This is a genomic window from Flavobacterium sp. SLB02 (assembly GCF_009664855.1).
Lineage (GTDB): Bacteria > Bacteroidota > Bacteroidia > Flavobacteriales > Flavobacteriaceae > Flavobacterium.
The window spans coordinates 6,270,218-6,327,234 of sequence record NZ_CP045928.1 but is presented as its reverse complement, the minus strand read 5'-3'; the positions used below and the strand labels follow the sequence as shown (position 1 = coordinate 6,327,234).

The 57,017-nt window shown below is 33.9% G+C and carries 60 protein-coding genes and 4 tRNA genes (2 of these 64 running past the window's edge); 35 read left to right on the top strand and 29 right to left on the bottom strand.

Annotation, left to right across the window (positions count from 1 at the left end):
- The 3 genes from GIY83_RS24655 to GIY83_RS24645 all read left to right on the top strand — a co-directional run.
- A protein-coding gene (locus tag GIY83_RS24655) for a response regulator transcription factor (RefSeq protein WP_194620261.1) crosses the window boundary here: on the top strand, positions 1-44 show its 3' end. It extends 625 nt beyond the left edge of the window; only the last 44 of its 669 coding nucleotides appear in the window; its start codon lies beyond the left edge, outside the window; the stop codon is at positions 42-44.
- A gap of 81 nt (positions 45-125) precedes the next feature.
- Positions 126-380 (top strand): hypothetical protein, encoded by a 255-nt coding sequence (locus GIY83_RS24650; protein ID WP_194620262.1) that lies wholly within the window; start codon positions 126-128, stop codon positions 378-380.
- Between the two features lie 122 nt (positions 381-502).
- The gene (locus tag GIY83_RS24645; RefSeq protein ID WP_208683954.1) at positions 503-1,306 is read left to right on the top strand and encodes an endonuclease/exonuclease/phosphatase family protein; all 804 of its coding nucleotides are present in this window, start codon (positions 503-505) and stop codon (positions 1,304-1,306) included.
- On the opposite strand, the gene GIY83_RS24640 is transcribed toward GIY83_RS24645, so the two are convergent.
- The 10 genes from GIY83_RS24640 to tgt all read right to left on the bottom strand — a co-directional run bounded on the left by GIY83_RS24640 (position 1,307) and on the right by tgt (position 11,546).
- Entirely contained in the window at positions 1,307-2,566 is a 1,260-nt protein-coding gene (locus GIY83_RS24640; protein ID WP_194620264.1) for an asparagine synthetase B, read from the bottom strand.
- A 346-nt stretch (positions 2,567-2,912) separates the two neighbouring features.
- Positions 2,913-3,578, bottom strand: a complete 666-nt coding sequence (locus GIY83_RS24635; protein WP_194620265.1) for a response regulator transcription factor — start codon at positions 3,576-3,578, stop codon at positions 2,913-2,915.
- Positions 3,579-3,689: 111 nt separating this feature from the next.
- Positions 3,690-4,481 (bottom strand): sensor histidine kinase, encoded by a 792-nt coding sequence (locus GIY83_RS24630; protein WP_194620266.1) that lies wholly within the window; start codon positions 4,479-4,481, stop codon positions 3,690-3,692.
- The gene (locus GIY83_RS24625; RefSeq protein ID WP_194620267.1) at positions 4,478-5,110 is read right to left on the bottom strand and encodes a hypothetical protein; all 633 of its coding nucleotides are present in this window, start codon (positions 5,108-5,110) and stop codon (positions 4,478-4,480) included. The genes GIY83_RS24630 and GIY83_RS24625 overlap by 4 nt, the downstream gene beginning before the upstream one ends.
- Positions 5,110-5,487, bottom strand: coding sequence for a hypothetical protein (locus GIY83_RS24620; RefSeq protein WP_194620269.1), 378 nt, complete (start codon positions 5,485-5,487; stop codon positions 5,110-5,112). Before GIY83_RS24620 ends, GIY83_RS24625 begins: the two co-directional genes overlap by 1 nt.
- A gap of 134 nt (positions 5,488-5,621) precedes the next feature.
- Positions 5,622-7,166, bottom strand: a complete 1,545-nt coding sequence (gene dnaB / locus GIY83_RS24615; RefSeq protein ID WP_208683952.1) for a replicative DNA helicase — start codon at positions 7,164-7,166, stop codon at positions 5,622-5,624.
- 140 nt (positions 7,167-7,306) lie between these two features.
- The gene (locus tag GIY83_RS24610) at positions 7,307-8,260 is read right to left on the bottom strand and encodes an acetyl-CoA carboxylase carboxyltransferase subunit alpha (protein WP_194620272.1); all 954 of its coding nucleotides are present in this window, start codon (positions 8,258-8,260) and stop codon (positions 7,307-7,309) included.
- Positions 8,261-8,372: 112 nt separating this feature from the next.
- Positions 8,373-9,260, bottom strand: a complete 888-nt coding sequence (locus GIY83_RS24605) for a DMT family transporter (RefSeq protein ID WP_194620274.1) — start codon at positions 9,258-9,260, stop codon at positions 8,373-8,375.
- Positions 9,247-10,335: an LptF/LptG family permease gene (locus GIY83_RS24600; RefSeq protein ID WP_194620277.1), complete on the bottom strand. Its 1,089-nt coding sequence runs from the start codon at positions 10,333-10,335 to the stop codon at positions 9,247-9,249. The genes GIY83_RS24605 and GIY83_RS24600 overlap by 14 nt, the downstream gene beginning before the upstream one ends.
- Positions 10,336-10,415: 80 nt before the next feature.
- Positions 10,416-11,546 carry a tRNA guanosine(34) transglycosylase Tgt gene (gene tgt / locus GIY83_RS24595; RefSeq protein WP_194620279.1) on the bottom strand — a complete coding sequence of 377 codons (1,131 nt, stop codon included), beginning with the start codon at positions 11,544-11,546 and terminating at the stop codon, positions 10,416-10,418.
- A 343-nt stretch (positions 11,547-11,889) separates the two neighbouring features.
- Between tgt and GIY83_RS24590 the strand changes: the two genes are divergently transcribed.
- From GIY83_RS24590 to GIY83_RS24575, 4 genes are all read left to right on the top strand, one after another.
- Positions 11,890-12,750: a polysaccharide deacetylase family protein gene (locus GIY83_RS24590; protein WP_208683950.1), complete on the top strand. Its 861-nt coding sequence runs from the start codon at positions 11,890-11,892 to the stop codon at positions 12,748-12,750.
- Between the two features lie 167 nt (positions 12,751-12,917).
- A complete protein-coding gene (locus tag GIY83_RS24585) occupies positions 12,918-13,241 on the top strand; it encodes a hypothetical protein (protein WP_194620283.1) in 324 nt (107 codons plus the stop codon).
- 313 nt (positions 13,242-13,554) lie between these two features.
- A complete protein-coding gene (locus GIY83_RS24580; RefSeq protein WP_194620285.1) occupies positions 13,555-14,406 on the top strand; it encodes a transketolase in 852 nt (283 codons plus the stop codon).
- 73 nt (positions 14,407-14,479) lie between these two features.
- Positions 14,480-15,433 (top strand): transketolase family protein, encoded by a 954-nt coding sequence (locus tag GIY83_RS24575; protein ID WP_065451154.1) that lies wholly within the window; start codon positions 14,480-14,482, stop codon positions 15,431-15,433.
- Between the two features lie 515 nt (positions 15,434-15,948).
- Here the strand turns inward: GIY83_RS24575 and GIY83_RS24570 are convergent.
- Entirely contained in the window at positions 15,949-17,103 is a 1,155-nt protein-coding gene (locus GIY83_RS24570; protein WP_208683949.1) for an FKBP-type peptidyl-prolyl cis-trans isomerase, read from the bottom strand.
- 79 nt (positions 17,104-17,182) lie between these two features.
- On the opposite strand from GIY83_RS24570, the gene GIY83_RS24565 reads away from it, so the two are divergent.
- Both GIY83_RS24565 and GIY83_RS24560 read left to right on the top strand, forming a co-directional pair.
- Entirely contained in the window at positions 17,183-17,572 is a 390-nt protein-coding gene (locus GIY83_RS24565) for an RNA-binding S4 domain-containing protein (RefSeq protein ID WP_208683947.1), read from the top strand.
- Positions 17,573-17,666: 94 nt separating this feature from the next.
- Entirely contained in the window at positions 17,667-18,167 is a 501-nt protein-coding gene (locus GIY83_RS24560; protein ID WP_065451151.1) for a phosphoribosyltransferase domain-containing protein, read from the top strand.
- Here the strand turns inward: GIY83_RS24560 and GIY83_RS24555 are convergent.
- On the bottom strand, positions 18,159-18,677 hold the full coding sequence (locus GIY83_RS24555; protein WP_194620291.1) for a shikimate kinase: 519 nt from the start codon (positions 18,675-18,677) through the stop codon (positions 18,159-18,161). The two genes, GIY83_RS24560 and GIY83_RS24555, sit on opposite strands and share 9 nt — an antisense overlap.
- Before the next feature lie 127 nt (positions 18,678-18,804).
- Between GIY83_RS24555 and GIY83_RS24550 the strand changes: the two genes are divergently transcribed.
- The 5 genes from GIY83_RS24550 (at position 18,805) to GIY83_RS24530 (ending at position 20,733) form a co-directional block, all read left to right on the top strand.
- A tRNA-Lys gene (locus GIY83_RS24550) sits at positions 18,805-18,877 on the top strand.
- 39 nt (positions 18,878-18,916) lie between these two features.
- Positions 18,917-18,989: transfer RNA gene (locus GIY83_RS24545), tRNA-Lys, on the top strand.
- A gap of 42 nt (positions 18,990-19,031) precedes the next feature.
- Positions 19,032-19,114: transfer RNA gene (locus GIY83_RS24540), tRNA-Leu, on the top strand.
- Positions 19,115-19,359: 245 nt separating this feature from the next.
- Positions 19,360-20,412, top strand: a complete 1,053-nt coding sequence (locus GIY83_RS24535; protein ID WP_208683945.1) for a DUF6438 domain-containing protein — start codon at positions 19,360-19,362, stop codon at positions 20,410-20,412.
- A gap of 248 nt (positions 20,413-20,660) precedes the next feature.
- Positions 20,661-20,733 (top strand) — tRNA-Lys (locus GIY83_RS24530).
- A 115-nt stretch (positions 20,734-20,848) separates the two neighbouring features.
- Here the strand turns inward: GIY83_RS24530 and GIY83_RS24525 are convergent.
- Complete coding sequence (locus GIY83_RS24525) at positions 20,849-21,619, bottom strand: hypothetical protein (RefSeq protein WP_208683943.1); 771 nt, start codon at positions 21,617-21,619, stop codon at positions 20,849-20,851.
- Positions 21,620-21,801: 182 nt separating this feature from the next.
- Here GIY83_RS24525 and GIY83_RS24520 point away from each other — a divergent pair, with 182 nt between their 5' ends.
- From GIY83_RS24520 to GIY83_RS24510, 3 genes are all read left to right on the top strand, one after another.
- Positions 21,802-22,614, top strand: coding sequence for an AraC family transcriptional regulator (locus GIY83_RS24520; RefSeq protein ID WP_208683941.1), 813 nt, complete (start codon positions 21,802-21,804; stop codon positions 22,612-22,614).
- A gap of 76 nt (positions 22,615-22,690) precedes the next feature.
- Positions 22,691-23,473: a hypothetical protein gene (locus GIY83_RS24515; RefSeq protein ID WP_208683939.1), complete on the top strand. Its 783-nt coding sequence runs from the start codon at positions 22,691-22,693 to the stop codon at positions 23,471-23,473.
- Complete coding sequence (locus GIY83_RS24510; RefSeq protein ID WP_208683937.1) at positions 23,409-24,356, top strand: serine hydrolase; 948 nt, start codon at positions 23,409-23,411, stop codon at positions 24,354-24,356. The genes GIY83_RS24515 and GIY83_RS24510 overlap by 65 nt, the downstream gene beginning before the upstream one ends.
- A gap of 132 nt (positions 24,357-24,488) precedes the next feature.
- Here GIY83_RS24510 and GIY83_RS24505 read toward each other — a convergent pair whose 3' ends face one another.
- Complete coding sequence (locus GIY83_RS24505; protein ID WP_229029174.1) at positions 24,489-25,061, bottom strand: hypothetical protein; 573 nt, start codon at positions 25,059-25,061, stop codon at positions 24,489-24,491.
- A gap of 128 nt (positions 25,062-25,189) precedes the next feature.
- The gene (locus tag GIY83_RS24500) at positions 25,190-26,176 is read right to left on the bottom strand and encodes a hypothetical protein (protein WP_208683933.1); all 987 of its coding nucleotides are present in this window, start codon (positions 26,174-26,176) and stop codon (positions 25,190-25,192) included.
- A gap of 367 nt (positions 26,177-26,543) precedes the next feature.
- On the opposite strand from GIY83_RS24500, the gene GIY83_RS24495 reads away from it, so the two are divergent.
- The 9 genes from GIY83_RS24495 (at position 26,544) to GIY83_RS24455 (ending at position 35,299) form a co-directional block, all read left to right on the top strand.
- Positions 26,544-27,488: a DUF4421 family protein gene (locus GIY83_RS24495; protein WP_208683931.1), complete on the top strand. Its 945-nt coding sequence runs from the start codon at positions 26,544-26,546 to the stop codon at positions 27,486-27,488.
- Positions 27,489-27,673: 185 nt separating this feature from the next.
- Positions 27,674-28,174: a tetratricopeptide repeat protein gene (locus tag GIY83_RS24490; RefSeq protein ID WP_228520451.1), complete on the top strand. Its 501-nt coding sequence runs from the start codon at positions 27,674-27,676 to the stop codon at positions 28,172-28,174.
- A gap of 136 nt (positions 28,175-28,310) precedes the next feature.
- Complete coding sequence (locus GIY83_RS24485) at positions 28,311-29,273, top strand: ion channel (protein WP_208683929.1); 963 nt, start codon at positions 28,311-28,313, stop codon at positions 29,271-29,273.
- 72 nt (positions 29,274-29,345) lie between these two features.
- A complete protein-coding gene (locus tag GIY83_RS24480; protein WP_194616735.1) occupies positions 29,346-30,245 on the top strand; it encodes a MerR family transcriptional regulator in 900 nt (299 codons plus the stop codon).
- Between the two features lie 39 nt (positions 30,246-30,284).
- Entirely contained in the window at positions 30,285-31,751 is a 1,467-nt protein-coding gene (locus tag GIY83_RS24475; protein WP_208683927.1) for an NAD(P)/FAD-dependent oxidoreductase, read from the top strand.
- A 3-nt stretch (positions 31,752-31,754) separates the two neighbouring features.
- Entirely contained in the window at positions 31,755-32,594 is an 840-nt protein-coding gene (locus tag GIY83_RS24470) for a phytoene/squalene synthase family protein (protein ID WP_194616737.1), read from the top strand.
- 166 nt (positions 32,595-32,760) lie between these two features.
- Positions 32,761-33,201, top strand: coding sequence for a sterol desaturase family protein (locus tag GIY83_RS24465; protein ID WP_194616738.1), 441 nt, complete (start codon positions 32,761-32,763; stop codon positions 33,199-33,201).
- A 188-nt stretch (positions 33,202-33,389) separates the two neighbouring features.
- A complete protein-coding gene (locus GIY83_RS24460) occupies positions 33,390-33,851 on the top strand; it encodes an SRPBCC family protein (RefSeq protein ID WP_194616739.1) in 462 nt (153 codons plus the stop codon).
- Positions 33,852-34,003: 152 nt separating this feature from the next.
- Entirely contained in the window at positions 34,004-35,299 is a 1,296-nt protein-coding gene (locus GIY83_RS24455; RefSeq protein WP_194616740.1) for a deoxyribodipyrimidine photo-lyase, read from the top strand.
- Between the two features lie 552 nt (positions 35,300-35,851).
- Here GIY83_RS24455 and GIY83_RS24450 read toward each other — a convergent pair.
- Genes GIY83_RS24450 through GIY83_RS24435 form a run of 4 tightly spaced genes read right to left on the bottom strand, consistent with a single transcriptional unit; the run spans position 35,852 to position 39,965 of the window.
- Positions 35,852-37,270: an SDR family oxidoreductase gene (locus tag GIY83_RS24450; RefSeq protein ID WP_208683925.1), complete on the bottom strand. Its 1,419-nt coding sequence runs from the start codon at positions 37,268-37,270 to the stop codon at positions 35,852-35,854.
- A 6-nt stretch (positions 37,271-37,276) separates the two neighbouring features.
- A complete protein-coding gene (locus GIY83_RS24445) occupies positions 37,277-37,960 on the bottom strand; it encodes an SDR family NAD(P)-dependent oxidoreductase (protein WP_208683924.1) in 684 nt (227 codons plus the stop codon).
- Positions 37,961-38,001: 41 nt separating this feature from the next.
- The gene (locus GIY83_RS24440) at positions 38,002-39,306 is read right to left on the bottom strand and encodes an AarF/ABC1/UbiB kinase family protein (RefSeq protein ID WP_208683923.1); all 1,305 of its coding nucleotides are present in this window, start codon (positions 39,304-39,306) and stop codon (positions 38,002-38,004) included.
- Complete coding sequence (locus tag GIY83_RS24435) at positions 39,303-39,965, bottom strand: TetR family transcriptional regulator C-terminal domain-containing protein (RefSeq protein ID WP_194616744.1); 663 nt, start codon at positions 39,963-39,965, stop codon at positions 39,303-39,305. The genes GIY83_RS24440 and GIY83_RS24435 overlap by 4 nt, the downstream gene beginning before the upstream one ends.
- 98 nt (positions 39,966-40,063) lie before the next feature.
- Between GIY83_RS24435 and GIY83_RS24430 the strand changes: the two genes are divergently transcribed.
- Positions 40,064-40,975 carry a TIGR01777 family oxidoreductase gene (locus GIY83_RS24430; RefSeq protein WP_194616745.1) on the top strand — a complete coding sequence of 304 codons (912 nt, stop codon included), beginning with the start codon at positions 40,064-40,066 and terminating at the stop codon, positions 40,973-40,975.
- Positions 40,976-40,978: 3 nt separating this feature from the next.
- Here the strand turns inward: GIY83_RS24430 and GIY83_RS24425 are convergent, their stop codons facing one another.
- The 5 genes from GIY83_RS24425 to rmuC all read right to left on the bottom strand — a co-directional run bounded on the left by GIY83_RS24425 (position 40,979) and on the right by rmuC (position 44,605).
- On the bottom strand, positions 40,979-41,548 hold the full coding sequence (locus GIY83_RS24425; protein WP_208683922.1) for a YceI family protein: 570 nt from the start codon (positions 41,546-41,548) through the stop codon (positions 40,979-40,981).
- 335 nt (positions 41,549-41,883) lie between these two features.
- Positions 41,884-42,279, bottom strand: a complete 396-nt coding sequence (locus tag GIY83_RS24420; protein WP_194616747.1) for a VOC family protein — start codon at positions 42,277-42,279, stop codon at positions 41,884-41,886.
- Between the two features lie 30 nt (positions 42,280-42,309).
- Positions 42,310-42,858: an acyl-CoA thioesterase gene (locus GIY83_RS24415; protein ID WP_194616748.1), complete on the bottom strand. Its 549-nt coding sequence runs from the start codon at positions 42,856-42,858 to the stop codon at positions 42,310-42,312.
- A gap of 1 nt (position 42,859) precedes the next feature.
- Positions 42,860-43,225, bottom strand: a complete 366-nt coding sequence (locus GIY83_RS24410; RefSeq protein ID WP_194616749.1) for a 6-phosphogluconate dehydrogenase — start codon at positions 43,223-43,225, stop codon at positions 42,860-42,862.
- Between the two features lie 6 nt (positions 43,226-43,231).
- Complete coding sequence (gene rmuC / locus GIY83_RS24405; protein ID WP_208683921.1) at positions 43,232-44,605, bottom strand: DNA recombination protein RmuC; 1,374 nt, start codon at positions 44,603-44,605, stop codon at positions 43,232-43,234.
- 203 nt (positions 44,606-44,808) lie between these two features.
- Here rmuC and GIY83_RS24400 point away from each other — a divergent pair, with 203 nt between their 5' ends.
- The 5 genes from GIY83_RS24400 (at position 44,809) to GIY83_RS24380 (ending at position 49,158) form a co-directional block, all read left to right on the top strand.
- Entirely contained in the window at positions 44,809-45,693 is an 885-nt protein-coding gene (locus GIY83_RS24400; RefSeq protein ID WP_208683920.1) for a protease complex subunit PrcB family protein, read from the top strand.
- A gap of 81 nt (positions 45,694-45,774) precedes the next feature.
- On the top strand, positions 45,775-45,927 hold the full coding sequence (locus tag GIY83_RS25055; RefSeq protein WP_229029172.1) for a hypothetical protein: 153 nt from the start codon (positions 45,775-45,777) through the stop codon (positions 45,925-45,927).
- Between the two features lie 338 nt (positions 45,928-46,265).
- Positions 46,266-46,703, top strand: a complete 438-nt coding sequence (locus GIY83_RS24390) for an RNA polymerase sigma factor (RefSeq protein ID WP_229029171.1) — start codon at positions 46,266-46,268, stop codon at positions 46,701-46,703.
- A complete protein-coding gene (locus tag GIY83_RS24385; RefSeq protein ID WP_208683919.1) occupies positions 46,700-48,583 on the top strand; it encodes a hypothetical protein in 1,884 nt (627 codons plus the stop codon). The genes GIY83_RS24390 and GIY83_RS24385 overlap by 4 nt, the downstream gene beginning before the upstream one ends.
- Positions 48,584-48,636: 53 nt before the next feature.
- The gene (locus GIY83_RS24380; protein WP_194616754.1) at positions 48,637-49,158 is read left to right on the top strand and encodes a MepB family protein; all 522 of its coding nucleotides are present in this window, start codon (positions 48,637-48,639) and stop codon (positions 49,156-49,158) included.
- Positions 49,159-49,212: 54 nt separating this feature from the next.
- Here GIY83_RS24380 and GIY83_RS24375 read toward each other — a convergent pair whose 3' ends face one another.
- From GIY83_RS24375 to GIY83_RS24365, 3 genes are all read right to left on the bottom strand, one after another.
- Complete coding sequence (locus GIY83_RS24375; protein WP_208683918.1) at positions 49,213-52,638, bottom strand: T9SS-dependent choice-of-anchor J family protein; 3,426 nt, start codon at positions 52,636-52,638, stop codon at positions 49,213-49,215.
- A 299-nt stretch (positions 52,639-52,937) separates the two neighbouring features.
- Positions 52,938-53,690, bottom strand: a complete 753-nt coding sequence (locus GIY83_RS24370) for an SDR family NAD(P)-dependent oxidoreductase (RefSeq protein WP_194616756.1) — start codon at positions 53,688-53,690, stop codon at positions 52,938-52,940.
- 162 nt (positions 53,691-53,852) lie between these two features.
- Positions 53,853-54,221: a hypothetical protein gene (locus GIY83_RS24365; protein WP_194616757.1), complete on the bottom strand. Its 369-nt coding sequence runs from the start codon at positions 54,219-54,221 to the stop codon at positions 53,853-53,855.
- 142 nt (positions 54,222-54,363) lie between these two features.
- Between GIY83_RS24365 and GIY83_RS24360 the strand changes: the two genes are divergently transcribed.
- The 3 genes from GIY83_RS24360 (at position 54,364) to GIY83_RS24350 (ending at position 55,966) form a co-directional block, all read left to right on the top strand.
- Complete coding sequence (locus GIY83_RS24360) at positions 54,364-54,942, top strand: pseudouridine synthase (RefSeq protein ID WP_194616758.1); 579 nt, start codon at positions 54,364-54,366, stop codon at positions 54,940-54,942.
- A gap of 86 nt (positions 54,943-55,028) precedes the next feature.
- Positions 55,029-55,484 (top strand): tRNA (cytidine(34)-2'-O)-methyltransferase, encoded by a 456-nt coding sequence (locus GIY83_RS24355; protein WP_194616759.1) that lies wholly within the window; start codon positions 55,029-55,031, stop codon positions 55,482-55,484.
- A gap of 2 nt (positions 55,485-55,486) precedes the next feature.
- Positions 55,487-55,966: a hypothetical protein gene (locus GIY83_RS24350; RefSeq protein ID WP_194616760.1), complete on the top strand. Its 480-nt coding sequence runs from the start codon at positions 55,487-55,489 to the stop codon at positions 55,964-55,966.
- Here the strand turns inward: GIY83_RS24350 and GIY83_RS24345 are convergent.
- Complete coding sequence (locus tag GIY83_RS24345) at positions 55,963-56,739, bottom strand: ABC transporter ATP-binding protein (RefSeq protein ID WP_194616761.1); 777 nt, start codon at positions 56,737-56,739, stop codon at positions 55,963-55,965. The genes GIY83_RS24350 and GIY83_RS24345 overlap by 4 nt on opposite strands.
- Before the next feature lie 118 nt (positions 56,740-56,857).
- Positions 56,858-57,017: the final stretch of an iron chelate uptake ABC transporter family permease subunit gene (locus GIY83_RS24340; protein ID WP_370514224.1), read on the bottom strand. Its footprint extends 869 nt past the window's final position; 160 of the gene's 1,029 nt are visible here — the last part of the coding sequence; its start codon lies off the right edge, out of view — the gene reads right to left on this strand; its stop codon occupies positions 56,858-56,860.

Genomic DNA, 57,017 nt, shown 5'->3' with positions numbered 1-57,017 from the left:
ACGTCCACCTAATTGCGATTGCAAAAGATTTTGGCCTAGTGTAAATTTTATAAGGTTTTTACGGAATCCCGTAAGGAAATAACTTTTTATAGATTTAAGTTTGTGTAGAATTTATTAACCACCTAATGAAAACTAAATATAAAAGTAATTCAGGGAAGAGTTTGCAACAAATGTTCATCTCAAAAATTAATACTACTCAAAATAAAATCGTTATGAAAACCATGCTACTTTGTCTTTTTCTATCATTAAGTTTTGCATTTGTTTCTGAAAAAACAGGATGGCTTGAAATAGACTGGAAAATTATTTTCATACCCGCTCTTCTTGTTTTGCAAATCATCATCATAGGGACTGCTTTAAAAAACAGGTATAAAAAAGAATAATCTACATTTTCTACACAATATACTCCTTAAGATGAACGAAATCTATACAAACCTATTTCATCTAAAGTAAAACAGCGCGTCTAAAAATTTTAAATTCTTATATTTGAATTTTTACTTACAGCATGAAATATATTTTAAGTTTTGTTCTTTTATTTTTTACCGTCCTCACCTTTTCACAAACTAAACTTCTGTCCTGGAATTTAGAAAACTTTGGAAAATCTAAATCTGAATCTGAATTAAACTTTATAGCCAATACTATCTTTGAGTATGATATTGTAGCTATTCAGGAAGTTGTTGCAGGATACGGTGGTGCACAAGCTGTAGCTAAACTTGCCATGTTGCTAAACGAAAAAGGTACAAAGTGGGATTATTCTATCAGTGATCCAACAAGCAGCAGCAGTTATAAAAAGGAACGTTATGCTTTTCTTTGGAAAACCAGTAAAATAAAACTAAAAGGAAATACCTGGTTAGAAAAAAAGTACCATCTTGAAATTGACAGGGAACCTTATTTTGCGACTTTCGAAATAAATAAAAAGGCCGTAACGCTGGTTAGTTTTCATGCTATTACTAAAAGCAGGCAACCAGAAACTGAAATTAAATACTTTAAATTTCTTCCTGGTGAATACCCTACTCTCAATTTAGTGTTTTTAGGTGATTTTAACTCTCCTCAATCCCACACGGTATTTACTCCTTTAAAAAAAATGGGGTACTCTCCTATTTTACAAAATCAAAAAACGACATTAAAGCAGCAATGCCAAAACAATATCTGCCTGGCCTCTGAATTTGATAATATGTTTTACAAAACAGGTTCTTTAGAATTTACTAATTCCGGTATAATTCCGTTTTATAAAAACTTCAATTCATTAAAAGAAGCCCGAAGAATATCAGATCATATTCCTATTTGGTTCGAATTTTATGTGAAGTAATTATGTTTTTAATTTTTTCTTTCTTGCAGCAGGAAATAAAACATTATTCAGGATCAAACGATATCCCGGAGAATTTGGGTGTAAATCTAAGACTGTAGGAGGATCTCCAACCTGATGCTGGAAATCTTCAGGGTCATGGCCTCCAAAAAAAGTAAACATTCCTTTTCCTTTTTCACCATGAATATATCGTGACTCGCCATTAAGTTCGCAGGTTCCCATTATTAAAACATTCGATTTTATTAATGCGGTATCAAATGATGTTGTTTGGCCCATAAATCCTTTTACTAATTGTGTATGATTCTGGCATAACATACTTGGAATTGGATCCCATTTAGCAGAAAATTCCATTAAAGTAAAATAATCTTTTTCCATCGGAATCCTACGCCTAGAGGTCATATCAATATCTGAAAACTCATATACCTCTGGTTTTCTTTCTAATGTAAAGTCTTTAAAAGCAAATGAATTTCCGTAATTTAATTTTGACTGGTAATTGGATTCACTTGCATCACCATCAAACATTGCTTCGCAAATGTCAACACCATCAGCCGAAAGTGCAATATCGAAACTGTCTGTTGCAGAACACATCGCAAACATAAAACCTCCACCAATAACGAAATCCCGGATTTTTTTTGCAACCGCTCCTTTTTCTTGTGATACTTTACCATAACCTAATTTTACAGCTAGAGCCTCGGCATCTCTTTTTTGATCTATATACCAGGGTGTATTTTTATATGCGGCATAAAATTTACCATATTGTCCTGTAAAATCTTCATGGTGTAAGTGCAACCAATCGTAAAGCAGCAATTGATCAGTTAAAACTTCTTCATCATAAATAGGTGTAAAAGGAATTTCGGCATACGTTAAAACTAATGTTACAGCATCATCCCAAGGTTGTTTTCCTTTTGGGGTATAAACAGCAATTTTAGGCGCTTTTTCGAGAATAACCGATTCCATATTTTGTGACGGACTTGAGATATCGTTTAAAATCGAAGCTTCTTCTGTATCCGAAAGTACCTCAAAGCTTACTCCGCGAATCTTGCATTCTTTACGAATTTCGTCAGTATCAGGCAACAAAAACGAGCCTCCACGATAATTAAGCAACCAACTTGCCTTATAATCTTTACTTAAACACCAGTATGTTATTCCGTAAGCTTTTAAATGGTTTTGTTGTGTAGTTTCATCCATCGGAATTAAGATAAACGAAGCTTTTGCTGTTAATGAAAGTAGAAATATGAAAATATAAACTAAGCTCTTATTCATTAGAAAATTATTTTAGTAAAGATATAAAGTAAGCATTTAAAAATACAACAGATATGCCGGTTTTATACTTTTTTTAATGTTAAATAAGAGTTTATGAGAAATGATTTAGAAGCGCATTTTTGTCAAAATCAGGTAAAAACACCTATTTCATAAAAGCATATTATAATTACATTTGCTGTCCCGAGTCATCAAACTAATCAATGAAAAACCAAGAACCATGAAGTTTAATGATAGTAATAACCAACCAAAGGGACTAAATGTAATGCAAAAAATAGCTTTATGTGTACTTGTCTTAACGATAATTTTATACTACGTACTTTCGATTCAATTTTTGACAAGCTAAATTTTAAATTGATAAAACTGCAATTTCGTTTTGAATCGCATACACCACTAATCCTGCAATATTTCTGGACTCCGTTTTTAGTAATAAATTATTACGATGTCCCTCTACGGTTCGCGGGCTTAAATAAAGATGCTCAGCAATTTCTGTGGTCGTTTTTTGCAGGCAAATAAGCTGAAGAATTTCTATTTCGCGAGGAGAAAGAAAACTAGTTTCTAAATTTCCTTTTGAATTTTTAGTCGAAATAATTGTTTCCTGGATTGTTTTGAGAACATTCTCACTATAATAAAAGCCCTTTTTTGAAACTTGATTTATGGTGTGAATTAAATCTTTTGGCGTTGTATTTTTAATTAAGTAAGCAACAGCACCAACCTGAATCATATTTGCGATAAACGATTTTGTATCATAACTCGTTAAAGCAATTATTTTAATTTCGGGAAATGATTTACGGATTATTTTGGTGGCTTCAACGCCATTAAGGACAGGCATTTTCAAATCCATCATAATAATATCCGGTTTGATTATGCTGTCATTTAAGTTAGACAGAAGTTCTTCTCCGTTTGATGCTTCAAAAATAATATCGATATTATCTTCTCTTTGCAATAAAAAAGATATTCCTTTACGGAATAAAACTTCATCATCTACTAAAGCAATTTTAATAGCGGCACTCATTTTTATTTGATTTTGGTCGTTTGGTTCGTCGAAATTACAAAATATCAAACGAAAACAGCCTCAGAATCTTAACATATTAAACAAAAAGCGTGTTTGTTTATCGATTTTAACTTAAAAAGTGAAAATTACGGCGATACCTTTACCCATCTCAGAGTCAATTTCTAAGGTTCCGTTTAAAAAAGAAACCCTGCTATCGATATTTTTCATTCCTAATCCTTTTTGATTTTCAGCATTTTTACTGTCAAATCCAACTCCGTTATCTTTATAATGGCAGGTATTAATTCCGTTTTGATTCTCAAAATTGATCCAAATCTGACTTGATTTGCCATGATTTAATGAATTGTTCATTAATTCCTGCAAAATCCTAAAAACATGTAAATGACGGTCAATCTCTTTTTCATCGAAATCAATTTCATTTTCATAAGTTACTTTTACAGATTTACTGCTTTCGAATTCCTCGCATAATTCCTGAATACCGGCATTAAGTCCAAATTTCTCAAAAACCGGAGGCAATAAATTATGGGCAATTTTTCTGGAATTCTCTAAAGCTTTTGCCGTTAGATTAATAATATTATCAGTAATCTCTTTGGTCTCGGCTTCGGTTAAATTTGGAGCAGAAAGTAAATGGGTATTTAATGAAACAATATTAAGTTTAGAACTAATATCATCATGTAAATCCTGAGCAATTCGTTTTCGCTCTTCTTCCTGCGTAACAATCACAGCATGTAATTGTTCTTTTTGATATTGTAATATCAAATCTCTTTTTTCTAATTCCTTTTGAATTATTTTTTTTCTTGAAAAATAGAAAAACACCACTAAAAAAACAGCAACCACCATCAAGAAACAGGACGTATATAAAATAATCGCCACTATTTCTTTTTCGTAATCAAGATTTGTACTCATAACTCAGCATTCTTTTTTGAAAAACTCTTTATCCATTCAAATAAAATAAAAAAGTAATAAACGATAAATAAAAAAGCATTTAATCTCCAGCTAAGATATTTAACATCATTACTTAACCCTACAGTCAGATTACCAACTAAGAATAAAACCGTACTTCCAAACATATATCCAATAATACCTATTGTAAGATAGTAATATTGTTTATTTTCTGTAATCATATTGTAAAAATGAATTAAAGCAAAAACAACCGTTAATAAAGAACTGACAGTAATTTGAAATAAATCAAACTTAAATTGCAGACCGGGATTATAAACAAGTCTTGCCAGTAAGATTAATAATGTAAAACCTAAAGCTATCAGAACAAATTTTTTTTGAACTTTATACTTGTACAATGACCTGTAGAACAATCCCAACAAGACCATCTGACCAATAAAGAAAAAATTCATCAGCAGTAAATTTTTCATTTTTAAATGATACAGAACTTCCATTCCAAATTGTACTAAGAATGAAAATACTAAATAAAGCAATAAAAAAACATTAGCTTTTTCCTTTCGGAAAAAGCTAAATGAATATAAACCTACAGTGACTGCTAAAAGTAAGTAGCCACAATATATTAAAAAATCATCCATTACACAAGCGGACTAGTCGGGTCTCCATAAGGTGGACACGGACGAGTTGCATCATAAACAACTGATTCTGCATTTTCAACTGCTCCATCTCCAGAGAAGAACACATCTCTATAAATTCCTTTTTCATCTAATTTTGTTCCCACAAAAACTAAAACCTGCTCGCCTGCAGCATTAATAGCTTTATAAGCACGAACAGCATCAATTGGATTCGCCAATACTGATTTTAAAGTTGCTAACGGAATAAGGTAAGCCCCTGTTTTCTTGCCCAACTCATCTTGTTCAGCACTTGCTTTGCGATAGTTTGCGGTCCAGGTTTCAGCAACAGACAAGCTTACTTCTACACTACCTAATTTTTCGAAATTTTCTTCTTGTGACATAATCTAAATTTGTTTTTGGTTATTAATTAATATACAATTCTTGGAATCAATTGTTTAGCTAAACTACTCAATTTTATCAAAAAAGTTAACATTTAAGCATAAAAAAAGCCTCAAAAAGAGGCTTAATTATATTATTAAAACGGAACATCGCTATCGTCATCGTCATCATTTAAGTTACTGCCAAACGCTTCATTAGGCGATGGTAAATTTTTAGTGATAAACGGATTATCTTCATGATTCATTTTTGATGGTAAATCATCATAACTACCAGAGAAATCATCAAGGTTATCAAACTTACCAAGGTGTCCAATAAATTTTAATCGAATGTTTTCGATACCACCATTACGGTGCTTCGCGATCATGATTTCTGCCTGACCTGTAGTTGGCGATGCTTCATCATCATCCCATTCTTCAATTTTGTAATATTCAGGACGGTATAAAAACGAAACAATATCAGCATCCTGCTCAATTGCCCCAGATTCACGAAGATCCGATAGCAACGGACGTTTACTGGAACCACGCGTCTCTACCGCACGCGATAACTGAGATAGTGCAATTACCGGAACGTTTAGCTCTTTTGCCAGGGCTTTTAAGTTTCGGGAAATTGTAGAAATCTCCTGCTCACGATTTCCTCCTCCTTTATTATTTCCTCCGGCAGTCATCAACTGCAAATAATCAATGATTATAATCTTGATACCATGCTGTGAAACCAAACGACGACATTTTGCTCTTAAATCGAAAATAGAAAGTGACGGCGTATCATCAATAAACAAAGGGGCTTTTTCTAAGTTTTTTACTTTGGTACTCAACATTTCCCATTCGTGGGGTTCTAGTTTACCGGTACGTAATTTCTCTGATGACAATCCTGTCTCTGAGGAAATTAACCTCGTGATCAACTGAACCGAAGCCATCTCAAGAGAGAACAAAGCTACACCATGCCCGTACTGAATAGCAATATTTCTTGCCATCGAAAGTACAAAGGCCGTTTTTCCCATCGCAGGTCTCGCCGCGATAATAATTAAATCGCTGGGCTGCCATCCTGAAGTCAGTTTATCAAGATTATGAAAACCAGTTTCAACACCACTTAAACCTTCTTGTTTTGCAATTTCTTCAATCTTCTTTTTAGCCTGAAGGACTAAACTCTGAGCAGTTTCAGAACTACGCTTGATATTTCCTTGTGTTACTTCATATAATTTTGATTCGGCCTGATCAAGCAAATCAAATACATCGGCAGTTTCATCATAAGATGCTTCGATAATTTCAGTCGAAATACGAATCAAACTTCTTTGAATAAATTTTTGAAGAATAATACGTGAGTGAAATTCGATATGCGCCGAAGAGGCAATTTTTTGCGTAAGCTGAATTAAATAAAAATCTCCTCCAGCCAATTCTAATTTTCCATTTTTCTTCAACTGAGTCGAAACCGTCAACAAATCGATTGGCTGTGTTTCTGTAAAAAGCTGAACGATTGCTTCAAAAATATATTTGTGCGCCTCTTTGTAAAAAGCATCTCCTTGCAAAATATCAATTACATCATCAACTCCTTTTTTATCAATCATCATCGCCCCAAGCACAGCTTCTTCTAAATCAAGAACTTGCGGAGGGAGTTTCCCTTTTTCCAAACTAATAACTGAGGGTTTATTTACCTTTGCAGGGTTTGCATTTTTGAAATTTTCCATATAGCGAAAGTAGCAAAATTTAAAAAAAAATTGCTATCGAGTTATAACTATTAATTGTTTATAAATAAGATGATTTTGTTCATAACCAAAAAAAAATCCGAAACTGTAAGGCTTCGGATTTTAAATCGTTTTACATGAATTTACTCTTTATACTCGCCCATATTACTGTATTTGTCCATTCTTTGGGCAATTAAGTCGGCTGTTGATAAGTCTTTTAATTCATTATATCCTTTAGTGATGTATTCTGCTACTGTTTTGAAAGTAGTTTCGCGATCGTAATGCGCTCCACCCAGCGGTTCTGGTATTACATCATCAACTAATTTTTGTTTTTTCATGTCAGATGAAGTCAATTTTAAAGCATCTGCAGCACGTTCTTTGTACTCCCAGCTTTTCCATAAAATAGACGAACATGATTCTGGCGAAATTACCGAGTACCATGTGTTTTCTAACATGTATACTTTATCACCAACACCTATTCCTAAAGCTCCTCCAGAAGCACCTTCACCAACGATAATGGTGATAATTGGCACTTGTAAACGAACCATTTCGAAAATGTTTCTGGCAATAGCTTCTCCTTGTCCTCTTTCTTCGGCTTCAAGACCTGGATATGCACCCGGAGTATCTACTAAAGTTAAAACCGGAATTCCGAATTTCTCTGCCATTTTCATCAAACGCAAAGCTTTACGGTATCCTTCAGGATTTGCCATACCAAAATTACGGTACTGACGTGTTTTTGTATTAAAACCTTTTTGCTGACCCACGATCATAAACGACTGACCGTTTATTTTTCCTAGTCCGCCCACCATCGCTTTATCATCTTTAAAATTTCTGTCTCCGTGAAGTTCTAAAAATGTATCTCCGCAAATTGCTCTGATATAGTCTAAAGTGTAAGGTCTGTTAGGATGCCTTGATAGCTGAACTCGTTGCCAAGCCGTAAGGTTTTTGTATATTTCTTTCTTAGTTTGTTCTAATTTTTTGTTGATTTCCTTGCAGGTTGGTGTTACATCAACATCAGATTCTTTTCCAATTATAACACACTTTTCTAACTGTTCTTCAAGTTCTTTTATTGGAAGCTCAAAATCTAAATATTCCATGGATTTTTGAATTTTGTTTTTAAATCGAACCGCAAATATAAAAATATTATATCATTGGTGTGATTAAATCGTATTTAAAATGTAAAAATGTAATTTAAAAATAAGGAAATTATTACACTTCCTTCTTATTTTTATAATGTTTAAAAACGCCATTTAAGATAACCGTAATTACAATTATCAGCGCGCCAATATAAAATTCTGCACTCATTTTTTCTTTTCCTCCCAAAATAAAATACGCCAGAATAATTCCGTAAACAGGCTCTAAGTTAGTCGTTAACATTACCGTATAAGGCGTTAATTTCTGCATCACTTTTACAGATGCCGTAAAGGCATACGCAGTACAAACCGATGCTAAAACCAATAGCAGAATCCAGTTATTTAGTGACATGGTAAAGAAATCTGCATTGAATTTTCCTTGTATCAAAAAATAAATCGAAATAAAAAAAACTCCCGCTCCAAACTCATAAAACGTGATTACCGAAGGTTCATGGTCAGAAATTAACTTACCATTCATTAAGGTAAATAAAACCCCTAAAATGATCGAGGCCAAAGCGTAATACATTCCTTCCAGGTATTTTACTTCTACCCGCATGATTAATGCTAAACCTGCTATAATAATTAACCCGAAGAAAACTTCATAAAATAAAATTTTTCTTCCATAAAAAAGCGGTTCAAGCAAGGAGGCAAAAAAAGCACCTAACGAAAATATCGAAAGTGTTATCGACACATTCGAAACATGAATCGCCTTGAAAAAGAAAATCCAGTGCATTGCAATTAGCAATCCAACAAAAATTAATTTAGCAAAAGATGTAGCCGAAATCACGAAAGATTGTTTCTTATATACAATAAAACCAGCCAGAAAAATCCCGGCAAGAAGCATTCTAAACCATACTAAATTTTCAGCATCAATCGTGATCAAAGCGCCAAGAACAGCCGTGAAACCCCAGATAAAAACAATTAAATGAAGATTTAAATAACTTTTTAAATTATCGTTTCGCATTACGTAATAGGTATACTGCCAAAATTCCGAAAACCATATTCGGGAACCAGACAGCAAATAAAGGTGAGAAAGTAGATTTTTCGGCAAGAGTACCGAATATTTTATCAAAAAATACGAATGAAAATGCAATTGCAATACCTATGGCAAGATTCGTTCCCATACCACCACGGCGTTTCATAGACGAAACCGCTACGGCAATAATGGTAAGGATAAAAGCAGAAACCGGTACGCTGTATTTTTTGTAAAGTACTACCAGATAAGTGTTGATATTTCCTGAACCTCTTTTGCGTTCCTTCTCGATAAAATCAATCAGCTTACCTAGCGGAAGCGTCTCTGCAATATAAACTACCGGAGTTAAATCAGCCAGTTCAAATTTGAAAGCCACATTCTTCTCAGGTACTTTTTCTATTTTATCATTAAGTTCACCAAGAGTTCTTTTGGTATAATCATACAGAATGTAGATTTTCTTTTTAGGATCCCATTTAATACGACTTGCAGTAATTTTATACGTTAACTGCTCTTTTTCGAAATGTTCCAATGTAAAATTAAAAGCCGTTTTAGACTCCTCATTAAAACTATTTACAAAAATAAAATCGTTGTCATTAATCTGTCTGTATACGTTGGTATTTTCCCCCCGCATCAGCTGTTTTCCGTTTCCTTTCAGATACGTATACCTAAAATTATTAAAACCTTCACTGGCAGCCGGAACGATGAAAAACCCCATTAAAAGCACAAAAACCGAAACAATCGAAGCGCCAATAATATAAGGTCGTAAAAAACGGGTAAACGAAATTCCCGAACTTAAAATCGCAATAATTTCAGTATTATTGGCCAATTTCGAGGTAAACCAAATCACCGATAAAAACAAAAATATCGGAAACAAGGAGTTCGCAAAATAAATCGTAAAATTGTAATAATAGACCGCGATTGCTGTAAACGGAATCTTGTTCTCCAGCATTTTATTCACCTTTTCAGAGACGTCAATTACAATCCCAATCGGAATAAATAATAAGATCATCACCGAGAAAGTGGCTAAATATCTTTTTAAAATATACTTATCTATTATCGTCAGCATATATTGTTTTGTTTGTTTTGTTTCAGGTTTCAGGTTCTACTCAGAACTTGAAACGTAAAACCTGAAACTTGAAGCTTTTTTTAAAGTCTTTGACTCATGTTTTTAACCATCATTTCTTTCCATGGTCTAAAATCTCCTGCTAAGATATGTTTTCTGGCTTCACGAACCAACCACATATAGAAACCAAGATTATGAATCGTAGCAATTTGTTTTCCTAAATATTCGTTGGCTGCAAATAAGTGACGTAAATATGCTTTTGTATATTCAGTATCTACAAAAGTATGCCCCATCTCGTCGATTGGTGAAAAATCAGCTTCCCACTTTTTGTTTTTAATATTGATTGTTCCGTTTGCCGTAAACAACATACCGTTTCTGGCATTACGAGTTGGCATAACACAATCAAACATATCAATACCTAACGCAATATTTTCTAAAATATTAATTGGAGTTCCTACTCCCATTAAATAACGAGGTTTATCTTCCGGTAAAATTTCGCAAACCACTTCGGTCATGGCATACATTTCCTCAGCAGGTTCCCCTACTGATAAACCGCCAATAGCATTTCCTTGTTGTCCTGCATTGGCAATATATTCAGCAGATTGCTGACGTAAATCTTTATAAGTACTTCCCTGAACAATAGGGAAAAAAGTTTGCTCGTATCCGTATTTATAAGGCACTTTATCCAAATGGCTGATACAACGATCCAACCAACGGTGTGTCATATGCATAGAGCGCTGCGCGTATCTGTAATCGCAAGGATAAGGTGTACATTCATCAAAAGCCATAATAATATCAGCCCCAATCGTACGCTGAATTTCCATTACACTTTCAGGTGAAAAAAAGTGGTATGAACCATCAATATGCGATTTAAACTTTACTCCTTCTTCCTTAATTTTCCTGTTATTCGAAAGAGAATACACCTGATATCCACCAGAATCCGTCAAAATATTACGATCCCAATTCATAAATTTGTGCAATCCTCCCGCTTTTTCAAGAATTTCTGTCTGCGGACGTAAATATAAATGGTATGTGTTTCCCAGGATAATATCCGGATTAATATCTTCTTTTAGCTCACGCTGGTGTACCCCTTTTACAGATGCAACCGTTCCAACAGGCATAAAAATAGGCGTTTCGATTACGCCGTGATCTGTAGTAATGCTTCCCGCTCTCGCTTTAGATTGCGGATCTTTTTTCAATAAATCAAACTTCATCTGTTTCTTTTTTCAGTCGGCAAAGATAGGCTAATTTCAGGAAAATTTAATCAATTAGATAATTTGTCAATTAGAAAATGAGATAATGATTTTCATCAACCTAAAACTTTGGTTTTTTGAGTTTGGATTTAGAATTTAGAATTTATTTTCCCGATAGCGTTTCCGCCGCGGCGGATCGGGCTATCCGCTACAAGTCCTCGCACTTCCTTAGTCAGGCTGTGGGCTTTTCACTTCTATCGCTAACGCAAAAAAAAGACGTGACAGTTTCATCAGAAATTTTTAAATTTGAATACAATCAAAAAAAAATCTGCAAAATCTGCTTGCAAAAAACAAAAAGAAAAAAATGAACTTAGCCCAAAAACTAGGATATCCTCAAGACACAAAACTCTTAATCATTCATGCCGACGATGCCGGATTATCACATTCAGAAAATCAGGCCACTATAAAAGCACTCCAAAACGGATCCGTAAACTCTTATAGTATAATGGTTCCTTGCCCATGGTTTTATGAAATGGCAGCATTTGCCAAAAACAATCCCAATTATGATTGTGGCATTCATTTAACACTGACTTGCGAATGGGAAAATTATAAATTCGGACCAATTCTTCCAGTGGCAGAAGTTTCGAGTTTAACAGATCAAAACGGATATTTTTATAAAACCCGAAAAGATTTCAAAAACAATGCAAAACCAGAAGAAGTCAAAAAAGAACTTACGGCACAAATAGAAAGAGCATTACAATTCGGCATACAGCCTACCCATCTCGATTCGCATATGTGCAGCGTGGGAGTAACTCCGCAAATTTTAGAAATCTATAAAGAACTCGGAAAAACCTATGGTTTACCCGTTTTCATTAACAAAGAATTTGTAGAATCTATTAGTTTATCCGATGAAAAATATAATTATGAAAATACCCTTGTCTCCGACAATCTTTTAATAGGCTATTTTAATGATTTCGAAAAAGGAGAACTCAAATCTTCTTATGCAAAAGCTTTAGATAATGTTGAGCCTGGCTTCAATGTCTTTTTGCTTCATCCCGCTTTTGATGATAGTGAAATGCAAGGCATTACCATAAATCATCCAAATTTTGGATCAGCCTGGCGTCAAATTGACTTTGATTTTTTTACCAGCCAAGAATGCAAATCAAAACTAAAAGAAAACAACATTCAATTAATTACCTGGAGAGATATTCGCGGAATTAGATAATTTGTTAATTAGAAAATGAGATAATAATTCTGATAACCTGAAACAAACTCTGGAATTTTTAATTCAAACAGAAGAATGTGAATACTACAACATTCTGATTCAAAAACTATAACACTACTAAATCATTGATTTCTTAACTTTATAAAACACTTTAAAAATTAGAAACCATGATAAATTCAGAAGAAAAAAAATCTCCAGATCTAGATCAAATTAAAGATGATCAAATCGAGAAAAATCTGGAAAATTTAGATTATCCGGCAAACGAAGACATTTATAATCAGGAAGAAAAACTGGAAGACATCGATCCTGAAGGAATTTCAGGCGAAAGAACAGTCATTCAAAACGATAACAATGACAATGAATGGAAACAAAATAGTGACAAACTCGGAAACGATTTAGATATTCCAGGCTCAGAACTTGACGATGAGCAGGAAGAAATTGGCTCAGAAGACGAAGAAAACAATTTTTATAGCGAAGGCGACACTGAATAACCCTTTTTGCCACAGATTAAAAGATTAACCTGGTTTTTAAATCACCTTAATCTTTTAATCTGTGGCAAACTTTTTTTATTATAGAATATACTTTTTGCGACAGCTCACACACATTAGCATCCATTTTTTTTAAATCAATTGAATCATTTTTATCTATTACAACCTTTTTTTCTCTTAAGAAGATTTCCTTTTTTTTCTAAATCAATAAAAAAAGGGCTAAAATTTAACAATTACAGCAAACTAAAGCTAAAAATCATTTGTCAGCCCGCAAAATAAAAATTACTTTTGCACCAGTTTAACTTTTACACATAAAATGAAGCCTAACACACAACAATTAAGCGATTTAACTATCCAAGTAAGAAGAGATATTCTTCGAATGGTACATGCTGTCAACTCAGGTCACCCAGGTGGTTCACTAGGTTGTACTGAATTTTTGGTAACACTGTACCAAAACATTATGGAGCGTAAAGAAGGTTTTGATATGGACGGAATTGGAGAAGATATTTTCTTCCTTTCAAATGGTCATATTTCTCCTGTATTTTATAGCGTATTAGCACGTAGCGGTTATTTCCCTGTTTCAGAACTTGCAACTTTCAGATTATTAAACTCACGTTTACAAGGGCACCCAACAACTCACGAAGGATTGCCTGGAGTTCGTATGGCTTCTGGTTCATTAGGACAAGGTTTATCTGTAGCTCTTGGTGCTGCTCAGGCAAAAAAATTAAATGGTGACAATCACTTAATCTATACTTTACACGGAGACGGTGAATTACAAGAAGGTCAAAACTGGGAAGCGATCATGTATGCTTCTGCTAAAAAAGTAGACAACCTTATTGCAACTGTTGACGTTAACGGAAAACAAATTGATGGTACAACTGACGAAGTTTTGGCCATGGGAAGTATCCGTGCAAAATTTGAAGCTTTTGACTGGGACGTTCTTGAAATTAAAGAAGGAAACAACATCGATGCTATCATTGCAGGTTTAACTGATGCAAAATCAAGAACAGGAAAAGGAAAACCAGTTTGTATTTTACTATATACTGAAATGGGTAACGGAGTTGATTTTATGATGCATACTCATGCATGGCACGGTAAAGCACCAAACAATGACCAATTGGAAAGTGCTTTGGCTCAAAACTATTCTGCAGATCAAATCGATTATTAAAAAAAGCTTTAAGCTTTAAGCAATAAGCTTTATGCCTATTGCCTACAGCCTATTGCGTACAGCAAAAAACAAAATGAAAAAATATACAAATACAGGAAGTAAAGATACTCGTTCAGGTTTTGGAGCGGGAATGACTGAACTAGGTCAAAAAAACGAAAAAGTAGTAGCACTTTGTGCTGATTTAATTGGTTCATTAAAATTTGATGATTTCAAGAAAAATCACCCGGAGCGTTTTTTCCAGATTGGTATCGCAGAAGCTAACATGATTGGTATCGCTGCAGGTTTAACAATTGGAGGAAAAATTCCTTTTACAGGAACTTTCGCTAACTTCTCTACAGGAAGAGTTTACGATCAAATTCGTCAATCTGTTGCTTATTCTGATAAAAATGTAAAAATCTGTGCTTCTCACGCTGGTTTAACACTTGGTGAAGATGGAGCAACTCACCAAATCCTTGAAGATATCGGATTAATGAAAATGTTGCCTGGAATGACCGTAATCAATACTTGTGATTACAACCAAACTAAAGCTGCTACATTAGCATTAGCAGATCATCATGGTCCTGCTTATTTACGTTTTGGCCGTCCGGTTGTGCCTAACTTTATGCCAGCTGACGAACCTTTCGTAATTGGAAAAGCAATTTTATTAAACGAAGGAACTGATGTAACAATCGTTGCAACAGGACACTTAGTTTGGGAAGCTCTTATTGCTGCTGAAGCTCTTGAAGCAAAAGGAATTTCTGCCGAAGTAATCAACATTCACACTATTAAACCTCTTGACGAAGAAGCGATTCTAAAATCATTGGCTAAAACGAAATGTGTGGTAACTGCAGAAGAGCACAACATTCTTGGAGGTCTTGGAGAAAGTGTTTCAAGAGTACTGGCTTTAAACAATCCAGCTCCACAAGAGTTTGTTGCTGTAAACGATAGTTTTGGTGAATCTGGAACTCCGGAGCAATTAATGGAAAAATACAAATTGAATAACCAGGCGATTGTTGAAGCTGTAGAAAGAGTGATCAAAAGAAAATAATTTTTAGATTTTCTTACTTTATATCAAAAACCCCGAAATCACTTTCGGGGTTTTTAGTTTGTACTAACAATAAATAGTAGTACAAGGAAAGATCAGTAGAAAGCACAGCTATCGGATTCGAACCTGAATGAACAAAATTCAACATCAGATAAATCTGGACTTCCGTAACTTCACAGGCCGAACTAATAACCGATGATACCCCCCAAGCACATCATTATTAGTTGAACAAAAATCACGACTCATCTTATCATACTCATCGCTTCTTTCTATTTGCAGCCTCCTTAACTGATCTTTAATTGCAGCAAAAGCTCTACTAAACTCTTGCTTTTTATTTGAGATTCAATCATTATTCTTACAAACCTACTATTTTGATTCAGATATTCATTACGGGAAAACGTAAACGGATAAATTAATTTCTAAAAACAATACACATTTAAACATTAGAGACTTTTTTACTAACAAAAAAAAAACCCGAAATCACTTTCGGGTTTTTTAGTTTATTATGAATCAAAAAGTTAATTCTTTTTGATCGGGTATGTTTTATCAAGATGAATTCTTAATCGTCCTGCAGCTGTATAATCTTCTTTCACAAAAGCTCCATTTGCACCTGTTGGTTTTCTAGGAATTCCTCTAGGTTCAAATTCATTTGTATTTGGCGTAGCAGGATTATCTTCTCTAGCATCCCAAGGATAATAAAATCCAGTTCCATAATTTATATAAACATCACCTACTTTAACCATACCAATTTCATTTGTTGGTTTTGTAAGCTCAAACCTTGTACTAAAGCCGTCACCATCATCATCAAAATCTACAAAGTCAGCTATTCCGTCTCCATCGGTGTCGTCAATCAAGTCATCTGTAGGTTTCGGATATTTAGTTGTGTTTCTAAAATCATAAACATAACCATCACCATTTACATCTTCTAAATAATCAGGAACGCCATCCCCAACGATAACAATTCCTCCTGTCGAATTAGAAACAGTATATTCATTATCCATTCTTTGTAAATCAAACAACTTGAAACTAAATACTAAACAAGAATACGCAGGACCATCAGTACCTACAGTACCGGCATAATAAGCTAATCCTGAAGGCAAAAACATAACTCCTGCACCATAATTATCATAAGTAATAACACCATTCCCTGCAGGCGGAGTAGAGATACCTGTTTTAAACTGAGGAAAAATCTCAGACCAGCCCTCGATTACACTACCCTCAGGTGAGTATGCAAATAAGTTAAAAGTCTCGGCATTTCCATAAGAACTATCAAATACTTTCCCATTCAAAAAATTACCTGAATACGAAGCAACAATTCTATCTGTATTCATTGGCTTGCTACCTGTTCCTTCCCTTAAACTTAAAAAATATACCTCATAATTCACATCATTACTGTAAACCTTTCTTGTCTTCAAAGGATATTCCGTTTGATCCCAAATTGAAGTTTGCGTTCCTCCTGCAGGAATTTTTTCAATTACAATATCAAAATTAGGAGTTACTTCCTTAATATAATTAGTCTTTAAATACTTAACAATAGAATCATTATCAGCTTTGTATTGTTCTTTATAGTCTCTTAGAGGCACAGTCACAACATCGTCATCATCACTTTTATTACAAGACACAATCGCTATTCCCGCAAGTAATAAAATAAAATAATATTTAAATTTATTCATTATTGTTAATTTTTTAGGTGCGCAAGATACAATATTGATTTATTTTTGTAAAGAATTTAACTTTGAATTTAGAAAAATTATGCGAATAGATAAATACTTATGGTGCGTACGCTATTACAAAACCAGAAATATGGTTACTGAAGCTTGCAAAAAGAACCATATTACAGTAAATGGGCAGGTTGCCAAACCCTCTAAAGAAGTTTTTCCAACTGATAAAATTACCTTTAGAAAAGATCAGATCACACAAATTATAACGGTCCTTGATATACCGGAAAGCCGCGTTGGTGCAAAACTGGTAGATATTTACAGAAAAAATGAAACCCCGGCCGAAGCTTATGCGCATTTAGAACTATTAAAACTATCTAAAGAGCATTACAGAAAAACCGGAACCGGAAGACCAACCAAAAAAGACAGAAGAGATATCGACGAATACGGAAATGATATTATTGATGAAGAAGACAAGAATTAAAAATCAATTTTTCAAATCCCAAATTCCAATTCAAAAAATCTGAAATCTAAAATCTAAAATCTAAAATTCTAGTTGTAATTTAGCAAAAAAAATCATGAGCAAAAACATCATCTTAACAAATCAGGAAATCGAACATAAAATAAAACGTATTGCTTACCAGATATACGAAACTTTTGTTGACGAAGAAGAAGTTGTAATTGCCGGAATCGCTTCTAACGGATCTATTTTTGCTCAAAAAATTGCTTTAGCCCTAAGTACAATTTCGACACTTAAGGTTTCTCTTTGCGAAGTTAAGGTCGACAAACAAAATCCGCAATTGCCTATTCAGACTTCTTTAACTAAAGAAGAATACGAAAACAAAGGATTAGTACTTGTAGATGACGTTTTAAATTCAGGCACTACTTTAATCTATGCTGTTCGTCATTTCTTAGACGTTCCGCTAAAGAAATTCAAAACAGCAGTACTTGTAGATCGAAATCACAAAAAATACCCTGTAAAGGCCGATTTTAAAGGAATCTCTTTATCTACCTCTTTATTAGAGCATGTTCAGGTTGTTTTTGATGACAACGGCGACAATTATGCTTTTTTAAGCTAAGATTTCCAGAATATCCTGAACTGTTTCATCGACAGCTTTATCATCAACCGAAACTTTATGTTGTGCATGGTTGTAATAATAGCTTCTGTCGAACAAATGCTTTGCGATAAATTCTCTCATTTCCTCTTCATCCATATTAGCGATTAACGGGCGCTTGCTTTTGTTATGAATTAATCTATTGTATAAAGTGTCTATTGAAGCCTTTAAATAAATCGAGGTAACATCGTCTCTTTTTAATAATTCATGGTTATTGGCATAACAAGGCGTTCCTCCGCCTAAACCTATGATGCTGTTTTCTGAAGATTGAAGTAATTCCAGAAACATTTCGTGTTCTAATTTCCTAAAATGGATCTCTCCAAATTGCTCGAAAATCTCATTTATAGATAAATTTGCTTTATTTTCGATACATTTATCTAAATCCAGAAACGGAATATTTGTAATTTTTGACAAGTTTTGGGCAATTGTTGACTTTCCGCAGCCCATATATCCTAATAATATAATCTTTTTCATTTTAATAAGAACCTAAAAATTAAGGTGTTGTAAATTTTGATTAAAAAAAGACAAATTTATAATAAATAAGCTTGCAAATATCAAAAATAACTCCTTATATTTGCACCCGCATTCAAGGAAAGAATATGACTCGATAGCTCAGTTGGTAGAGCACATCACTTTTAATGATGGGGTCCTGGGTTCGAGCCCCAGTCGGGTCACAAAATTTGTGATTTACAAAATACTTTTCTTGATAGCATGACTCGATAGCTCAGTTGGTAGAGCACATCACTTTTAATGATGGGGTCCTGGGTTCGAGCCCCAGTCGGGTCACAAAAGGTCGAGTATTCATTTACTTGACCTTTTTTTATTTGAGGCCACGTGGAGAAACGGTAGACTTGCCATCTTGAGGGGGTGGTGCTCGTAAGGGCGTGTGGGTTCAAATCCCACCGTGGTCACTAAAAGCGGAAATCTTTATTTACAAGATTTCCGCTTTTTTAATTTTAAGGCAGTTCAACTAAATACATGCTTTAATATTTACTTCAAAAATCTATTATATTTACAAAACCGAAAGTTTACAAATATATAATTTAGAGTATACATAAATTTATGAAGCTAAAAAATATACTATGTGTTTTAATTGTATTTATTTTTTTTTCTTGCAAAAAAAATAAAGACGAGCAATTAAAGAAAGATATTCTTGGTGAGTGAACCTACATCAAAACAGAAGACCAAAGAAAACCAAAAAAAAAACAATTCTCACACGCCTCCGCCACCAACTATTCTTGGCAACCATGTACAAGGATATATTTTTTCAGAAAATAATTTATGCGAAGACAAATCCGGGTATTTTAAAAGAATTGAAGGAGACGAAAGAAGAGACAGGGAAACAATTTTCTTAGGAACTCAGACCAAATATAAGATTGAAAACGATAGTCTTAAAATTTTTGATTTATTGAGTAAGACCTGGGACAATCAAAAAATACAGTCACTTATTGGCGACACATTAACAACAAAAGTAGCTGACAGCCTGTTTGCCAAATATGCAAGAACCAAGTATAAAATTGATCCAAATGAAAATTACGACAAAATTATAGTTTCATCTTCTGGCTGTTATGGTACTTGTCCTGTTTCAAACATAAGTATTGACAAAAGCGGTAACATCTTCTATAATGGTCAGCAGTACAATACTCAAAATGGCCAATTTAAATCAAAGATTACTCAAACTGAATATCAAAAAATTCAAAACAATTTTAAAAAAGCCGATATAAAAAAACTTGAAAATAACTATGAAGGAAATTGGACTGACGACGAGACGGTTACTATAACATTTATTAAAAACAATAAAATAGTAAAATCGATCAGTGATTACGGCAGACAATCTCCAACTACACTAATTTGGGCATACACACCTGTTAGATATTTATACCAACAAATAAAACTTGTCCCGCTAAAAGTTGAAAAACCTTTATTATCAATATGGAGAATAAAATTTAGCAAAGGAAATGAAATTTGCGATCTAACAAAATCTGAGAGTTTTTATCTTTTAACCGAAATTTTCGAAGGCAAAGAAACCAATCATAAATTCGAAAATAAATATCAAATTCAATTTTGGAATAATGAAGCAAAAAAAGAAACAATCTATACTGACGGCAGATTTTTTAAACTAAAAGGTAAAACAATTGATATTGGCTATAATTTTTTAATAGTAAATAATCTGACAGATCAATTTAGACAGAAAAACAAATATGACTAATAAAAATCTAAAAAGAGAATATACAACTGCCGTAAATCCCTTAAATAACACAATAAAAAGCTTTCATTGCAAACCACCACGATTACAAAAAATTAAAAACACATAGAAAGCATTTTATTTTTTTTGTTTCTACCTCTATTTCAATTCATTAATTCAAAACAATACATTTACATTAAATTAACTTAAAAGAAGGTAGTGGTATTTAAAAAATAACTCCTTATATTTGCACCCGCGTTCAAGAAAAGAATGACTCGATAGCTCAGTTGGTAGAGCACATCACTTTTAATGATGGGGTCCTGGGTTCGAGCCCCAGTCGGGTCACAAAAAAGGTCAAGTATTAATTTACTTGACCTTTTTTCATTTTAAAATCTTTACAGAAATGACGGACTCTCTGAAGTTTTTTTTTCATTTAAAAACAAATCTCTTATCGTATTCATTAATAATACTCGAAATATTGTTCGGCTATTTGATTAATTTCTCCTTTGTCATTATAAGAAGTACACAGCAACCAATTACCATTTCTATCATATTTATAAGTATAAGTGGTCGTTTCTTTACTACTAGAATTGGTTTTCATTACAGGATTGCCGAATTCATCATTTTTATACGTAACCACACTTTTAAGTATTGGTTTATCTAAATATCCCGGAGGACCAACACTCCAAAACGATTCTTTTATTCTATAATTATCAGCATCGTATTCATAATGTTTTTCCATATTTAGCTTCTCATCCTTACCATAATTCATATGCACAACTAAATTTCCTTTCTCATCACGAATGAAAACTGTTTTCGACTGCAAGATACTTCCCTTATAAAACCAATAACTTACTTCATTTTTAGCCATATCCTGTTTTACAGTAATAAGAAATGATTGGCTCATTTTTGTTCCCGGATAATAATAGTCAGACGCATTAAGAACACCATCTGTATCATAATAATATTTTATTTCAAGCACTTTAGCATTATAAGAAACAGAATTGGATGAAATAAGAAAGCCTTTTTCATTATATGTATTCCCAATTCCCATTCGGCACATTTTATTACTAGCTGCAAGAGGCATCGAAACGCCTTCAAGAAAGCATTGTCCAAATGATTTCACATTCCCTTTCAGGTTAAAATCTTTCAGGTCATTGTGATTGGTCTGTGCCAGCGATACATTAAAAGTAAAAAACAGAAGACAGAATGTTGTAAAAAGTGATTGCATTTTTGTTATTATGATTTCTAAGTTAGACCAAAATAAAACAATCTAAATTAAATTCAATTATTTCTGTAACCTTCTTTGATTTATTTCTTCTAATAAATGAACTGACTCTTTGCGCACTAGCTTATATCATGTTTAAGATTCATTCAAAACACCTCAGCCTACTAAAAAAATAATGCAATCGTATGAAACATCTGCAAAAAGGTACATTTTACGGACAAACCAATGAAACCATTGCTCTGGATGGAATAACACTCACAGATACTGTTTACACCCACAGCAAAGTAGACTGGCATTATCATGAGAATGCTTATTTTACTTTTATACTAGAAGGAAATGTTATCGAGGGTAACAAAAAGGAGATATACAATTGCTCTCCCGGAAGTTTGCTTTTTCATAATTGGCAGGAACCCCATTATAATATAAAACCTGACGGATTTACCAGAGGTTTTCATCTTGAAATCGAAAAACATTGGTTTGATACTATAGCATTATCAGATGAGAATTTGCAGGGCAGCATTAATATCTCTAAACCGGAAATCAAGTTTTTAATGTATAAAGTTTTCAGAGCAGCTAAAATTGAAGGCCCTGCTGTAGATTTTTCAACCCAAACCTTACTGATCGAAATCTTATCAAAACTCAGCGCGCATAACAATTCATTATTATACAAAAATCCAAAATGGGTACAAATTATTGACGAAATTCTTCACGACCAGATTGGAGATACCATCTCATTAGAATATTTATCTAAAATAGCCGAAATACACCCTGTTCACTTGTCAAGAGATTTCTCTAAATACTTTCACTGTACTTTAAGCGAATACAGGAGAAAATTAAAGGTCGAAAAAGCACTTTCGCTACTGTCTTTACAAAAACAATCCTTAACCGAAATTGCTTACGAATGCGGGTTCTCTGACCAAAGCCATTTTACAAGATGCTTCAAAGAAGTAAACGGAATAAATCCTTCCGCGCATTTAAAATTACTTTTAATGAAATAATGCAAAATGTTAATCTGGTACAATTTTTAATGCTGCCGGCTGCATAATTTTACACCTCAATCAAATCAATCAAAACATGAAACGAACATTTTTTCTATTTGCAATCAGCCTTTTCTGCCTTACTGGTTTTAGCCAGAATGCAGATCTTTTTAAAACCGAAGGAATTACCGGAGAACTTCATCAATCAAACATCGGGAAAGTTACTTTTATGGATGGCAACATTCCGTTAGACCAATATAAAAAAACCGATTTTCTTCAGTCATTTAATCTTACATACAAATCCAACCTTAACATCAGGATTTTTCTTGATAACTCGATAACGAACTACTTACATGAATTAGCCCCAAATTTGTCGGCTGACAAACTTGTAGAAACGGGCAATCTTCAGTTTGCTTTTTATATTGATAACAAATTCATTTATAAAGATAATATTAACTCAGGATGCAATTTTGGATACGGAAGCAGCAAGAATACCTCAACAGCATTGGCAATTCCACTAACCAGCTCAAAAGCCCAAAATCTATGGTCATTGCATATGTGGGATCGTTTTAAACTTAATGGCGGCGAAAAAGCATTAACAAACGGAACTCATACGCTAAGAATTGAAGTTAGACCTTATATCATAACGAATAAAGACAACGAAGCAATAGTGGGAAATTTAATAGCCAAAGGACAAATTAAATTAATCATAAAAACTCCTAAAGTGACCGCCAAACAAATGGAAATACAACAGATAGTACCAAACAGCGGATGGGAGATTTCTGATTTTCAATTCGATAAGAAAAAAAATCGAATTGCTAAACAAGGAAATTGCTTCTTACAACCTAAAAGAAATAACAAGCGCTGTTGCTGTTTATAATGGCAAACTTTTGATAGAAGAATATTTTAATGACGCCAATAGAAATACCTTGCATGACACCCGATCGGCAGGAAAATCTTTTGCATCGACAATTATGGGGATAGCTATAAATGATGGATACATTAAAAATGAAAACCAAACGCTTAATACTTTTTACAACTTAAAAGAATATGCAAATTACAACGTAAAAAAAGACAGCATAAAAATAAAAGACCTTCTCACAATGAGCTCTTCATTTGAAGATTCAGATATCGATAGCGAATCACCAGGAAACGAAGAAAATATGTATCCTACAGAGAACTGGGTAAAATTTACATTGGATTTACCCACTGATCCCGCCAAAACCAATGGCGGCAAATGGGATTATTTTACTGCGGGAGTAGTTGTTTTAGGAGATATACTGGATAAGAATGCCCCTAAAGGTCTTGAAAAATATGCCGATGAAAAACTTTTCAAACCTTTAAACATCACCAATTATCAATGGCAATATACACCGCAAAAAGTACCAAATACCGCAGGAAGCCTTCAAATGACTTCATTGGATTATGCTAAATATGCTCAGTTATACAAAAATAACGGTGTTTGGAATAACCAGCAAATACTTCCTGTAAAGTGGGTAGAAAAAACTCTGACAAAACAAATCGAAATTCCGGGGCAAGACAACCAATTCTACAGCTATTTGTTTTGGAACAAAACCATTAACTATAAAGGTAAAAATTACGAAACCTATTACTGCGCCGGGAATGGCGGAAACGAATTTATAATTTTTAAAGATTTACCACTTGTAGTCATAATCACTTCAAAAGCTTTTAACAAACCGTACGGACATGCCCAGGCAGACAAAATAGTTCACGATTATTTATTGCCGGCGATTTTAAAATAAAATTGTCGGTTTGATTTTATAATTCACACCAAATAGCATAAAGAATTAAAAAAGGTAAAACATACAATCTGTTTTACCTTTTTTAATGCCATCAATAAGTCAGGCAAATTATAAATATCCAACATAAAAGCCTTACTCCTGCTTAAATGCTTTTAAACTTCCGTCATCATTAAACTGTATAGAATATCTTTCTCTGCTCCCATTAATACTCGAAGGATACCATCGCATCTGATTATCCCAAATAGAAACATACGCACTTGTAAGAGGTTTGGCTCCTTCTATTTCTTTTGCTTTCTCATTATAAGTAGTGGTGACTTTAGCAACATTTACAAATTTTATTTTATTAAGCGAAACTAAACGCTTTTGCACATCATCCCTAACCGACAACTGAAGAGGTTTAGGCTCAGACCACCTACCCTCTTTATAATCATAAATATCAACATATTTAGGATTTGTAGGATGCTGAAGCATAACATTAATGAGTCCGTCATTATAAAAATACAGCGTCGAATAAATAAAAATCTCTTTTCCTGCATATTGAGGCAATTTTCTCAAAGCCTCTTCCGCTTTTTCTAATTCCTTTGTATCAGTCAAAAGATCGACATTCTTACCTTCAGTATGTGTATGAGTTACAGAATGTGTTTCCAGTGCTGTTTTTATAATTTGCTGAAGGTCAATCTGAGTATTTACTGTCGTTTCAGGCACAGGACTTTCTTTTTCCTTTTGAACTAACGTATCATTCGGTTTAAAGGTCTCATCGATACTTCTAGATACCTGCTCACAACCTAACAAAAGATGACAGCAAATTAGTAGTATAATTAATTTTCTCATTTTTAGTCTATAGTATTTAAATCGCTGGCAAAAGCAATTTGGTTTGGATTATCAGGCAGATAAAAAATTTCTATCTTTTCCTGTTTCGTAATATCGAGATCAAGAAGCCTGATCACTTTTTTCAGGCTATTGCGATGAACATGATGTTTATTATCCGTGTACTCAAGTTCAAAACGAATTTCCGGCTGATCATTAATATAAGTCCCGGTCTGGCTCACTTTAACCAATTTGGCCCAGGTTTTTATTCCCTTAAACTTAATCATGGATGAACTGCTATTTAATCCTGTAAGCTTACTATAGATAAATTTTAAAAGATACCTAAAAAACAAAAGTACCATTGGACACACAATCAGCGGATGCCCAAAACTCATAAAACGCCAGCCCAAACCATAACTTTCGGTTTGATACGAATAAATATAATAGCCAACTACTCCGGCCACAAATACCAACCAACCCAATACAATAAACCCTACTCTTATTACATTTAATCCCACTTCTGTAGTGGCAATGATAAAATGCGGAGCCTCTTTTGCATCTCTGTCGAGTATTAAACTTAATTTTTTCCCCGTTTCAAAACGACGTTGATGAGGTCTAGCATCCGTAATAACAGTCTTGCTTGTAATTTCTGTATCGGCCAGGTTTTTAAATGATAGTTCAAGTTCATAGGTATTGAATTTCTCATTGGGCTTAGATGTTTTTACAGCGCTTAAAATTTTTGCTTCACGCAATACGCCGCCTGACTTTAGTTTTTCTATATTTCTTTTTGAAATAAAAATTTGAAGAACCCATTTACGGAAATAGCCCATTAAAACAATCAGCCAAAGAATTATCGAAATCGAAACTATAGCCAAAGCCAACCATGGATCTTTATCTTTTAGAGTATTTATATCAAATTCATTATTTACAGAATAATAAATTATCATGGGAAAAGGAATCGCAAAAAATAACATATAGAGCGCGCCAAAAGCAAGGGCAAAATACTTTCTCATTCCTTTTTAATTATTATTGGGGGTTACTAATTAAAACGTTTATTTTAGAAAAAAAACATTACTTTTTTTAAGTATATCTATCAATTATAACATTGTTGTACAAATAGACACCAATCAAATTTACATAAAAAATTATAGCAGAAAAGAAATTAGAATAAAATCTCAATTAAGAAACGAATCCCTTTTTAAATAAAATTATCGTTTTATGAAAAGAAATAGAATAACTCTAAAATAGATTTTACCTACATTAGAGTATAAATTTTGTAACTAAAATCAATTCATTGCGTCTTATTTTTAAAACCTATAAACCCTTTTTAATCGGTTTTCCTAAAATACTAAGAGCCCTTATTTTGCGTTTGACATCGTTATGAAATTATATTTTTCTTTTTTCCTCTTTTTTATCCTTCCTTATTTTTGCCAGGCGCAGATTGACACAACGTATATTAAACCTTTTTACAATAAAGTTTCCCTAAGAACTTATCTATCGATGAGATTTATTTCGATGGAAAAGGAAACAGACGGAGAAATTAAAAATTTCATGCCCAATACACCGATGAGTTTAGGTTTTGGAGTTTCTATAAAAAATACCATCATCGATTTAAGCTATGGTCATAGTTTGAGTTTCCTCAAAGATGATGAAAAAGGAAAAACCAAAGCACTTGATTTTCAAATTCACCATTACGGAAAAAAGTTCATAATAGACCTTTTTATACAAAAATATCACGGTTTTTATACTTCAGATCAATCGGATAAAAACATACAATTATATCCTGACTTAAATATTCAGCAATATGGCACTTTTGGCCAATATGTTTTTAATAATAAGAAATTCTCCTATAAAGCTGCTTTCAATCAAAACGAAAGACAATTAAAATCAGCCGGAAGCTTTTTGCTTGGCGGAGGTGCTTATTTTACCAAAATAGGTTCTGACAGCTCTTTTGTACACAAATCTCAAAATTCATTACGTAATTTCCAATTCGGAGTAAGTGGAGGTTATGCTTATACCTGGGCAATTAACAAAAGATGGTTTACCAGCGGATCAGCAACTATGGGGGTAAACTTTGGTACTGAAAGAATAAACGATTTTGGCAAACGAAAGATAGAAATCTACCCTACATTTTTTCCAAGAATATCTGTTGGTTATAATAAAGAAAATTGGTCTCTTGGTCTATCATATATCAATAATCTTATATTTTCTTCTTTCTCAGGCAATGACACTAACAACATTGCTTTATCGTCAGGAAATTTACAAATTGGGTATATCTGGAGGCTAAATTCCAATCCGTTTGTTCGTAATAAGAAACCAGATTAAATAATCTTTTTTTAACAGAAATAAAAACCTAGCTTACAAGGTTTTACCACAACAAAAAACAAATTTCCCAAAAAAAATAAATTAAATAATAGTTATTTCACAAAAGAACTTTCCCAACAAAACAAAACTTTACTAAATTCGTTTCCAGAATTATTTAACCTACTAACCTAATCCCAAATTGGTTTATGAAACACTTTTTAATTGTATCATTTATTATGATCACTTGCTCTGCTTGGGCACAATCTGCAACCGGCTATTTTGACAAAGCCATGAAAAAAGCCGAAGCCGGCAACACAAAAGGCGCAATTGCCGATTACACAAAAGCCATTAGCATGAATTCTAAATTCGTCGAAGCATACCAAAATCGTGGTGTTGCAAAATTTAAACTCAACGATCTAAAAGGCGCCCAGGCTGATTTTAGCAAAACAATCGACCTCGACAGCATGAACGCAGATGCCTTTACCGGCAGAGCCAATGTAAATTACAAACTAAACAACTTTAAAGAAACCGTTGACGATTGCACCTCATCACTTGGTTTAAACCCAAAAGATTATATTGCTTACAACTTAAGAGCATTGGCCTACAATAAAATGGGAGACAAAAAAAATGCCTGCAAAGATTTCTCTAAAGCAATCGAATTAGGCAGCCAGAGCGCTATAAAAAACAAAGCAACTTTTTGTAAATAAAGCGACATAAAACATATTCACTACTAAAGCAATCTGTAAAAATCAATTATACAGATTGCTTTTTTTATTCCAAAAACTTCGACCTAATTTCATCTCAAAGTTATGCTTACATTTGTCCTTATAATCCAAAATTTTAATGGCACTTTTAAAAAAGATAAACCACAAAGCACAAACCGATAAAAACTCCGGCTTTGGAGCCAATGCAAACAGTTACGGAGGAAGATTTGTAAACAAAGACGGAACCCCTAATATCGAAAAAAGAGGCATGCACCTTTTTCGCCGCATCAGTTGGTATCACACCATGATTGATATGCCCAACTGGAAATTCATGTCGATTTTGTTTATTTTTTACATTGTCCTCAATTTTATTTTTGCCGTGATCTATTATGCCATTGGCATTGAACATCTCGACGGAATAGAACAATCTCAAAGCGTTTTAACCCAATTTGGCCAAGCCTATTTTTTCAGTGCACAAACCTTTACCACGGTAGGTTACGGACACATTAGCCCAACAGGTTTTTTAACAAGTGCCCTATCAGCAGCCGAAGCTTTAATTGGCTTATTAAGTTTTGCCATTGCAACAGGTTTATTTTTTGGAAGATTTAGCAAACCAACCGCCTTTTTAAAATTTTCAGATAATGCCCTAATTTCACCTTACGGAAAAAACAAAGGATTAATGATACGTCTGGTACCTTTTAAAAATACCAATTTTACAGATGCTACAGCGAAAATAACTTTAGTGATGAGTGTGGAAGAAAATGGAGAGCAAACCAATAAATTTTATAGTCTGGAACTCGAATTAGATAAAATAAATGCTCTTTCGTTGAGCTGGACTCTGGTACATCCAATTACTGAAGACAGTCCACTGTACAATTTTACCAAAGACGATTTCAAAAAAATACACGGTGAGATATTCGTCTTTATAACCACTTTCGATAATATGTATAGCAATACAGTAGCCGCGAGAACATCATATACTTTTAGTGAAATCATTTATGGCGCCAAATTCGAAACTATGTACAATCGAAGCAAAGACAGTTCTAAAACAATTTTGCATTTAGATAAATTAAATAAATTCTCCAAGATCAAATTCGATTAATTCTCTAATCTTAAGAAGATTTTAAGACAAATCTCAGATTTTATCCTATTTTTGTTCACCAAATAACCAGTAATGATAAACAATATTAAGACTGTTTTCAGCATAAAAGACCTCGAAAACTTATCAGGAATAAAAGCACACACCATTCGTATCTGGGAGAAAAGATATAACATCTTAGAGCCAATGCGTACTGACACTAACATTAGACTCTATAACCTACAAAATTTACAGAAGCTTTTAAACATTACTTTATTACACGAATACGGATATAAAATCTCTAAAATTGCTACGTATCCCGAAGAAAAGATTCCGCAATTGGTTCGTGAAATTATTTCGAAGAAAAATTCTCAGAATTACGCCATAACTTCATTCAAAATGGCCATGATGAATTTTGACCAGGAAATATTCTTCAATACTTTCGATTGGCTAATCTCTGAGAAATCATTCAAAGAAGTTTTCAAAGATCACTTTCTTCCTTTATTGAAAGAATTAGGATTACTATGGCAATCAGAAACCATAACTCCTGCAAATGAACATTTCATGAGTCATTTGATCAAACAAAAAATATTAATCTATACCGAAAGTCTTCAAATATTAAAACCTACTAAGACCAATAGAATTTTTGTGCTTTCGTTACCATTAAACGAAATTCACCAAATAGGTTTGCTATACCTACAATATGAAATTTTATCCCATGGCTACAAAACCATTTATTTGGGCGAAAGTATGCCAATTGAAAATCTTCAGGATTTAACCAAACATTTCGAGAATATTACATTTATATCTTTCATGACAGTGCAGCCGGATCGCAGTGTTATCAATCAATATGTAAAATCAATGGGGCAAAAATTACTCCAAAAAAACAACGAAATTTGGCTTATGGGCAATATGGTCGAAAACATTGACCAGAAAATGCTGCCCGAAAGAATACGAATTTTCGACTCTATGGAAGAAACAATTAGCATGCTATAAGCTAATTTTGTTTAAAGTTTTTGTACATTTGTTAAACAAATGAAAAAAACAATAGCAATAATAGGATCAGGCTTCTCTGCGTTAGCCGCTTCATGTTACTTGGCACAACAAGGAAACAAAGTGACTCTTTATGAAAAAAACGAATCTATTGGCGGCAGGGCAAGACAGTTCAAAAAAGAGGGTTTCACGTTTGATATGGGACCAAGCTGGTACTGGATGCCAGATGTATTTGAACGTTTCTTTCAGGATTTCAATAAAAAAACTACCGATTATTACGAGCTTATAAAACTAAATCCTGCTTACAGGGTTTATTTTGGAGTAGATGATTTCATCAGTATATATGACAATCTCGAAGAAATAAAAACCACTTTTGAAAGTATCGAAAAAGGAAGTGGCCACGAACTCGAAACTTTCATCAAGCAGGCTAAAAGCAATTATGATATTGCGATTAAAGATTTGGTGTATCGTCCCGGAGTTTCTCCTCTGGAATTAATTACCGTTGAAACCACTAAAAAACTCAATCAGTTTTTTAGCACCGTAAGTACTGATATTCGCAAGAAATTCAAAAACGAACGACTAATTCAGATTTTGGAGTTTCCCGTTTTATTTCTGGGCGCAAAACCTACCAAAACACCATCTTTCTATAATTTTATGAATTATGCCGATTTTGGCTTAGGAACCTGGCACCCCAAAACCGGAATGTTCGATGTTGTTCGCAGCATCGAAAAACTGGCTCTCGAACTTGGTGTTACGATTGAAACCAATGCTGCTATCGAAAAAATAGTAGTCGAGAATAAAACCGCAACAGCAATCGTCATCAACGGAAAAACGATACAAGCCGATGTCATTTTAAGCGGAGCCGATTATCATCATACCGAAACTTTACTGGATATCGAACACCGCGCCTATTCAGAGAAATATTGGGAAAGCCGCGTTTTCGCGCCATCGTCGCTTTTGTTTTTTGTGGGTTTTGATAAAAAAATTGAAAACATTTCGCATCACGCTTTATTTTTTGATGTCGATTTCAACCAACATGCAGCAGATATTTACGATGAACCAAAATGGCCCGATGCCCCTTTGTTCTATGCCAATTTTCCATCAAAAACAGATCAAAGCGCAGCACCGCAAGGCAAGGAAAGCGGATTTTTTCTTATTCCGTTAGCGCCGGGAATTAATGACAGTGAAGCACTTAGAGAAGAATATTTCAAAAAAATCATCACTCGTTTTGAGCAGCTTACCCAACAAGAAATTAAAAATAACATTATCTTTAAAAGATCATTTTGCAAGAATGACTTCGTAACCGATTATAACGCTTACAAAGGAAACGCTTACGGAATGGCGAATACCTTATTGCAAACGGCTTTTTTACGACCAAAACTAAAAAGTAAAAAAGTTCGTAATTTATATTTCACAGGACAATTAACCGTTCCCGGACCAGGTGTTCCGCCTGCTTTAATTTCAGGAAAACTAGTAGCCGAGTTAATTCAAAAATCTTTTAGATCGTAAAAAATGAAATCACTATTCGACACCGTTTCTTTCAAATGTAGCAAATTGGTCACCCAAAACTACAGTACATCCTTCTCGCTGGCGGTCAAAATGCTATCACCAAGCATTCGCGAAGCGATTTACAGCATCTACGGATTCGTGCGTTTTGCTGACGAAATTGTCGATTCATTTCATGATTACGACAAAGAAAACCTCATCAATGATTTCGAAAAAGAATATTACAAAGCCGTTGAGTTTGGCATTAGCTTAAACCCTATCCTCAACTCGTTTCAGCATACCGTAAAGGAATACAATATTACCGATGATCTTGTTCAGGCTTTCCTTAAAAGTATGAAATTAGACCTCATCAAATCAACCTACAGCTCCCAAACCGAGTACGAAGATTATATTTACGGTTCTGCCGATGTTGTGGGTTTAATGTGTTTGAAAGTTTTTGTAAAAGGAAACCATCAAAAATACGAGCAGTTGAAAAACGAAGCGATGCGATTAGGATCGGCATTTCAGAAAGTGAATTTTCTGAGGGATCTTAAAGATGATAATTTGGTTTTAAACCGAAATTATTTTCCCGGAGTCGATTTAAATTCTTTCGACGAAAATGCCAAAACCACCATCATCAACGAAATCGAAGAAGATTTCAGAGTCGCCTATCAGGGAATTGTAAAATTGCCTATCGAAGCACAATTTGGGGTTTACACCGCTTATATCTATTACAAAAAATTACTAAAAAAACTAAAAAAAACACCATATTACGAAATTGGAAGCTCACGAATAAGAGTCTCAAATTATACAAAAGCCGGGCTTTTAGCGCAATCTTTTGTAACTTACAAGTTAAAACTGGTTTAGATTTCGCATTTTTTGTCATTTCGAGGTACGAGAAATCACACTCGTTAATCGACAAAGATTGACGCTTTTCTTTATGTCCCGAAGCTTCGGGATAGTGCGATTTCTCCTTCGTCGAAATGACAAGATTGATTGAGTTTAATTATAATAACAATTCAAAACATAAAAAATGATTTCTTTCTTCATCTTTTTAGGCGTTTTTCTCTTCATGGAATGTGTTACCTGGCTTACACACAAATACATCATGCACGGACTTATGTGGTATTTTCACGAAGATCATCATCAACCCAAATACGAAGATACTTTTGAGCGCAACGATATTTTCTTTGTCATTTTCGCCATTCCAAGTATTGTTCTTTTTTATTTTGGCGTTCAGGGCGGCTTCAATTATTTGTTTTTCATCGCTTGCGGCGTCACGACTTACGGCGCTTGCTATTTTTTAATTCATGATGTTCTAATTCATCAGCGATTTAAATGGTTCAAAAACACCAAAAATAAATACCTCATTGGTTTGCGAAAAGCCCATAAAATACACCACAAACATTTAGGAAAAGAACACGGAGAATGCTTCGGGATGTTATTCGTTCCTTTCAAATATTATAAAATGTAAACCGTTGGTACAAAAAAATTAACACATAGAAACATAGATTTTTTCTTTTTAAAGAAGATTAAAATAAATAATACATTATTTACACATAGCTATGTGCATTTAGATAAGTGAAACGCTTTTTTGATCATTCGAAATCTATGTCTCTATGTGTTAAAAAATAACCAACAAGTAAAATGTAAATCAATTTTATGAAAGTATATAAACTAGAAACCGTACAACACTTAAACGCCAGTATCGAAAAATGTTGGGACTTTTTTTCCAGTCCACAAAACCTGCAAACCATAACACCTGATGATATGAGTTTCGTAATTGAGGATTTCGATGGCAAACGCATGTATCCGGGACAAGTAATTACCTATACTTTAAAACCTCTTTTGGGCATTAAAATAAATTGGATGACCATCATAACCGTTTCATCAGAAAACCAATATTTTGTAGACGAGCAACGTTTTGGTCCTTACGCATTATGGCATCACAAACACTTTTTTGAACCTACAGAAACCGGCACAAAAATGACCGATGTGGTACATTATGCCTTACCATTTGGTTTCTTAGGCCAACTCGCCAATACAATAATGGTCAGGAATAAACTGAAATCCATTTTTGAATATCGCCACAAAAAAATCGAAGAACTATTCAATTCAAAATAATAGTCTGTCACAGATGAATAGTAATTTTTAACGCAGATCTAAACAGATTTAAGCAGATACACACAGATTTATTAAATTAAAATCAAAAATAAATCTGCAGAATCTGCGTGAAACCAAAATCCTTTAATCTGTGATAAAAGAAATATAATAAAATGACAAAACAAAAAGTTACTTTTTTCTGGTTTCGACGTGATTTACGTCTAGATGATAATATCGGATTATTCAATGCCCTGCAATCTGAATTTCCGGTAATCCCGCTATTTATTTTTGATCAAGATATCCTGGAAAATCTTCCTAAAGATGATGCGCGCGTTAGTTTTATCTATGATTCGCTCAAAGCCATAAACAAACAACTTCACGCAATTGATTCCTCTATATTAATCAAAAAAGGAAAAACTTTCGACGTTTGGAAATCACTTACAGAAGAATTAGATATTCAGCAAATCTTCTTCAATAAAGATTATGAACCTTACGCGATAAAACGTGATTTGGCTATTTCAGCTTTATTAAAAGAAAATAACATAGAAGCTTTCTCATTCAAAGATCATGTGATTTTTGAAGAAAAAGAAATCAACAAAGCTGATGGACTTCCGTACACGATTTACACGCCTTATAAAAACAAATGGCTGGAGAAATACCATCTTTCAGGACAAGCTTTTGAATATGATACAAAACCTTTGTTCAGCAATTTTGCCAAAAATCAATTTACTTTTCCTGAACTATCCCAAATAGGTTTTGAAAGAAGCACTATAAAAGTATTTCCGCACAACTTAACCCAAATAGGTAATTATAAAGAAACCAGAGATTTTCCAGCTTTAGACAGCACCTCTTATCTTTCACCACATTTACGTTTTGGGACGGTTAGTATCCGTAAATTAGTCAATTGGGCGAATAAGAAAAACCAGACTTTTTTGAGCGAATTAATCTGGAGAGAATTCTTTATCCAGATTCTGTTTAACTTCCCAAATTGTGTCAATCACAATTTCAAGTCGGCTTATGATGGTATTCAATGGCGAAATAACGAAGAAGATTTTAAACGTTGGTGTTCCGGGACTACGGGTTACCCTATGGTCGATGCCGGAATGCGCCAGCTTAACGAAACCGGTTATATGCACAATCGCGTTCGTATGGTAGTAGCAAGTTTCCTGTGCAAACATTTACTCATAAACTGGCAATGGGGCGAAGCTTATTTTGCCGAGAAATTACTGGATTTCGAATTGGCATCAAACGTAGGCAACTGGCAATGGGCTGCAGGAACAGGATGCGACGCCGCACCATACTTCAGGGTTTTTAATCCGGAAATTCAACAAAAGAAATTCGACGAAAAAGGAATCTACATTCGCAAATGGATTCCGGAATTTGATTTAGGATATAATGAGCCTATGGTGGATCATGCTTTTGCGAGGGATCGTGCTATTGAGACTTATAAGAAGGGAATCATTAAGTAAAATTCCATTTTTTTTAATTCCAAATTCCAATACTTTTCGAAACTTTTACCCCAATCTTGTCATCCTAACGAAGGAAAGATCTCTGCAAGAAACTCCATTCCTAAAAGTAAACCCGACAGGTTTTAAAAACCTGTCGGGTTTGTTATTATAATAAAAATGAATTTCTAATCTTTGTCGAGTTACTAGTGTGATCCCTCGTTCCTACCAATGACGTTTTTTGGAATTAAATAAAAAATCTGTTTAAATCCGAGTCTTTGCAAAGCAAATCCGTGTCATCTGCCTATCATGGCAAAGCTTATTTCACAATCCCTTAGCGATCTCAAAGCAAAGCGAAATAAAGACAAAGCTTAGTGAACCCTGTGCAAACCTTTGCGCACTTTGCGGTAAATGTCATTTTATATTGTTTTTTTAGAATAAAAATTATTCCGAGATGACAAGATTGAGGTTGTAAATATTAATAGATAAAAGTTTTTATGAAAACTGTATCCCTAGCCTGGATAGCTATCGCGATCCACAAAAGATATAGCGGATAGCAGGAAACAGCTCCTAAACCTACTTAATCAATTTATTAAGCATTCCGTTGAAAATAAAACCATGAAACGGTAAAACAGAATACCAATATAGTTTTCCCAAAATACCTTTGGGTTTGAAGGTTGCAGCCTGATATAAAGTATTGTGTATGATTTTGAATTCGAGCCAGGCTTCACCGGGAAGTTTCATTTCGGCGTATAAGATCAGTTTTCCTTCTTGTTTATTGGCGTATAAAACACGCCAAAAATCTAAAGCATCGCCGGAATGAATGTCGTGTTTATTGGTTCGGCCACGGCGCAAACCTACGCCACCAAAAAGCTTATCGATAAAGCCTCGTAAACTCCAGAGCCAATCGCCGTAATACCAACCTCTCTCGCCTCCTATTGACCAGATTCTATCTATGGTATAATCGCGATTTTCGATTTCCTTTTTTCTTCGGTCGATGTAACAATCTTTTTTAGGAACTTTTAGATGTGCTGAGATATTGCGGTTAAAACGTCCGCTTACAAGGGAATCTTTCCAGCTTGAGGCCACTTTATCTTCTTGGACTTTGATCAAAGCTCTCGAAAGCGCTTGTTTATAGGTCATGGGGGTCACTCGCAAAAGCTCATTAATGCGATGATCGTTGCAAATAACCTCGACTTTCATACTGCTTACCAAAGCCGATGCCAGTTTATATGACGTTGAGGTAACAAAATACAACCAATATGATGACAATTTAGGTGTCATGACGGGAATAGTAAAAATGTACCGTTTGAGATTTTTTGCTTCGGCGAAAGCCAATAACATTTCCTTGTAGGTTAAAATATCCGGACCGCCAATATCAAAGCTTTGGTTGTAAGTTACCGGATTTAAAAGTGATTTCGAAAGAAATTCCAAAACATCATTTATTGCAATAGGCTGGCATTTTGTATTGAGCCATTTGGGAGTAATCATCACCGGAAGTTTGTTGACTAAATCGCGGATAATTTCGAATGAAGCGCTCCCCGATCCTACTATAATTCCGGCTCTTAAAGTAGTCAGCGGCACTTTTGCTTTGGTTAAAATACTTTCGACATTTTTACGGGAAGCCAAATGTTTAGAAAGTGATTTATCGTTTACGATTCCGCTTAAGTAGAGGATTTGTTGTGCCTGAGTCAGATTTATTCTTTCGGTAAAATTAGCTGCTGAAATACTTTCTAATTCATCATAATTGGTATCAGAACCCGACATGGAATGAATGAGATAAAAAGCAGCATCGATATCAGCAGGAATTGCTGTCAGTGTTTCTTTTTCAAGAAAATCGACTTCAATGACTTGTACTTTTTGCAGAAAATCTGCAGGTATGTAAAATCTGTTTTTATCTCTTACACAGCAAATTACCTGATGTCCTTGGGCCACTAATATCGGTAAAAGACGTTTGCCAATATACCCTGTTGCGCCTGTTAAGAGAATTTTCATGGTGGTTTAAATTTTAAAATTCACTAAACCATAATCCATTTCGAAAATTTGACCTGAAATGGAATTTGCTTTTTCAGAAATCAGGAAATCAACCATATTTGCAACTTCGTCAGGTTTTAAATAATTTTTCATAGGATGGCGCTCGACCATATTTTCTTTCATGCGATCGTTTCGCAAGATGGAAGCCGAAAGCGAAGTCTCAGTAATTGTAGGTGCAATTGCATTAACCCTGACTACAGTTGCCAACTCAGCTCCCAGAGATTTTGTCAAACCCTCGACACCTGCTTTTGCCGTTGCAATACTGGCATGAAAAGGCATTCCTAATTTTACGGCAACGGTACTAAATAAAACGATCGAAGATTCGTAGCCTCTTTTTAAAACAGGCAAATATTTTTGAATCGATTTTACAGCACCAACAACATTGATTTCAAAATCGTTTCTAAAATTATCAACACTTAAATTCGAAATAGGTTTTAGCGTAATTGAGCCGGGACAGTAAATTAAAGTATCGACTTCTGCAATATCCGGAAGTTCGTCCTTTAAAACATCTAAACTAAAATGCGTAAGGTTAGGATGCGTTAGCTTTGGTACGCTTCTACTGATATTATAAACCCGATTTGTCTCTAGCTGTTGCAACAAAATAGCACTTCCGATACCTTTACTGCCTCCGATGATTACAATATTTCTCATTTTTTTGATGTTTGTTTTGATTCTCGGAAGATTATTTTCTTCTAATATTTTAGATAATTACTAACGACAATCTTCGCTTTCAAATCAAACATTAAATTGTACAAACCAAAGAAGGTACGGTTCATATAAATGAAATGTTTAGATCCACGATTTCCGTTCATTTTTTTTAGGTTCGTATCATTAGAGAAACGTTCGCCTAATTTGGCAATGCTGTCAAAGAAAGTTTCATCGGCAAAATCGAAAGTTTCATTTTGGAATGGTTTCGTAAAAAGGGATAACAAATCATGAAACATCTCAGTGAAATACTCGATTTCTGCCGGAGTATCATCCCGACGAAGGATTTCTAACTCGAACAACTTTTGATTAAAAAGTGCCTTATCAGTAATTACATTTTTATTAATTAACTCAAAATACGGCACATAAAATTCTTCGGGAATTATTTTCATACATCCAAAATCAAGCGCAATCAAACGGTTTTGATCATCTACCAAAAAGTTTCCGGGATGTGGATCTGCGTGTACTTTTCTAAGAACATGAATTTGGTACATATAAAAATCCCAAAGTGCCTGCCCTAGTTTATCGCCAACTTCTTTGTCTGTATTGATGGCGGTAAATTCAGAAAGATGAATTCCGGTCATCCAGTCCATGGTGATGATTTTCTCTGACGAAAACTCAGGATAATATCTTGGGAAAAGTAAATTTTCGATTTTACTGCACGCTTCAACTACTTCTTCACTTTGTTTTAATTCGAGTAAATAATTGGTTTCTTCGATGAGTTTGTCTTCGACTTCTTTAAAATATTTATCAGAATCTTTTCCCTGAAGGTTAAACATTCGAATTGCGATGGGTTTTACTAAAGCTAAATCTGAGGAAATACTATTGGCAACACCGGGATATTGAATTTTAACGGCTAACTTTTTTCCGTCTTTTACCGCCAAATGTACCTGACCAATACTGGCTGCATTGACAGAATTGGCATTGAATTCATCGAAGATTTCGTAAGGCGTTTTTCCAAAATTAGTTTTAAAGGTTTTTAAAACCAATGGAGCAGAAAGCGGCGGAACTGAAAATTGAGATAAAGAAAATTTCTCGACATACGCCTGAGGCAAAAAGTTCTTGTCCATGCTAAGCATTTGGGCCACTTTTAGGGCGCTTCCTTTCAGGCTTTTCAGTCCGTCGTAAATGTCTTCAGCGTTATTTTCGTTTAGTTTATCGCGTGTCAAATCAGGATTAACCATTTTTTCGGCATAATGCTTCACATAGTTTACACCTATTTTAGCACCGGTTTGCACCAGTTTACTGGCTCTTTCTATTTTTGACGTTGGTATATAATCGATTGTTTTCATTGTTTGCTGTAGATTTTTTCTTTAAAAAGAAATTTACCTAAATCTATCAAGTGATTTAGTGGTGTGACATTCATTAACTCAAATGAAGCATTAACTGATTTTTCGATGAAAATATCTGTTTTCTCAAAAGCGGCTGATTCATCATCAACCCAGAATTTTATCGTAAGCATTAATTGCAACCAGGCAGATTCCTGAATTCCTTTTTCCTGAAATTTCTGTAACTTTTCCTGTTCTAATCTGTAATCGTCGGTTAGGATTTCTGATACATATTCTTTAAAACTATTGCGAAGCGTAGTAAGCTGTACTAAGTTTTTTAACGGATTTCTATCGAATTTTAAGGATTGTAAAACATAACTTCTGTTGGCCGTCAGGATTTCAAAAAAAGTGAAATAAAAACTCAACATTTTATTTTTCATATCATATTCCAGGTAATCGGTGTTTTTATGCAACAAATCGACTGTGTTGGCAAAAAACAATCTGAATATTTCTTTTTCTAAACCTTCTAGTGTTCCAAAAAAGGCATAAAATTCGGCTTCGGTAAAATTATTTTCTTTTGCGAAATGATAAACCGATTTTGGCTTTTGTCCTTTTTCCAGAACTTCTTCCATATATATTGAAACGATGTCTTCTTTACTGATAGTCTTCTTTTTAGCTTCCATCTTATTAAATTTTTTAATTTGCCCTAAAGGTAATCAATGTTTAAGTATCTTTACTTATCGTTAAACAAAATACGCTGTTAAATAAATTATAAACTATCATGGCAAAAAATATTTTACTAACCGGAGGAACTGGATTTATAGGCAAACACCTTACTGATTTACTTATTGACAATGGTTTCGAAGTTTCAATTCTAAGCCGTTCTGATAGAAAAAACACTTCGTCGATCACGTATTACAAATGGGATTTGACCCGCAATTATATTGATGAAGAAGCGATAACAAAAGCAGATTACATTATTCATTTATCAGGAGAAGGAATTGTTGAAAAGCGATGGACTAAAAAACGTAAAAAAGACATACTCGAAAGCCGTACACAGCCTATCGATCTTATTTTTTCTGTCTTAGAGAAAAAGAATAAAAAGCTGGATGCATTTGTGTCTGCATCAGCAATTGGAATTTATGGTGCTCATACCAACCAGAATATATGTACCGAAAATACACCGCCGGCAAATGACTTTTTAGGCATTACTTGTCAGGAATGGGAAAAAGCGGCAGATCAAATAAATTCGTTAGGCATTCGAACCGTAAAAGTGAGAACCGGCATTGTATTGGGCAAAGACGAAGGTTTCCTTAAAAAAATTACCCCAAGTTTTAAAGCTGGTTTTGGTGCCATTTTAGGCACAGGCAAACAATATGTTCCGTGGATTCATATCGAGGATTTATGCAATATTTATTTGAAAGCAATTGCAGACGAGCAAATGCATGGTCCTTATAATTCCTGCGTTACAGACAACACCACAAACGCGAGTTTATCTAAAACCCTGGCAAACTTATTTGGATACAAAATCTGGCTCCCAAAAGCACCTGTATTTGTGCTTAAAATAGTTTTGGGCGAAATGAGTGTGGCTGTTTTAGAAGGCCAAAGGGTTTCATCTGAAAAAATAGAAAAAATGGGATTTGATTTTCAATTTACTGATCTAGAAACTGCACTTGCAAGCTGTCTGAATTAAATTTCATTTTAAAGTAAGATACATCGAATCATTGGTTTTAACGACTCCAATTAATTCGGTGTTGGCCGTTTTTGAAATTTTAGCCGCTATTTCGTTCGGAATCTGAATATTAAAATCAGATACAGAAATAGGAAAGTCAGATATAATCTGAATTCCGCCATCTACTTTTTTAATTAAAGCACTTACCAATACATCTTTCGATTTTCCGCGCAAAACCAATTTCCCTTTTATTTGATATTCTTTCTCCGTTTCATTGATATCCTTTAAATCAAACTTTTCGATTTTTCCTTTAAAAATAGCTTTTGGGTAACGACGGCTTTGCATATAGTTTTCGTTAAAATGTTCTTGCATCATGTCTAACTTAAAACGAAAATCTCTAACAATCACAGTACAAATTAATGTACTTGTTTTAGGTTCCAGAACAATGGCAACCTGTCTGTTTACAGCTTTTACTTCTTCGAAGAAAGGTACCGAAGCTTCAAAATTGATAGTTCCTGTATTGGTGAAAAATTTATCCTGTGCGATAACAGAATAGGCTGTAAATAGCAAAATAAAAAAAGTAGTTTTTTTCATAATCGTCAATAATTTAAACAATTATGTCATTCGATTTTTTTTATTTTAAGAAGAGAAAAAAAACTGGACTTAATATAAGTTTTTAAAAATTGAATGGCAGTACTCCGTGAAAAAGTGATAACCAAATGTTTATACTTAAAGTTACGAAATTTTCACGGACACGGTTGCCGATTTTTGCTAAATATTTGTGAAATATTTTTTTGATGTAAAATATGGATTTTGAAAATGTGAAATGAAAGATAATGTCCCTACGGGACATTATTATCGGCCCGTAGGGACTACATACACATCTAATAATTCCAATTTTCATATAAAATGAAATCATACTGAAAACATTATCCTTTTACTTCTGTACAAATCTCAATCAAAAAACCATCAAGATCCCTTAAATATGCTACAATTTGTCCCCACGGTTTTTGCGTTGGTTCTTTTACCATTATTGCACCAAATGAAGTTGCTTTTTGTACCAATTCGTCAACATTATCGGTGATAAAGCCTATCTCGATTGCAAAAGGTTTATCTTCAGGATTACTTTCGATAAAACCATCTTTTAAATTTTGAGCTGCTAATTTTTTTGAAGCAAATGAAATCGTTGTTTCTCCAGTGATCAATTCTCCATAATCCTTTTCAGGAGTTACAAATTTTCTTGAAAAACCAAATGCGTTTTCGTAAAATGCAATTGACTTTTCGACATCTTCTACATATAATATTGTGTATCCAAACTTTACCATATTCTTTAGTTTTAAATGGAGAGAATTATTCTAGCTAATTTCTAATAATACGTTGTATTTAGCTAAACCTGCCAAATCTTCAATAGAGCTTACATTGGTTACTTTTTCATGTTCTTCGACCTCTTTTCTAAGTTCAATATGTTTGATTGCTTTTCTAAAACGACGAACTTCGTCAAGGTTAGACAAAATTAATCCCGGTACCGGAACACTTTTCCCATCTTTATCTTTCGCTACCATTGTAAAATAAGAGGAATTGCAATGTTTAATTGCTCCTGTCTGAATATTTTCGGCTTCGACACGAATACCCACAACCATTGAGCTTCGACCTACATAATTTACAGAAGCTTTCATTGTAACCAGTTCACCAACCTCAATTGGTTTTAAAAAATTCACCGTATCAACAGAAGCCGTTACACAATAATTTCCTGAAAATTTTGAGGCAGAAGCAAACGCAATCTGATCCAGTAATTGCAGGATGTAACCTCCGTGAATTTTTCCGCTAAAGTTAGTATGCGACGGGAGCATTAATTCTGAAATACTGATTTTTGATGAAGATACCGGCTTAAAGTCTGTTGTCATATTATTTATATTTAAATGGGGAGTTTTCTTTTTGAATAGCAGTGATAAAAAAATGGGAATCTCCCCACCAGCTAAACGTTCTGTAGCGTTCTACATAAGTCAATTTTACATATTGTCCCTGTAGATTATTCAATTGATCTATTACTTCTTTATCACTGTCTAAAACCGAAAAGCTAAAAATTTGCGATCCTGAAACACCCTGGCTCAATTCACCTTCCCAGGTTTTCATTAGCACTCCTTTATGGCTCATTCTGATTAACTCGCCTGAACGATATCCCTCGCTGTAAGGAACATAATAGATAAAGGCGAAATAAGCCGTAAATGCCAATACACAAATTGCTGCGATAATGATTAGAATTCTTTTCATAAAATCTTAATTTAAAGATTGATTTTCGTCTATATTTGCAGCTCTGGCAACTATATTTTCCGGCAATGACTTTTTGGCCTTTGCTCCCATTTTCTTTAATTTTTCGACACTCGAAATTAAATTTCCTCTGCCATCAACCAATTTACTCATCGCGCTTTCATATTCTGTTTTAGTGTCTTTAATTTTGTTTCCAATTCTAACCAGATCGGTCACAAAACCTTCGAATTTATCATATAATGCTCCGGCTTGTCTGGCGATTTCAAAAGCGTTTTCCTGTTGTTTCTGATTGGCCCACATACTGTCGATGGTTCTTAAAGTAGCAAGCAAAGTACTTGGGGTTACAATTACGATATTGCGATCGAATGCTTTATTGTAAAGTGCAGAATCTTCGTTTAATGCAATGGCAAAAGCCGGTTCTATCGGGATAAATAGCAAAACAAAATCAGGACTTTCTATTTGGTACAAATCATGGTAATTTTTGTTGCCCAGTTGTTCCACGTGTCTTTTTATAGAATTTACGTGTTCTTTTAGAAAATCGATTTTAAGAATTTCAGATTCTTCGTTAATCCATTTTTCGTAAGCTACCAAAGAAACTTTAGAATCTACAATCATTTTTTTTCCGTCAGGCAAATTGATCACAACATCAGGAAAAACGCGATTTCCTTCGTTATTGGTAAAACTTTGCTGTACCTCGTATTCGCGTCCTTTTTCTAAACCTGATTTTTCTAAAACACGTTCGAGAACCAGTTCGCCCCAATTTCCCTGCATCTTACTATCACCTTTTAAGGCTTTGGTCAGGTTTAGGGTTTCCTTGCTCATTTGAGCATTCATTTCGCTTAAGCCTACTATCTGCTGACGAAGTGCTGCATGATAATCGATACTTTCTTTGTGGGTTTGCTCTACTTTTTGCTCAAAACCGTGAATTTTATCCTGCAAAGGCAGCAGGATATTTTTCATGTTTTCGCTATTTTGTTCGGTAAACTTTGCTGATTTTTCTTCGAGAATTTTATTGGCTAAATTTTCAAATTCTTTGGTGAATTTTTCCTGTAATTCCGTTATTTCGTTTTTTTGTTCTTTATGGCGTTCCCATAAATTTTCGAAATCTACTTCTTTCTTAGAAAGCTGAATCGCCAGACTGTCTTTTTCTGTTCGAACGTTTTCCTTTTCGACACCAACCAACTGAACCTGTTTTTCAAAATTATTCCTTTCCCTTTCAAATTGCTCTTTTTGCAATTGCAATTGGTTTATAGTCGAATTTAATCGCTCTTCGAGACTCACTTTTTCTGATTGAAATCTAGCCGAAAACAGCAACTTACCCAAAAATACGCCTAAAAATAAAGCGACAACAAAAGCTATTAAACAGGGAAGAAAATCGAACATAACGAAATTTATTTTTTAAAAAAGTAAAAGTAATCAATAATACGAAGTGCTTAATTTTTAAAATCGAAATTTCACATATTAATGCGCAGTCTGAATTAAAAAACCACTTTGAAAATTATTCGTCTTTAAAAAAAACTTTTTTTTAACGCAACCATTTCAAAACATGTGCATCTACAGTATATATAACCTATTAAAAAATTATCATGAAAAAATTAATGTTAAGCTTATTTATAGCTTTTGGATTCAGTGCGTGCTCGCTTAATAATGACGATATAAAGGCTGATTGCGGGCCAACAGAAGAATCAGCATTTATAGGAACTCCTCTTCTATGTGCATACAATGTAAAAACTTATCCAACTGTTCCCACTTATATATTAGTAAATTCAGATGAAAAATTACAAAGTTTCTTCACTAAGCGTGAAAGCTCTAGTGCTTGTCCAAATGCAGGTGATCTAAGCATCGATTTTACTAAAAATTATTTGGTTGGTCTTTTCTCAGGTCTTAAAACTACAACAGGTTATGGTATAAAAATAACTGGTATGGTAGAAAACAAATGCGAAATTCTGGTTACGTATTATGAAAAAGCACCTCAACCTGGAGAACCTATTAGTTCGACAGTAAACTATCCTAGCGATTTTATCTTAATTCCAAAAACTTTAAAACCAATTCTTTTTACTAAAACAAATGAGAATCCTGACAACATTGTAATAGGAAGCTATTTTAATCAATGTACAGGTGCAACAGACTGCAGAAAATTCTATCAATTGAATGATTATAATATCCTGAAATTCCAAAATGTTGCTGCCAATGGTTTTGATTTTAATCAATATAAATATACTGCAACAAGTAAAAAAGGAGATTATACACTGTTCTTAAAAAGCGTACCTGCAGAAATTTTAAGTTTAAAAGGGCAAACAAAAACTTACGGTTCGCCAAATGCAGCTGACCAGGGTGGTACTTATTTTGAGTTACGTCAGGCAGGAATTGTAACTAAGATTTTTATTGATAATAATGATACTAGTGATCAAAGTGCTGAAATAAAAACTTTCAAAAAAGCTATTCAGGATAAAATTGCGGCTCAAAAATAATCAGTCATGAAAAAGCAATTCTTATTATTTATCATAGTTATGTAGCTCTTTTCAACGGCTCATTCGTTAGAATCGACAAAAATGAACACCGGATCTATTGTAAAAACCTGGATCTGGCAAAAATCGACTGGAGGAGGCAGTAACCCATACACGGCGACACCTAAAACTATCGGATTTACAAAGAAGGTCATTTTACTCCTGACGGAAGAGTTATCACTTACAAAAACAATGTAGAAATTAGAAATAGTGCTTATCAAATAGAAAAAGGCAGCAGCTTTTTTGACCAGTCAGAAAATGACTTAATTACTTTTGAAGGCAAGACTTATATCATAGAAAGTCTTGACAATCAAAATTTAACGATTGTCAGCAATAACCAGGATGCAACCCTTACTATTTTTAAAAGGTAGTTTTATAAGCTTATAAAAACTATTTTTGCAAAACCAAACAATACTACTTTTTTGAAAGACGATTTAGAAAAATACATTCTACTGTGCATAAAAAATGACAGAGAGGGACAACTGAAAATTTATCAGTTGTTCTCTCCTGTTTTATATGGTATTTGCCTAAAGTATATGAAAAATGAGGATGATGCAAAAGATGTTTTTCAGGAAGCTTTTGTGATTGTATTTCAAAAAATAAGTCAATATAAATTTGAAGGAAGTTTTGAAGGCTGGTTAAAACGTATCTTCATTAACAAACTAATTGAAACCTTAAATAAAAAGAAAAAGGAAAGCTTTTTTTTAGATGTTTTTGATCCTGATACGGATTTTGTTGAGGAAGAAGAATTAGATATTGCTCCTATTGAACAAGAAAAACTATTAGAATATATCCGGGATTTACCTGATCAATACCGAACGGTTTTTAACTTATATGTTTTTGAAAAAATGAAACATCGGGAAATTGCAGAATTATTAAAAATTTCAGAAGGAACGTCAAAATCAAATTTAAACAGGGCCAAGCACATTTTGCAAAAAAGAATACTGAGCATAAAAAATTTTAAAATAGCATGAAAAAGCAAAATATAGAAGATATTTTTTCATCAATGGAAGACTTTTCGAGTGTTCCGCCTCCTGAATTATGGGGTGAAATTGAGAAAAAATTAGACAAACCAAAAAAGAAGAAAAGGGCTATTCTTTGGTGGTCGGCTGCGGCATGCTTATTATTAGGCTTGTTACTCCCTTCTGTTTTACATTTTAATTCAACTTTAGGAATTAAAACGATACAAATTGATTCTCAGCAAAAAAATAATGTTGTTCTTGATGATCAGAAAAATGACACGAATACAAACAGAACAATCTCGACTGAGGAAAACAAATCAGGAAAAGTTGTTACCGAAAAAGAATCTGATATTATTAATGACGTTTCATCTATAAAAAACGAGGTTAATCAACCTAAAAATTCTCAAAAAAATCAAAATCAAAAAACAGCAGTTGCCCATTCAGACTCTAAAAATAATAGTAATAATGATATTTTAAATTCAAAAACAAATGCTGAAAAGCCAAATAATAATCAGGCTTTAGCCGAAAAAACACTTGTTTTGGATCAAAAAAACGGATTTAACTCAGATTCGCAGCATCAAATAGCGAAAGCTGATAAAAACGTTTCAAATCAGGTAGTATCAGAAAAAAATACTGTTTCAGGTAAAACAGCATTATTTAATCCAAATTCGAAAATTCAGCCTTTTACAGATAAGAAATTTTCGAACAAAACTTTGGCTGAAAAAGCTTTGGCAGCAGGCAAAACAAACGGATATAATTCAGTTTCTAAAAATCATATTGCAAATGCAGATAAAAAAGCCAGCAATCAGATCTTAGCCGAAAAAACGTTTTCTGCCGGTAAAGTCAATCCGTTTAATCCGAGTTCAAAAAATCAATTATCAAAATCAATTTTTGAAGATCAATCAACTTCAAAAAGCAACAATACTATTGCTTTTGCCACTGCAAACTCAAATTTGAGTGGTAATCAAAAAACTATAACTGACAATCAAGCGAAGCAAAACAGCGCTAATTTATTCTCTGAAAAACAACTGGCAAATAATCAAAAAAACAGTTCGAAATTTAATGATGTTCTAAGCAAAAAAGATTCTGTACAACTGGCAGAACTTCAAAATTTAGAAAAAGGTTTAAGCCCCGAAGAGAAAAAAGAAAACAAAGAGAAAAACAAACTTAATCCTAACGCTGAAAAATGGGCTGTTGAAGTTTTTGCCGGAGTTGCAAGTTCTGAAAACTACAAGAACGAAAAAACTCTGGGCAATACAAACGATTCAAGACAAAGTAACAGTTACGGAGTAAAAACCAAATACAAAATCAATAAGAAATGGGCGGTTGCTTCTGGATTAAAAATTAACGAATTAGGACAGAGTGTTGCAAACGTTTCGTATATAAGTGCAAAAAACAATACTTTCTTTAGTTCTAGTGACTATTTTAATCAAACTGCTTCGGCGGCTGTATCAGCACCTCTTACAGCTAATAATGATTACTTATTTGTTCCTAATTCGACTAGTGATGCATTCAAGCAAAATAACATCGAAAATAACAGTCTTAAAAATGGGAATCTGGATCAAAACTTACGATATCTCGAAATGCCTTTAGAAGTTTCGTATGTTGTTTTTAGTATGAACAGAGCAAGTGTCAATTTAAACACGGGTGGTTTTGTTGGAAAACTGATTTCTAATAATGTGGCATTAGATGGCAATTCGATTGGCCAGAATGTAAATGCAAATGATTATGTTTATGGGTCTACGTTAAGTAGTACATTGCAATATCGTGTTTACAAGAAAACAAACGTTTTTGTAGAACCTGCAATGAACTATTATATAAATCCGTTAAATAATCAATCTTTTAATCAGTTTCAATGGGGATTTAATTTTGGGTTGAATGTTTCTTTTTAAAGTTCTTTTTGTGGTATTTTTACCCAAATAACGCAACACACACCTCCCTTAAAATGACAATCAAAAACAATTGGAATGATCTAAAATCAGTGCCTAAAGATCTTATTATTGCAAAAGAATTGGTTTATGATTGTTGCGATTTTGAAATTGCATCACCTCAACCTGAAAATGAGAGTGCTGATTATGATGCCTATCGTTTTTATTTAAATCAAAAGAGGATCTGTTATCGGACGGCAAAAATTACTCCAACAAAAACAGGTCAGTTCGTAACTTTATGGAAAAGAAATCACAGCCGAATTATCGAGCCTTTTGATGCTTCAGATCCAATTGATTTTGTGATTGTAAGCGTTCGAAAAAATGATTTATTTGGACAATTTATTTTTCCGAAAAGCATCTTGCTGGAAAAAGGAATCTTTTCTACAGCAACTAAAGAAGGAAAAAGAGCCACAAGAGTTTATCCACCCTGGGATGAAACCACGAGCAAACAAGCGCAGAAAACACAACAATGGCAGTTGGATTTTTTCTATAAAATTTCTCCCGACATCGACTTAAACAAATTCAGAAGATTATTCTAAAAAATAAAGAGGCATCCACAACAGCAGATGCCTCTTTTATCATTTAGATTACTTTTATTTTTTTATAACCTTACCTTTATAAACAACTTTATTGTTCTCTGTCAAGGTATAAAAATAAATTCCGGATTGTAAATAACTTACCGGAATAGCGGTTGCACTCAAGTCTTGTGTTGCATTTATTTCTACAGAATTTCCAATTAAATGACCTGAAATATCATAAAATTTTAATTTTAGTTTCTTATTATCATTGGTTTTCACTTCAACATTTACAACATCTGTCGCAGGATTTGGGTATGCTTTTACCAGATATCCGTTTTTCAGCTCATAATCAATTATAGACAAGTTTCCTGTTAATTGAAAACGAGCTATTACTGGTCCGTGATCTGATGTTGTCGTGGTATAATTTGCAATATCCGTACGAGGATCATAAACTGCAATTGAATTTTGAATATACTGATCATTCAATTCATTAGAAATCATGATATGGTCTAAAAATCCTCCCGAACTCAGGAAACTATAAGCACCCGCCTTACTAATTTCTAAAGTAAGTGCAGTATAATTTGCGGTATCATCTACAAACATCTTATACGACGAAGGATTTGGAGTAATAACTGATGCTTTCACATCATCATTATAATCTCCTAAAATAATTAAATTAGAATTTGCATAATATTGATCTAAACTATCTTTTAATACCTGAGAATCATATTTACGCTGGTTGTATTTGCTAATATCAGTTCCGCTATTGGCACGAGCATGAAGATCAACCAAATTAAGCAGTTTTTTTACTCCGCCAATATTCGTTTCGATTTGCACCATATAAGGTAAACGTCCCGATGAAAAGAAACTTGAACCACTACCTCCTGGATAATTTGTTAAATTTTTTGTACCTGCACGAACTTCATCATACAAATCTTTGAACATTACTTTTGTAGCTTTGATAGTAGCAGTTTGTGTATTATAAAGAACTACGAGTTTTTGCGGAGGAAAACTAGGATCTGAATTTGGATCCCATGAATATGACCAAGATGTCGAAATTGTTTTATCGAAGGTCTTACCGTTTATATTTATTTTTTGAATTAAAGCATCAATTTGAGCATCACTGGAAACTTCCTGAACCACATATACATCAGCATTTAATTTATTCATGACTTTTGCCACGTTTTCAAGCTGTATCGTTTTGTCTGTGGGTCCGTAAGCCGCCGTTGGGGCTCCAAAAAATTCTAAATTATAAGTAACCACATCAAAAGTATCTTCTTGTGGTAATGAAGATCCGGTGAAAAACCCAATTTTCTTATTTAAAGAAGTTCCTGTTACCGTTAATGCTCCCGAAATTGCAAATGTTTTTACAGAAGGTACAAATCTTGCAAAAATTGTTTTGGTTGCTAATGCATCTGCCGAAGTAACAAAAACACTAGATTGAAACGAAACATTATCCAGCGACAATTGATAATCTGCCGGCGCTGTTAAGGTGATATCACCATAATTTTCAGCCTTAAGTGTAAATGACTGACTCGCAGAAGTATTTCCCTTATTTACTACTCCAAAATTTAAATTAGGATTCGAATCGACATAACCTATTTCATTGGTAATGGCAAAATCATCTATAGACCATTCTGCTGCATTATTTGTTCCTCCGGCTGTTGTTACATAAACCCACGCCAAATACGTGTTGTTGGTTTTATAAGCATCTAATTTGATGTATTGAGATTTAAAATACGATCCTGTTGTTATTGGAAATTTACCATCTAATTCTGTCCAGGTAGCCGTTTCAGGATTGCTTTTACCATCGTAATTAGTAGAAACCATTAATTTTAAATCGCTTCCTGAGTAGAACTTGCGGGAATAAAACGAAAGCAATGCCATTTTATCAAATTTAGCTGTATTGTCTAAACGTAATCTTGGCGAAATCAACCAGTCTTTGCTGGCTCCTGTATCAGAATATCCGTTCATCAATACTGCACCAGCTCCTGAGTTTACGTTTCTTGCTACTGTTGTTGTACTCCATTTATTTAATGGCCCTGCTACATCATATTGCGTCCAGGTACCATTAGTAAGAACATTTGAGTTATTAAAACCTTCCACATACGGATTAGTTCCTATTCCTGTAAGCATAACTGTTTTTGTTGCACCTTTGGTAATTTCATGTGCAATTTGTCCTGAAAAACTTTCAGCCACAGTTGGAGTAAATCTAACATAGACTGTCGGCGTCGCATTAGAAGCAAAATCTGTTGCTGCATATAGTATCGATGTGGCAAAATTGTTTCCGTCTTTCGAAACTGTAAAATTTCCTGTAGCACTTACCGTAACGTCTGTTGAAATATTTGCTCCCTGAATCTGGTAACTTAAATTTTCTGAATTATAATCTTGTTCTACTAATCCAAAGTCAAGAGAAGCAACTGTTGTTGCCAAAGATGGCACTAATACACTTGCAGTAGTCACATCTGTTTTAGTTACATTATCCTGAATATTATTGAAGGGATCTTCAGAAATAGAAAAAACAGAATAGGCAGTATTTAAACTTAATCCTGTAAAGCTTTTTACATATTCCAGAGAAGCATTTGTAATGTCAAGAAATCCAGATTGCAAAGCTGCAATTCCATTTGAATCCTGACCTACTTTTACTTGAGCAATTGTTGGAGCTGTACTTCCGCCTGGTAGTAAAACATAATAAGTCTTACCTATTTCGTCGATTTTATTAACAAAATCAAATCCTTGTCCCAAAATAGCAGCTGCCTTTGGGTAGCCAGTCTCATTACTAGGAGCGGCATCATCTCTTCCAACTATTATATTATCAATTGCAAAAGAAGGACGTGAACCTCCTCCTGATTCCTGTCTTGAAATCCATCTTATTTGAACTAATGGTTTATTTTCGCACTCAACAGGTAATATAATTTTTTTTGTTTCGAGTTTTTGATCTTTTACACCACTCAACTGATTTTCGGTATTATTTCTATACGCTGTTGCATCTAACGTAACAAAAGGAGTGTTATCTCCAATTCTGTATTGCAAAACCATTTCATTAATCCTGCTATTAGTCGTTTTTGGAGGAATATCATAAGGATTTCTAATCGTCATTGCATCATACTGAACCGGTATAGCAGTTTTACCTATAGTTGAAAAAGCAAAACCAAGTGTAAGATTTAGCGCACCTGTATTTAGAAAACCAATTTTTCCATCATAGTTATAAAAACTACCAGCAGTATTCGCAGCATCTTTACCAGCTATTATGGTTCCGTTAGCTGTTAGAGTAGCATCAGTAACATATGAGGTTTGACCTGCAGTATTACCACCCGCAACCCATCCCTGAAAACCAGGCAAAAAGTTTGTACCATCTATTGGCCAGGTACTAAAATCTTGTTTATAAGGCAATTTTAAAATTGGGTCAGGCATTATAATCTGCGCCAGAAGATTTCCAGAACAGCAACAACAAAAAATTAAAAGTGCCATGAGGTGGCGTACAGAGTAAATGTTTTTCATACGTTGAATAATAGAGTTTTTAGAAATCAAATTTATATCCTTTAAAGTTAAGAGAATATTGTTAAACCTTAAACTTATCGTGTCCAATTTTATAAAAATTCGCTAACTAAATTCACTTTAAAGCCGGATTAATTAAACATTTATCAGACAAACACTAGCTTTACAAAATTATATGTTATTGAAAGAATTTACTTCAATCAAAATAATTAACAAGATAAAACTTATTTTAAGTACCTGATTAGAAATAAAAAAAGCTACCTCAAATGGAGATAGCTTTTCTTAATTTATAGTAAAAAACTTTAGATTGCAGTATAACCACCATCTGCTATTATATAACTTCCGGTTGTGAAAGAAGATTTTTCAGAACTTAAAAACACTACTAATTCTGCAATCTCTTCGGCAGTTCCTAAGCGGTTCATAGGTGCCTTTGCGGCAATAGCTTTCATTGCATCATTATTTAAATGATCTTTTAATAAGGCGGTTTCAATGTATCCTGGCCCAACTGCATTACAACGAATATTTTTCAGCGCATATTCTGCTGCAATATTTTTGGTTAAACCTACCACTCCATGTTTTGATGCTGTATAAGCAGGACTAAGCGGAGCGGCAACCTGACCGTGAATAGAGGCAATGTTTACAATACTTCCTCCGCCATTTTTCTCCATTTGTTCTAATTGGTAACGACAGGCATAAAAAACTCCGCTTAAATTCAGCGCAATTACTTTATCCCAGGCTTCGGGTTCATATTCTCCTGTTGGTTTTGCGGGGCCTCCCATTCCTGCATTGTTACAGGAAATGTCAAGTCGGCCGTATTTAGAAACGGTTACTTCGACCATATGTTTATTTTCGCTTGCACTGGATGAATCTCCTTTTACAAAAAAAGCTTCACCACCTTTGTCCTTTATAAATTTTACGGTTTCCTCGCCGTGTTCTACGTTAATATCTGAAAGTACTACTTTTGCTCCTTCTCGAGCGTAAGCTTCTGCCACTGCACGTCCAATTCCTGAACCTCCACCAGATACAAAAGCTACTTTGTTTTCTAAAAGTGCCATTTTTAATATATTTAAAATTTGTACTACAATTTACGAAGATCCACAGGGACGACCAATCTCAAAATCAAGTTTAAAATAACATTAACGTCGTTTGCCAATCAAATGTTATTTTATAAAAAAACGGCTAAATTCAGCAAGATATTCACTATTTAAAGACAGGACTTACTCCTCATCTAATTTCATGTTTCCACGATCTTCATGACTTTCAGGATTAGAATTAGGATAACGATTGGGTGTGATGTCTGAATTTCTGTCTTTATTCTCTACCGTTTTTTTTGCCTCTTCATCTGATGCAACTCCGCGATTTGCATTCGCACTAGATTTTTCATTATCTTTTACTTCTTTTATATCCTCATTTTCATTTCGGGCTCTGTCTACTACTTTTTTGTTTCCGTCAGTATCTGTAACAACTTCTTTTTTTAAATTCGGATCTTCTGTTTTTCCATCGTGCGAGATGTTTTTCCCTTTAGATTCATCTATATTTTTTTGTACTCCATTTATCTTTTTCGATCCTAAATTATTAGCTTCCATAATTTTGTATTTTAGTGTTAGTATTATAATATTACGAATTCTTAGGATGAAAACTAAGTCCTTTAACATTGCATTTGGATTATTCCATCAATATTTTAATTCCATCTGAAACAAAACTATCTTTGCAGTCAAAAAATACGGCATGCATCAACATTTTATTCTTTTTAAACCTTACGGCTATCTGAGTCAATTTATTTATGAATTAAAAAGAAAGAAAAAGCTTTTGGGAGAATTATATGATTTCCCCGAAGGTACAATGGCTATTGGCAGGCTTGACGAAGATTCTGAAGGATTGCTTTTATTGACAACCGACGGAAAAGTGAGTGAACAAATACGAAGCAAAAAAGTCGATAAAGAATATTATGTTCAGGTTGACGGCATTATTACTCCGCAAGCGATTGAAGAATTGCAAAAAGGTGTAGAAATTGGTTTTGATGGCGGCAAATACAAAACGAAACCCTGCTCTGCTTTTATTGTAACCGAAATTCCTGATTTTGGACCAAGGGCAAAAAAGATACGGGACGAACGTCACGGACCAACTTCATGGGCATCAATAACGGTAAACGAAGGAAAGTTTCGTCAGGTGAGAAAAATGACCGCTGCTGTTGGTTTTCCTACTTTAAGATTGGTTCGTGTTCGTATAGGAAATGTATATTTGCAGGATCTAAAAGCCGGTGAGGTTTTAGAAGTTCCGGATTTTTTCAAATTAGAAAAATTTTAATTAGACAATGTGTCAATTTGATAATTTGATAATTATTAAAAACTCATAATTCTTAATTCTTAATTCATAATTCATAACTCAAAAAAATGCTAAACGTTGTTCTTGTAGAGCCTGAAATACCAAATAATACTGGAAATATTGGACGATTATGTGTGGGTACCGAAAGTAGGTTGCACTTAATTCATCCGTTTGGATTTGTAATTAATGATAAAAACCTAAAGCGTTCCGGTTTGGATTATTGGGTACATCTTGATGTTACCGAATATCAAAATATTGAAGAATGGATTCAGCAAATTCCGGATCAGTCACGCGTTTTCCTAATGAGTTCTCACGCTGAAAAATCATATCTGGAAACTGATTTCCAGGATGGAGACTGGTTGGTTTTTGGAAAAGAAAGTGTTGGATTAAGCAAAGAGGTTTTAGCTCGTTTTGACAATCATTTAACGATTCCGATGTCCAAATTAATCAGAAGTTTTAATATTGCGAATTCTGTGGCTTTTGTAGTTGGCGAAGCTAAAAGACAAATTGGATTGAAAATCTAAAGATGAGACCTCTAATAGACGCAAATAATCTAAACTATTCTAAAGAAACTTTAATTTATTACACAAGGACAAATATTCTTTTGAGGATATTACTTTTAATTGGACTTGCTGTTGCTGCAATATATTATTTAAACCAGAATCTCTCTACTGTATCGCTTTTATTGTCGGGTATTTTTCTATTTCAAATCCCTTACTTAGTTAAAGAAATAAAGAGAATTGATGAAATTCAGTTTAGAATTAATTCGAAAGGAATTCAATACCGAAATTTAATTCTGGTGCCGTGGAGTAATATTGAAAATGAAAGAGTGGTTACTGAGTATGTAAATTCCGAAAACAGCAATGATTATTTCATTTATTACATCATTGATTCAGGTCAGGTAATGAAATTTGATCTTTCAAAATTAAGTACGGATATTAGTGAATTATCGATCACTCTTAGAATACACAGAAATAGATATAAGAGAGAAAATAATATAGTTTAAGTAATTACAAACTTCCCTTTTTCTGCATCAAAAATAATATGTTCGTCTTTGAACAAATTGGCAAAACTTCCGTTTGAAATTAAATTACAAGGTTCATCCTGAACAATCAACTCTGGTGTCATAATGATCATTTCGTCGCTTAGCTGAATCGCTAAGTCGATGTCATGGGTCGAAAACAAAATACATTTTTGAGTTTCCTGCGTTAGTTTTTTCAGCAATTTAAACAATGAAACTTTGTGTAATAAATCAAGATGTGTTGTGGGTTCATCTAAAATAATAAGCGGTGTATCTTGTGCCAATGCTCTTGCTATTAGGACTTTTTGCAATTGTCCGTCGCTAATTTCGTAATGTTTTTTTTGAGCCAGATGTTCGATTTGAGTCAATTGTAATGCTTCCTGGACTTTCTCGATATCGGTTGGAGTCAAAGTGCCAATCCAATTCGTGTAAGGCTGACGGCCTAATGCCACCAGTTCGAAAACGGAAAGATTACTTGGCGGCAATTTTTCTGTTAAGACTAAACTTAAATTCTGTGCTAAATCAAGAGGCTTATAGGTATTTATATTTTTATCGTTCAGAAAAACATTTCCTACCAAAGGTTCCTGAATTCCTGTAATGGTTCTTAGTAAAGTCGATTTCCCGATTCCGTTTGCTCCTATTAATGAAATGAGTTTTCCTGCAGATAAGTTCAAATTAAGATTCTCTGCAATAACCACAGTTGATTTCTTGGACTTATAGCCAATGCTTAAATTTGAAGTTTTTAGGATTGATTTCATCTTTTAAAGTTACTAAGATTCTGAGATGCTAAGTTTTTTTTGTTACAGATTATAAGATTAAAATGATTTATCAATCTGTGCAAATCTGTTTAATCCGCTTAATCTGCGGGCCAATTATTTACTGAAAATTTCTTTTGCGCATTAATAAATACACTACAACGGGTGCTCCAATTATTGATGTTATGGCATTAATAGGCAATGTCGTATCTAATCCCGGTAATTGTGATGCCATATCACAAAATAGCATGATTATACCGCCGTAAAAAAATGTGCTCCAA

What these genes read in the sequence shown, in the direction of transcription:
- GIY83_RS24445 (WP_208683924.1), bottom strand. Translation starts at nt 37,960, where the DNA reads ATGAGAAATATTGTAATCATCGGAGGCAGTAAAGGTATCGGAAGTGCT.
- GIY83_RS24590 (WP_208683950.1), top strand. Translation starts at nt 11,890, where the DNA reads ATGAACTTAGCCCAAAAACTAGGATATCCTCAAGACACAAAACTCTTA.
- GIY83_RS24375 (WP_208683918.1), bottom strand. Translation starts at nt 52,638, where the DNA reads ATGAAAAACATTTACTCTGTACGCCACCTCATGGCACTTTTAATTTTT.
- GIY83_RS24565 (WP_208683947.1), top strand. Translation starts at nt 17,183, where the DNA reads ATGCGAATAGATAAATACTTATGGTGCGTACGCTATTACAAAACCAGA.
- GIY83_RS24605 (WP_194620274.1), bottom strand. Translation starts at nt 9,260, where the DNA reads ATGCGAAACGATAATTTAAAAAGTTATTTAAATCTTCATTTAATTGTT.
- GIY83_RS24625 (WP_194620267.1), bottom strand. Translation starts at nt 5,110, where the DNA reads ATGGATGATTTTTTAATATATTGTGGCTACTTACTTTTAGCAGTCACT.
- GIY83_RS24620 (WP_194620269.1), bottom strand. Translation starts at nt 5,487, where the DNA reads ATGTCACAAGAAGAAAATTTCGAAAAATTAGGTAGTGTAGAAGTAAGC.
- GIY83_RS24390 (WP_229029171.1), top strand. Translation starts at nt 46,266, where the DNA reads ATGAAAAATGAGGATGATGCAAAAGATGTTTTTCAGGAAGCTTTTGTG.
- GIY83_RS24630 (WP_194620266.1), bottom strand. Translation starts at nt 4,481, where the DNA reads ATGAGTACAAATCTTGATTACGAAAAAGAAATAGTGGCGATTATTTTA.
- GIY83_RS24520 (WP_208683941.1), top strand. Translation starts at nt 21,802, where the DNA reads ATGAAACATCTGCAAAAAGGTACATTTTACGGACAAACCAATGAAACC.
- GIY83_RS24490 (WP_228520451.1), top strand. Translation starts at nt 27,674, where the DNA reads ATGAAACACTTTTTAATTGTATCATTTATTATGATCACTTGCTCTGCT.
- GIY83_RS24650 (WP_194620262.1), top strand. Translation starts at nt 126, where the DNA reads ATGAAAACTAAATATAAAAGTAATTCAGGGAAGAGTTTGCAACAAATG.
- GIY83_RS24440 (WP_208683923.1), bottom strand. Translation starts at nt 39,306, where the DNA reads ATGAAAACAATCGATTATATACCAACGTCAAAAATAGAAAGAGCCAGT.
- GIY83_RS24345 (WP_194616761.1), bottom strand. Translation starts at nt 56,739, where the DNA reads ATGAAATCAATCCTAAAAACTTCAAATTTAAGCATTGGCTATAAGTCC.
- GIY83_RS24610 (WP_194620272.1), bottom strand. Translation starts at nt 8,260, where the DNA reads ATGGAATATTTAGATTTTGAGCTTCCAATAAAAGAACTTGAAGAACAG.
- GIY83_RS24360 (WP_194616758.1), top strand. Translation starts at nt 54,364, where the DNA reads ATGCATCAACATTTTATTCTTTTTAAACCTTACGGCTATCTGAGTCAA.
- GIY83_RS24370 (WP_194616756.1), bottom strand. Translation starts at nt 53,690, where the DNA reads ATGGCACTTTTAGAAAACAAAGTAGCTTTTGTATCTGGTGGAGGTTCA.
- GIY83_RS24585 (WP_194620283.1), top strand. Translation starts at nt 12,918, where the DNA reads ATGATAAATTCAGAAGAAAAAAAATCTCCAGATCTAGATCAAATTAAA.
- GIY83_RS24645 (WP_208683954.1), top strand. Translation starts at nt 503, where the DNA reads ATGAAATATATTTTAAGTTTTGTTCTTTTATTTTTTACCGTCCTCACC.
- GIY83_RS24400 (WP_208683920.1), top strand. Translation starts at nt 44,809, where the DNA reads ATGAAAAAATTAATGTTAAGCTTATTTATAGCTTTTGGATTCAGTGCG.
- GIY83_RS24495 (WP_208683931.1), top strand. Translation starts at nt 26,544, where the DNA reads ATGAAATTATATTTTTCTTTTTTCCTCTTTTTTATCCTTCCTTATTTT.
- GIY83_RS24470 (WP_194616737.1), top strand. Translation starts at nt 31,755, where the DNA reads ATGAAATCACTATTCGACACCGTTTCTTTCAAATGTAGCAAATTGGTC.
- GIY83_RS24430 (WP_194616745.1), top strand. Translation starts at nt 40,064, where the DNA reads ATGGCAAAAAATATTTTACTAACCGGAGGAACTGGATTTATAGGCAAA.
- GIY83_RS25055 (WP_229029172.1), top strand. Translation starts at nt 45,775, where the DNA reads ATGAACACCGGATCTATTGTAAAAACCTGGATCTGGCAAAAATCGACT.
- GIY83_RS24415 (WP_194616748.1), bottom strand. Translation starts at nt 42,858, where the DNA reads ATGACAACAGACTTTAAGCCGGTATCTTCATCAAAAATCAGTATTTCA.
- GIY83_RS24480 (WP_194616735.1), top strand. Translation starts at nt 29,346, where the DNA reads ATGATAAACAATATTAAGACTGTTTTCAGCATAAAAGACCTCGAAAAC.
- GIY83_RS24450 (WP_208683925.1), bottom strand. Translation starts at nt 37,270, where the DNA reads ATGAAAATTCTCTTAACAGGCGCAACAGGGTATATTGGCAAACGTCTT.
- GIY83_RS24425 (WP_208683922.1), bottom strand. Translation starts at nt 41,548, where the DNA reads ATGAAAAAAACTACTTTTTTTATTTTGCTATTTACAGCCTATTCTGTT.
- GIY83_RS24355 (WP_194616759.1), top strand. Translation starts at nt 55,029, where the DNA reads ATGCTAAACGTTGTTCTTGTAGAGCCTGAAATACCAAATAATACTGGA.
- dnaB (WP_208683952.1), bottom strand. Translation starts at nt 7,166, where the DNA reads ATGGAAAATTTCAAAAATGCAAACCCTGCAAAGGTAAATAAACCCTCA.
- rmuC (WP_208683921.1), bottom strand. Translation starts at nt 44,605, where the DNA reads ATGTTCGATTTTCTTCCCTGTTTAATAGCTTTTGTTGTCGCTTTATTT.
- GIY83_RS24455 (WP_194616740.1), top strand. Translation starts at nt 34,004, where the DNA reads ATGACAAAACAAAAAGTTACTTTTTTCTGGTTTCGACGTGATTTACGT.
- GIY83_RS24435 (WP_194616744.1), bottom strand. Translation starts at nt 39,965, where the DNA reads ATGGAAGCTAAAAAGAAGACTATCAGTAAAGAAGACATCGTTTCAATA.
- GIY83_RS24575 (WP_065451154.1), top strand. Translation starts at nt 14,480, where the DNA reads ATGAAAAAATATACAAATACAGGAAGTAAAGATACTCGTTCAGGTTTT.
- GIY83_RS24640 (WP_194620264.1), bottom strand. Translation starts at nt 2,566, where the DNA reads ATGAATAAGAGCTTAGTTTATATTTTCATATTTCTACTTTCATTAACA.
- GIY83_RS24560 (WP_065451151.1), top strand. Translation starts at nt 17,667, where the DNA reads ATGAGCAAAAACATCATCTTAACAAATCAGGAAATCGAACATAAAATA.
- GIY83_RS24460 (WP_194616739.1), top strand. Translation starts at nt 33,390, where the DNA reads ATGAAAGTATATAAACTAGAAACCGTACAACACTTAAACGCCAGTATC.
- GIY83_RS24475 (WP_208683927.1), top strand. Translation starts at nt 30,285, where the DNA reads ATGAAAAAAACAATAGCAATAATAGGATCAGGCTTCTCTGCGTTAGCC.
- GIY83_RS24555 (WP_194620291.1), bottom strand. Translation starts at nt 18,677, where the DNA reads ATGAAAAAGATTATATTATTAGGATATATGGGCTGCGGAAAGTCAACA.
- GIY83_RS24420 (WP_194616747.1), bottom strand. Translation starts at nt 42,279, where the DNA reads ATGGTAAAGTTTGGATACACAATATTATATGTAGAAGATGTCGAAAAG.
- GIY83_RS24515 (WP_208683939.1), top strand. Translation starts at nt 22,691, where the DNA reads ATGAAACGAACATTTTTTCTATTTGCAATCAGCCTTTTCTGCCTTACT.
- GIY83_RS24410 (WP_194616749.1), bottom strand. Translation starts at nt 43,225, where the DNA reads ATGAAAAGAATTCTAATCATTATCGCAGCAATTTGTGTATTGGCATTT.
- GIY83_RS24570 (WP_208683949.1), bottom strand. Translation starts at nt 17,103, where the DNA reads ATGAATAAATTTAAATATTATTTTATTTTATTACTTGCGGGAATAGCG.
- GIY83_RS24635 (WP_194620265.1), bottom strand. Translation starts at nt 3,578, where the DNA reads ATGAGTGCCGCTATTAAAATTGCTTTAGTAGATGATGAAGTTTTATTC.
- GIY83_RS24385 (WP_208683919.1), top strand. Translation starts at nt 46,700, where the DNA reads ATGAAAAAGCAAAATATAGAAGATATTTTTTCATCAATGGAAGACTTT.
- GIY83_RS24365 (WP_194616757.1), bottom strand. Translation starts at nt 54,221, where the DNA reads ATGGAAGCTAATAATTTAGGATCGAAAAAGATAAATGGAGTACAAAAA.
- GIY83_RS24380 (WP_194616754.1), top strand. Translation starts at nt 48,637, where the DNA reads ATGACAATCAAAAACAATTGGAATGATCTAAAATCAGTGCCTAAAGAT.
- GIY83_RS24525 (WP_208683943.1), bottom strand. Translation starts at nt 21,619, where the DNA reads ATGCAATCACTTTTTACAACATTCTGTCTTCTGTTTTTTACTTTTAAT.
- tgt (WP_194620279.1), bottom strand. Translation starts at nt 11,546, where the DNA reads ATGAAGTTTGATTTATTGAAAAAAGATCCGCAATCTAAAGCGAGAGCG.
- GIY83_RS24500 (WP_208683933.1), bottom strand. Translation starts at nt 26,176, where the DNA reads ATGAGAAAGTATTTTGCCCTTGCTTTTGGCGCGCTCTATATGTTATTT.
- GIY83_RS24600 (WP_194620277.1), bottom strand. Translation starts at nt 10,335, where the DNA reads ATGCTGACGATAATAGATAAGTATATTTTAAAAAGATATTTAGCCACT.
- GIY83_RS24465 (WP_194616738.1), top strand. Translation starts at nt 32,761, where the DNA reads ATGATTTCTTTCTTCATCTTTTTAGGCGTTTTTCTCTTCATGGAATGT.
- GIY83_RS24580 (WP_194620285.1), top strand. Translation starts at nt 13,555, where the DNA reads ATGAAGCCTAACACACAACAATTAAGCGATTTAACTATCCAAGTAAGA.
- GIY83_RS24485 (WP_208683929.1), top strand. Translation starts at nt 28,311, where the DNA reads ATGGCACTTTTAAAAAAGATAAACCACAAAGCACAAACCGATAAAAAC.
- GIY83_RS24350 (WP_194616760.1), top strand. Translation starts at nt 55,487, where the DNA reads ATGAGACCTCTAATAGACGCAAATAATCTAAACTATTCTAAAGAAACT.